Here is a 47320-nt window from a genome sequence, read left to right as displayed (position 1 = left end):
TAACACCACAGTGTGGTGGCGATAGCGAGAAGGATACACCTGTAACCATGCCGAACACAGAAGTTAAGCTTCTTAGCGCCGATTGTAGTGAGGGGTTGCCCCTTGTGAGAGTAGGACGTCGCCACGCAAAGGTAAAAAGATGGACTAGAAATAGTTCATCTTTTTTTGTTTAAATCTTTTACTAAATTGAACTAATAGAGTTTTCTATGAATATCAAAGTTAGTTTTCACCTACTTTGTTTTTTTATAGTTGGTTATTATAAAATAACGATATAATTGATTTTGATACAATACACGTTTATTTATAAATCAAAAATATAGAGAACAGTATACAAATGTCCGTTTCTATTCTTAAAATGATTCTTATACTTACTTAAATTAGGTATAATTAGTATATGTTTTGTAAGAAATTTAGACTTATAATCAGTAGTGAATGTATAATTAACGTATAGGAGACATGGATAAAATGAAACTAATTGGTATAGATTTAGACGGTACTCTTTTGAATTCTGACCAGAGCATTAGTCAAAAAAATGCAAGAACAATGCAACATTTACCTAAAGACTGTTTTCCATTCATTTGTTCTGGAAGAGAAGTAGAAGACATTAATAATATTCTCAAAAAATCTGGTTTAATGGTTCCAGCAGTAGGATTAAATGGTTCTGTTGGATTTGATGGAGAAAAAAAAATATTTGAGTCTTTTTTCGATAAAAAGGATGTAAAAAAAATTGATTCTGTCATATCGAAATTTCCAACTAAAATATATACGAATCTCGGAAGTTATGAATCGCAGAACTATAAAAATAAAATGAAAAAAATCTTTCACGAGGTAGGCAGTGAATTTTCTGTCAAGGAGTTGAACTATGAGCTTGAGTATGAAAGATCTATTTGCTCTATTCCTTATAATAATATTGAGGAAATTATAGAAAAGGATGATATCAGCATTTACAAATTTTTTATTTTTATTCCCAATCGTCAATTGAAAGCGAATATATTTAACCGTTTGAAAAAGATGCTAAATGTGACTGTTACTGAATCAGCACCTGTAAACATTGAGATCGTGCCTCAAAATGTATCTAAAGGCACGGTGTTTGATCGTTTGGAATCAATCTACAATTTAAAAAAACCTTTGAGAATCGCGATCGGGGATAGTTTAAATGACTTATCTATGTTTGAGAGTGCAAATATTAGTTTTGCAATGGGAAATAGTCATCAAGAGATCATGAAAAAAGCTGATTATATTACCGTTTCAAACGATAAAGACGGAGTATCTCAAGCTTTTGAAAGAATTCTTACCATATAAACTAATTTAGGGAGTATAGAATATAAATATTTAGGATTGTGACAAAAATCATGTCACAATCTTTTTTCGAATAAACTCATTTTTTGAAGCCGACTATTTATCGTAATTTCTTTACATAATACGAACAAATTTTCGGTTATTGATGAAAAAAAACATTGAAAATGGTATGATAAAAGAAAAAGAGGAGGGAATTTTTAATGGTGAAATTTATCCATGCGGCAGATTTACATATGGATCGGTCATTTGAAGGACTGACAACTCTAGATAAAACTGTACAGGAAAAACTATTGAAGACGAATCTGACCGTTTTATCAAATATCATTGAACAGGCAATAATAAATAACGTTGATTTTGTTTTACTTGCAGGAGATAATTTTCATCAAAATCGTCCTTCATTAAAAATACAGAAACATTTTTCAGAACAGATGAAACGGTTAGAAAAAAATCATATACCTGTATTTATAATATTCGGAAATCATGATTTCTATCAAAAAGAGCGGTATTGGTTCTCCTTTCCTAAAAATGTCCATTTATTTACATCCGAAACGGTAGAGACAAAAAAAATAACGATAAAAAGTGGAGAAACTGTCTCTCTCAGTGGATTCAGTTATCGACAACCATGGATTCAAAAAGACAAAGTGATGGAATTTCCTTCTAGAGAACTCACAGATTACCATATTGGTTTGTATCATGGGGAACCTGGTACCTCGCAAAAAGGGAACTATGCCCCTTTCCAACCTTCAAAAATGCAAGAAAAAGGATACGATTATTGGGCTTTGGGGCATATCCATGTGCCAACAGTTTTAAATGAAAAGCAAACCATCGTTTATCCAGGTGCGCCTCAAGGTCACACTAAAAAAGAACAAACTTCTACATCCATTCTACTTGTTGAATTAAGTAAAGGAAGTTGTCAAATACATCCGATTAAAGTAGCAGAGGTCTATTGGAAGACAAAGGAAATATCATTGAGGCAAGCGAGGACGACAAAAGAGGTCATTGTTCATATTCGTCAGCAACTTTCAAAAGTAGAGGATGGATTTAGTTTAATTGAGATAAAATTAAAAGATTATGACCATCTCAATACAGATGTTCTAGAGCGAATACAATCAGGAGAGTTATTAGATTATCTGTTAGAGGAATTTTCAGATAGGATAAGGGATTTATTTATTTGGCGTATTTCTCTCATGGAGGATACTTTTTATACGAAGATTCCACTTGCTGCTTCTGCTAAATTGATGGAACAGCTATTTCAATACTATCAGACACCTCAAGATTTCCAACAAATTTTAAATGAAGTATATAGCCACCAAGAAGCGGCTAAAATATTGAGCGAACTGCCGGAATATCAAGAAGAAACACTTGAAAAAGCCAAGCAGCTACTTAATCAAGATTTTTTATTTGAGGAGGATCAGGAATGAAGATTTTAAGGATCGAGATTGCTGCTTTTGGAAAATGGCGTCAAAAAAGTTTTGATTTTTATTCAGGCAATCAGCTGATCTATGGGGAAAATGAAGCAGGAAAATCAACGATTTATCAATTTATCCAAGCCATCTTATTTGGATTCCCTTCAAAAGGCCGCAAAAAAAAGGATTATACACCAAAAGACGGCTCAGCCTATGGTGGCAAAATATGGCTTAAACATCCTATATACGGTGAGTTTGCTGTCGAACGCTATAAACAGCAAAATCGTGGAAAATCGAAGGTATGGCTGGGGAATCAAGTTGGAAGTGATGAATTACTAGAAAAACTGATTGCACCTTTGACGAAAGAGTTATTCCAGCAGGTATTTACTTTCCAGCAAGAACAGTTGATGGAACTAGATCACTTGAGAGAAAAAGAGCTACATGATGCACTGATTTCTTTAGGAATTACGGGCAGTTCTCAAGTATTCCAAAAAAGACAAGAATATTATCAGAAAGCACAACAGTTATTCAAGAAAAAAGGCCAAAAACTGCTGATCAATCAAAAATTAAATGAATGGAAAGAGCTTCAAGAGAAAATCCATCTAAAACAAGAACAGGAAGCTTATTTTGGCAAGTTGATCCAACAAGAACAGGAATACGAGTCGCAACAGCAACAGTTACTGGAACAACTAAATGAGGCGAATAAGCAATTTGCACTAGCCAGACAGCAAGAACTCAATTTTTCTTTATATGAAGAATGGCAATCCCTCAAAAAAAACATCGCTACAGGTCTTCCTGATGAACAACTTCTTCTTGATCTGGAGTCTTTTTCCAAACGGTATCAGCAAACAAATGAGCGTTTAGAAGAATTAGAAGCAACTCTGGAAAAGCATAGCGGGATGGATCAGCAGTCAGCTAGATATTATTTTTATTTAGAGCAGGAGCAAGAACTAAAAGACCTCCAACAACTCCAGTTTACAACGGAACAATTAAGCGAAGAATGGCAAAGACTTCAAATAGAGACTAGAGAAACAAATTCAGAATTGAAAATCTTGGAACAAAGATGGCAGTGGCAGAAAAATCCGTTACCGGAAGAATTTTTATATGAAGAAGAGTGGAAGAATCTTCTGGCTGAAGAAAGAAGGATTGCTGATCTAGAAAGCCAGATTTCTGTGCGTCTCCAGATAGCTAAAGAACAGCAAAAAATGATCGAAGCAGAAGTGAATGAGTTGGAAGAGACTTATCCAGCATTATTACAAAATCAGTCAGAGATAGCACCAACCCCTTCATCTAAACCCTATATGCTAATTGCTGGCGGAGCAATAATCATTGCAGGTATATTTGTTCCAATGCCCTTAAAAGTGATCCTTTTACTAATTGGTGCAGGCATGATTGGCTATTTCTTCTACAAACAGCAACCAAAGGTCAAAACTAAAAATGATTTCTCAGAAATAAAAGGAATGTGGCAAGAAAAACTAGGTCAGCTTGATTTAGCTTTAGCCCAATTAGCAGAAGCAGAAGAAAAACAAAAGAGAATAGAAGAAGAAAAACAGATTCTTCAGCAAGAAGTATATCGTTTTGCTGATCATCGGCACTTAGGAAAGATGGATACACTCAAACTCATGAAAGAATATGGGCAAGAAGTCATAGATTATCAGAAATTGTATGGCGTATTTGTGCGGAAACATAAAAGAGAGCAGGAAATCCAAGAAAAACTACAACAGATCGATCAGAAATTTGAGTTTGTTAAAGAATGGCTACCCATACAAGATAAGACGATCTCAGAAAAAATGGCTATGCTTTCCCGTTTTATCCAAGAAATGGAACAGATGAAATTTGCCAGAAGCTATCAGCAAAATACTTTATTGAAGCAAGAAATCAATCAATTGAAAAAGAAACAAAAAGTATGGGTACAAGAATACAGCGAACAATTGAGCCAAGCTGGATTATCTTATCCTTCGGAAGTACCTGTCTTTTTACAAAAAGCCAAACAAGCCGAACAGCAGATGAAAAGATACAATGAACTGTCAGAAATGCTTCGTCCACTGTTTCCTGAAGAACTGACGAAAGAGAAATTATCTGTAAGACTGCGGCAACTGAAAGAAAAACAAGGCCAACTCCAGCAAGAAGAAAAAGAAGCAAGTGAAAATCGGCAACGACTCCAACTTCAAGTAGAAGAGCTGCAAAGAGACGGCACATTGGACGAACTCTATCAACAAGCTAGCCGACAAAAAGCAAAATTGCAGGAATTGCTGGAGGAATGGGGCGCATTTGAAATCGCCGGAACATTCTTAGGCGATCTTTCAACAGAGATGAGTGAAAGACAATTACCACAGTTGTTAAAAGCAGCGGGTGATTATTTAGGTATTTTAACAAAAGGAAATTATCAGAAGATATTACTGAAAAACGATACACTGACTTTAACAGACGGATATACAGACTTTCCAATCTATGAGTTGTCTACAGGTACGAAAGATCAGCTGATAATGGCGATGAGGTTTGCTTACCTCTCGTTAGAAGCCAATCGTTCGATATGCCCGATCATCATAGATGATGGCTGGCTTCATTATGATCATCAGCGAAAGTATCAATTAGCTGAACTTTTAGCTAAATTTGGAGAAAAGTATCAAATAATTTGTTTTTCTTCTGATAAAGAAATGGTAAGCTATTACCATGAGATGAACCAAACCGTAAAACAATTAGAAGGAGCAAATAATGAAAAAAATTCGTGATTTAGTAATCGATGAGCAGTTTGAGCAATTTGTCCTGATCAAAAGTGCAGATGTAAGAATCGCTAAAAACGGAAAAAAATTTATTGCTTTTACTTTCCAAGATACTTCAGGTACTATCGATGGCAAGTACTGGGATGCTTCGGAAGAAGAAATCAATAAATTTACAGCCGGCACAGTCGTTTTTCTAAACGGTAAAAGAGAGGTTTATCAAGGGAACCCGCAAGTAAAGATTCTTCACATGCGTTTAACAAGGATGGATGAGCCAGGGGAACCTAGTTTATACATGGAAAGAGCCCCTTTGAAGAAAGAAGAAATGGAAGAAGAAATCAATCAATTATTATTTGAAATCACAAATGCGCATTGGAATCGGATCGTTCGCTATCTACTCAATAAATACCAAAAACAATTTTTTGAGTTTCCGGCAGCCAAAAGAAACCATCATGCATTTGCCAGTGGATTAGCTTATCATACTTTGACAATGCTTCACTTAGGAAAATCAATTGCCGATGAATATCCTGAGTTGAATCGACCATTATTATATGCGGGTATCATTTTGCATGATTTAGGAAAGGTGATCGAACTTTCCGGTCCTATGTCGACAGAATATACGCTTGCAGGGAATTTAATCGGACATTTGGTATTGATTGACGAAGAAATAACTAAAGCCTGTCTTGCGCTGAAAATCAACGAAGCTGACGAAGATGTTCTCGTATTACGTCATATGGTTTTAGCACATCACGGCCTATTAGAATATGGTTCTCCTGTACGTCCAAGGATAATGGAAGCAGAAATATTACATCAAATCGACAATATTGATGCTTCCATGCAGATGATGTTGACTTCGATTCGTCAAACAGAACCAGGAAAATACACAGATCGGATTTTTGGTATGGACAACCGAAGTTTCTATGTACCAAAAGATTTATAGCAAAAATTTATTTTTTTCATTCAAAACAAAAAAGCGAGACATAAGTCTTCGCTTTTTTTGTTTTCTTTTATTTTGATGAATCAGTTGTTTCTTCAGTTGAAGATTCTTTTGTTGAATCAGTTGATTTTGTGTCAGAGCTCTTTGTTGAAGATGTGGCTTCACTTGAGTCTTTAGCACCTGATGAAGTTGTTGTGAATGCACTCAACACATTTTCAAAGGCATCGTCTTTGATTTTTACATTTGCATCTTTTAATTCTTCACCGATTACTTTAGTCGTGAATGCATTGTCACTTAATTTTGTTTCAGTAGCGATTTCTTTTAATTGATCTTTGTATTTATCCATGTCGTTGCCTTTATTTTGGTTTTTCACCATTTTGACAACATAGTATTCTGTTGCATAAGAAGTAGTATTTGTTGCAGTAATAACGTTAGAGACTTCGCCGTCTTTCAATTTGAAAGCTGCTTCTTTTACTTCTGCAGGAATGGTTGTTGTCGTTGAGTCGAATTTGACTTTACCGCCATCTTCTTTTGTCTCTGAATCAGTTGATTTGTCTTCGGCTAATTTAGAGAAATCATCCCCATCGTCCGCTGATTTTTTGACATCTTTTGCTTCATCTTCACTTGATAATTTGATGATTTGTGCTTCTACTTCTGGATGGAAAGATTCCCAAGCAGTTTTCAAATCATCATCTGTAATATCTACATGAGCCTTCAAACCAGCTTCAAAAGCTAGATTGTTACGGATATATTCTTTGTAAGAATCTTTCGTATACCCAGCAGTTTCTAATTGTGATTCAAAAGTATCACCTAAAGATTTCGCTTGTTTGTCGTATTCTGCATCCACTTGTTTATCTGTTACTTTATCGCCGTATTTGTTATTGAATACTTTATAGATGATCATCCGTTGTACTAATGATTGGTTCGATGATTCGAGCTTTGCTTCATCGTAGAAATCAGATACAGTGATCGTTCCGCCTTTCATCGTTGCGATATCTTTATTGGTATCGCCTGAACAAGCCGCTAGAGTTAAAACAGCCAACGCACTAGTAGCTGCCAAAATAATTGATTTTTTTTTCATTAATGTTTGCACTCCTGTAATTAGTTATTATTTTTTATATATTAACTATACCATACCCCATGCCCTTTAAAAGCGTTCTCGTGATAGTTTCAAACAAAATTCAAAATTTCATCACATTCCTAGGAAATGTGCAATTATTCCTCTATTAGACAGTCATATCTGTTGAGAAAATGATCATTATTGTATGTGATCAGGATACTCAGGCAGATCAGCTGTTAGTTTTTCTACTTGTTCATTGATTTGGGCGATACGTGGTTCGGCTTGGAATTTAAAATTTTCGATATCTTTGTTGATGGCTTCTTGGAAAGCGGGAATCACAGATTCAGCTGTTTCTTTTGTCTCGATCAATGCGCTTTTAAAATGATCCAAGCTGTTATTTAAATCGTTAGTCAGAGTGGTTGCTTCTTCCAGTTCTTCAATTAGTTTTTTTCTTGTTTCGTTCCCGCTCCTAGGTGCAAATAGCAGACCACCGACAGTTCCAGCAGCAGCTCCGAATAGCAGTCCTTTGAAAAAGTTTTTAATCATCGCTATGCACCTGCTTTACGATTGTTTCTTGAATAGCTTTTAGTTCTTCTGGTCCATAACTGTCTTGATGGTTGCCAAAGTGGATAGAAAAATCGTCCTTTTTGCTATAGCGAGGAACTAAATGGATATGTGAATGAAAAACAGATTGATAAGCTAATTCACGGTTGTTATTCAAGATATTAAGACCTTTCATTTCTGGAAAAGCTTTTTCTAATGCTTGAGCAATCTTAGGCACACGTGAAAAAACTTCTCCTGCAAGTTCAGGATCATATTCAAAAATATCTGCTACATGACGTTTAGGAACAACTAACGTGTGTCCTTTCGTTGCTTGAGAAATGTCTAAAAAAGCATAGACTTTGTCGTCTTCATAAATTTTATAGCTTGGGATTTCTTGATTGATGATTTTGCAAAAAATACAGTTTTCCATAAAAAACATCCTTTCCATAAAGAATAAATACTTCAGCTTAACTTTACCATAAGTTAAAGCCATTGTAAGGAAAAAAACAAAATACCGTCATTTTCTTCGTGGTATAATAAATAAAAATAAATGGCGGAGGAAAAAGAATGAGTTTAATTATCGATCATGTCACAGGAGGGTATGGCCATCTCCCTGTGTTAAAAGATATCAGTTTCAACGTACAGCCTGGAGAGATAGTAGGATTGATTGGGCTGAACGGAGCAGGGAAAAGTACAACCATCAAGCACATTATCGGTCTGTTGGAAGCTACAAAGGGAACGATAGAAATCAATCATCTATCTTTAAAGAAAAATACAGAAGAATATCGTAAACAAATTGGGTATATTCCAGAGACGCCTTCTTTATATGAAGAATTGACTTTGAGGGAACATATCGAAGTCACTGCAATGGCCTATGATATACCTATGGATACAGCAATGAAAAGAGCTGAAAAGCTGTTAGAGACTTTCCGTTTGTCTAATCGCCTTGACTGGTTTCCGGCTAATTTTTCAAAAGGGATGAAGCAGAAAGTGATGATCTTATGCGCCTTTTTGATCGAGCCTTCTTTATATATCATTGACGAACCATTCTTAGGATTGGACCCACTAGCTATCAATGCGCTGCTTGAATTGATGGTAGAGATGAAAAAAGAAGGAGCCGGTATTTTGATGTCTACGCATATTTTAGCTACTGCAGAAAAATACTGTGACCGTTTTGTGGTCTTACATAACGGAGAGATACGAGCAGATGGAACCCTTGAGATGTTGAGAAAAGAATTTCATCTGCCGGATTCTTCTTTGGACGAAATCTATATCGCTTTAACAAAGGAGCAGGCACATGAGTAGTTTTTTTCAAAAACGTTTAGCAAGGCATCAAAAGAAAATGATGAAATATATGCGCTATGTGTTGAACGATCATTTTGTTTTAGTTTGTCTTTTCTTAATTGGTGGCGTGGGATTGTACTATTCTAGCTGGTTGAAAACCTTGCATCCGCCTTTTGCACTTGGGGGAATGATAATCTCTGTATTTTGGATGCTCTGTTTATTTGTAGGCAAGATGGCTACTTTTGCGGAGGCAGCAGATATTGTTTTTTTACTTCCGAAAGAAAAGGAAATGCAGACCTATTTGGAACGAGCTTTTCGCTATTCTTGCATTTTTCCGATGATCCTTTTGATATTGGCATGCGGATTTGCTATGCCATTAGTGGTGGTTAGTACTCAGCAAGTCTTTTCGATGTTTTTCGTCTATCTGATTATATTATGGAGTTTGAAATTCAGTCATCTGCAAATTAAGCGAGCAGAATTGTTTCGGCTAGATCAACAGGTCATTCGTTATTGGAAAACAGGTTGGTTACTTTCTTCTATGCTCATTCTGCTTCTTTCATTTTATTGGCTAGTCTGGGCAGGGGTAGCAGGTGCATTGGTACAGGCAAGTCTATATTACTGGTTTTTGTGGAAGCAACAGGAAAAAGGATTGGATTGGGAGAAAATGGTGCATGTAGAAGAACAAAGGTTGCATCAAATCTATCAATTTATTAATTTATTCACCGATGTTCCTGAAATTACGGCAAAGGTAAAAAGAAGACGCTACTTGGATCCTATATTGACTCATATTAAGAGAGAATCAAAAAACACTTATCTTTATTTGTTTGCAAGAAGATTGGCAAGAGGTTCTGATTTTAGTGGTCTTTACTTCCGGTTAGTAATTATAGGTGGGGTATTGATTTTCGGAGTGATCGACTTTTATTTTAGTCTGATAATCGGTTCTTTATTTTTATATTTAATCGGTTTCCAATTGTTGCCTTTAGCGAGCCAGTTCCGTTACATGGTGCTCGTTCAGCTTTATCCAATCCATGAGAATCAGAAGAAGCAAGCAATCCAGTATCTGCTCACATGGGTATTAGTTATCGCATCGGTTATCTTTGGATTGATTGCTGCAGTCGTATTGGATGGTCAGCAGCGATGGGTTCCGCTAGCGGCTTATTTGATTGTTACGGGTCTCTTTGTTAAACTATATGTACCAACTCGTTTGAAGAAGATGTCAGACTGAAAACAAAGCTGTGTAGGATAAAAATGAACATGAAAAATAGAGCGTTGACAGTAAGAATGCTGTTCGTTCTATTTTTTTTGAGAAAAGTCGGTTTTTTGAATGGCAAATAAATGAAAAAGAACGTATATGTGCTTGACGTGTAGTGATCAGGCGACTAGAATAATAAGTACTGCAAAACAAAGAGTAAGAGGACGGGAGAATGCATGATGGAGTTTCAGTTAGACCAAGAGTGGCGGTTACGTCCCATCAAAGGCGATACAGGAAAAACATACATAGGCATGCGTGATGAAGACAAAGTCTTTATTAAACGAAACACGACTCCGATGTTGGCTGCTCTTTCACGGGAAGGAATTACACCAAAACTTGTTTGGACAAAACGAACGGGGAATGGCGATACCTTGACAGCACAAGAATGGCTAGAAGGCCGCTTGCTAACTCCTAATGAGATTGGTCAAAGAAATGACGTGATTGATGTTTTGTACCATTTACATCATTCAAATTCTCTTAAAACCATGCTGACCCGTATCGGCGGACGTGTTATGACGCCGGAGAAGATGTTGCAAAAATATGAAAAAGAATTACCAGAAGAACTCCAGAAAAATCAATTTCTGCAAATCGTCCATCGATTTCTTCGTGAGCAGATCCCGCCGATAGATAAGGAAAATCTATCAGTGGTGCATGGAGATGTAAATCATCGAAATTGGTTAGTATGTAAAAATTATTTATATCTCGTGGATTGGGATTCAATCATGTTTGCAGACCCTGCGGTAGATATTGCAACGATTTTAGGGAATTATGTGCCTCTATCCAGTTGGAATCAATGGCTGATCAGTTATGGCATACGTCCAACTGACGAAATGCTTGAAAAGTTTCACTGGTATGCGGCCATGAATTTGCTCCAAGAAATCACTAGATACTGCAAACGTGAAGATCATCGACGAATGAACGAAGAAATTTTACAATTAAAACGAATTTTCAGTGGCTGAGGTTTGGCCCAAACTCTGCGGAGATTTGGCCAGACCTTTTTAATTAGAGAAAGGAATGGAGATAAATAATGCGTGTCCGAAATCGTCCGGGAGCAGCGGAAATGTTAGCGGCTCACCCGAATTTTGTAATTAGTGATCCAACATTGTGGAAGGGGAAATGGAATGAATTGTTTGGAAACGATCATCCAATCCACATTGAGATTGGAATGGGGAAAGGCCAGTTCATCACTGGAATGGCAAAAGCCCATCCTGAAATCAATTATATTGGAGTAGAAATGCAAGTAAGTGTTGTTTCTATAGCATTAGACAAGTTGATTGAACAACCGCTTCCTAACCTGAAGCTTCTGCATGTGGATGGATCAGCATTGACAGAATATTTCGCTGACAGCGAAGTAGATCAGATTTATCTGAATTTTTCTGATCCATGGCCGAAAAAACGACATGAAAAACGGCGCTTGACATACAAAACTTTTCTTGCTGTAGATGAACAGATCCTCCGCCCAAATGGAGAAATCCACTTCAAAACAGATAATCAAGGATTGTTTGAGTATTCGCTGGCAAGTTTTTCTCAATATGGCATGATCCTCAAACAGGTATGGTTGGATTTGCATCAAAGTCAATTTGAAGGCAATATTATGACGGAGTATGAAGAAAAATTTTCTTCGAAAGGTCAACGTATTTATCGAGTAGAAGCTCAATTTCAAGATAAGACCAAAAAGAAAAGTCTGTGAATGAACTTTTTACTTTCATAAAAATATAAATCAAATCCCAGAAAACACATTACATCTGTCATGTGCATTTTCTGGGACTTTTTTGATTTAAGATATACCTATTTCCTCGGTTTTCAACAAGGTGGAATCAATTGGAATCGAGAGAATGAAAATAATCCTTTGTCAGTGATCTTCAATTCGGGTATGACAGATAATGTTAAGAAAGAAAGTGTCAAAAAAGGATCAAAGGTTTTAGCTGCCCCAAGTTGATGTGTTTCAGCTATTAATTCATTCAGCTGTTCATTGACGAACGAAAAAGGTTCCTGTGTCATGATACCGCCTATCGGTAGAGGAAGACAAGCCATTTCCTTCTGTTTATTGACAACAGTCATCCCGCCACCTTTTTGAATCAAAAGATTAGCAGCATACAGCATATCCTCATCATTTGTCCCCACGACAACTAGATTATGAGAGTCATGAGCAATCGTTGTCGCTATCGCCCCTTGTTTCAGCTGAAATCCTTTTACGATGCCTAACCCAATATTTCCGGTTTGATGGTGACGCTCGATCACCGCAATCTTTAATTGGTCTTTTTCGATTGAAGGAATGAATCGTTCGCCTTGTCGGTCCACTTTTTCTACCAAATCGTTCGTGACAAGACTATTCGGGATAATTTCGATCACATGGGCTTGTGAAGAAGGGAGAAGCAGCTCTAACGAACGAGGATGCAATGGTTGAGCATTTAGGTTTGGTAGACAGCACATGTATGGATTTGAATGATCAGCAAATAAATGGTCTTCGAGTTGACCAGATTGGACGACCAATGTTCCCTTATAGAAAACTTCATGAATTGGCAGCTTGGTAAGATCGTCTGTTAAGAAGAAATCAGCTTGATATCCAGGAGCAATCGCACCTAGTGTTTTCAAATCAAAACATTCTGCTGCATTCAATGTTGCCATCTGGATTGCCTGTAATGGATCAATTCCCATTGAAATAGCTTGACGGACGATATGGTCAATTGATCCTTCTTTAACTAAATCATTGATGAGTTTATCATCGGTGACAAAGAAGCATCTTCTTGAATTATCAGGCGTGATCGCCGGTAGTAGCGATGCCAGATCTTTTGCAACGGTCCCTTCTCGAACCATTAAATACATACCAAGATCCAAACGTTCTTTAGCCTCTTTTGCAGTTGTAGCTTCATGATCCGTCCGAATACCAGCTGCGGGATAAACATTTAATTCTTCCATGCCGATACCAGCTGCATGTCCGTCAATCTTTTTCTTATGCTGGTGCATCAATTGGATCTTTTCTAGGATATCTGCTTCATTATTTGCTACTGCTTGATAGTTCATGACTTCAGCTAAGCCTAAAACTTCGGGATTTTGTAAAAAAGGTGCTAGATTTTTGGCATTTAGATTTGCACCATTTGTCTCAAATGGAGTGACAGGTACACAAGAAGGGAGCATAAAGAAAATATTCATAAGCGTTTGTCTTGCATCTTCTATCATAAATTGAAGACCAGTACTCCCAGCGATGTTTCCTATTTCGTGGGGATCTGTTACTACAGTAGTAACTCCATGAAGCAAGGATACTTTTGAAAATTCACTTGGTGATAAAAGTGAACTTTCAATATGCACATGTCCATCAATGAATCCTGGTACTAGATATTGCCCCTTAGCATTATGTACGCTTTTTCCTTCATATTCACCAATCCCTACAATCATTCCTTCGTAAATCGCTACATCTTTTTCCATGATCTCTTTCGTAAAGACATTGACGATCTTAGCCTGTTTGATTACTAGATCAGCGGGCTTTTTTTTACTTGCTACTTCGATGTATCTCTTTAATGTTGATTCCAATGGAATGCCTCCCAAGATAAATTTTTATAAGTATAACATAAATTCGTTTTTTGCCAATGTTTTTTAATAAATTCATTTTATTTGAAACAAAAAGATCAAAAAGACGTATGTTTTTTGTGGAGGGGAGAATAATGGAAATAAAACGATTATCAGATCAAATGATAAGTGAAAGTTTCGCCAAACATGCCCAAGACGTATATGTCTTGCCAGCTTCAGAAGTATTTTACATCTATTTTCGCTATGGCAAAAAACGAACGTTCTGGAAGGAAGTATCTTCGGCAGATGGCCAGCAATTGATTTCAAGATTTAAGTATTTGGGACAAATGGATATCGGAGAAAAAAGAAAAGCTCAATTAGGTGCATTGACCTATTCTTTAGAAAAACAGAAGGTTCGGTTACGACTGTCTTCTGTAGGAGATTACCTTCAACGAGAAAGCTTAGTGATTCGGCTATTATACGGTATTTCTGAAACACCTCATCGTTGCTTTAATTCTCGAGATTTTGCAACTATTTTGCAGAAAACCGTTAGACGTGGATTATATCTATTCAGTGGACCAGTCGGATCAGGCAAGACGTCATTAATGTATCGGTTGGCTTTGAAAGAAAAACGGCAAGTAATCACGATCGAAGATCCTGTAGAGATCGAAGAACCATTCTTTCTGCAATTGCAGATCAATCCCAAAATAGCACAGACTTATGACACACTTTTGAAGCTCGCATTACGGCATCGCCCTGATTTGTTGATTATTGGTGAGATAAGAGATGAATCAACTGCACATGCTGCGGTAAGAGCTGCACTAACGGGACATCGGGTATTCGCAACCGTACATGCACGCAATCTTGAAGGTACATTGATCAGAATCCATGAACTAACAAAGAAAAAAGAAGAGCTATCTGAATGTTTAGCTGGAGTCATTTATCAAGAACTTTTGGAAGATGCCGATCACCATCCTTCTGTCTTGTGGAGTTATCAATTTATGGAGGAAGAACCAGTAAAAAAATCATGGGAGGAAAGCTATGAAGAAGCTCAGAAAAAAACTTGGCAGTCAGAACTATTTTAAAGGATTGACAAGAAGCCAGCAAAATCAGTTTGCACAAACTATGGGAGAGCTGCTTTTAACTGGTTTTAGTTTGCAAGAATCCCTTTATTTATTACTCACGATCCGTTCGTTCCAGCCTGCTATTTTGGCAAACATCCAACATCAGCTAAAGGAAGGACAACCGTTTAGTGAAGTACTTTCGCAAACAGGGTATGGAGCAGAACAACTGGTACAGATCGAATTAGCTGAACTTCACGGGAATCTGCCGGCAACTTTGTTGGAAATTGCCAAACAGTTACGTCTGGTCGAAGGATTTCGCAACGATTTGAAAAAGCTGCTCGCCTATCCGATGCTATTGCTCACCTTTTTGCTAGGTATCTTATTTAGTATGCGTTTGATCGTTTTGCCTCAGCTTATTGGTTCAGGGATGGTTATAGAAGAGCATTGGGGGATTCAGCTGATACAAGTCTTTCACTGGTACGTTCTACTATTTATCCTAGTGGTTACTTTATTGACTTTGCTAGTAAGGTATCGGCTGATGAAATTGTCTCCTATTGATCGGAGTGAATGGATAAGCAGACAATTAGTGATTGGACCAATATATTCCTTATATCAATCTGCTTATTTGTCGCTAGAGATTGGCAAACTTTTTCATGAAGGTTTCGAATTAAGGCAAATCATCGTTTGCTTGAAGGAGACGAAACAAGAAAGTCTGATTCAACACCTTGCTTCCAAGATGATACAAGGATTAGAGGCAGGTATACCATTAGCTGATCAGTTCCAGAATTACCATTTTCTATCTGAAGAATTCAGCAAGATTATTTTGCAGGGAGAGGCAAAAGGAAATTTAGGGAAAGAGCTGATATTTTACAGCGAATGGACAAGAAAACAGCTTTTCAAACGACTTCAGCACTGGCTGCATTTTATTCAGCCAATTATTTTTTTGGGCGTAGCGGTTTTGATTTTACTGGTTTATGCTGCTGTTTTATTACCTGTTTATGGAAGTATCGAGGAGGTCTTGCCATGAAAAAGAAAAGAACACCTTATTATAGCGGTTTTACATTAATCGAAATGCTGATCGTTTTACTGATCATCAGTGTACTAGTATTGTTGTTTGTCCCAAATTTGTCACGTTATAGGAATCATGTAGACCAAGAAAGTCGTGAAGCAATCATTCAGTTGGTAGACACACAAAAAGAGCTCTACGCGCTTCAAAACAATGGAAGAATCCCTACCGTGGAGGAATTATTGAATGAAGGCTATATCAAACGAGAACATGCAGACATCTACCAGCGGCCTTGAAGGAAAAACATTAGCATCAGGATATACGTTGGTTGAGTCACTCTTACTGATTTTATTGCTTACAACAATCCTTTCTTTTCCAGTTCTCGCATTTTCTGCATGGAAGAATGAATTGGCAGTCTATCAATTTTTCAGCCAGTTTGAAAAACGAATCTATACCACTCAAAAAATCGCTATTGTGAACCAAATCCAAACAGGCTTTTATTGGAACATTGACGAAAATCAGATCATTTTTCGTATGTCGCAACCCGATGAAGCGAGCTGGAAAGTATTAGATATTCCTGATGAGATTACCTTGAAACGCCATGCTTCCATCACTTTTGCTGCTGGAACTGGAAATGAAAGTTCACTAAAAGCATATCAATTTTATTGGGAAGAAAAAGGGCAAACGATTACGTATCAATTCCAGATGGGGAGTGGACGTTATACAAAAAGAATTGAATAGAAAAGGGTTTATTTTATTAGAATCCCTTACAGCGCTGATGATTGCTTCCGTCTGTGTGTACTTAGTGAGTTTTGGTCAGCTTTTTTTACTTCAGGCAGAAAACAACAGCGGGGAGGAAATGCTACTTATTCGAATGGTTTACGAAGATACCAAGACACAACGGATATATCACAAAAGACCAGAGCGAAGCGAAGAAATGACTATGTACGATATCCAAATTGTCGAAAATAATGGAGTAATCGAAAAAGTGCTTGTCAATATGGAGAAAGAAGCGATCAATATTGAAAAAACAAGAAATCCCGGCATTTACGCTGATTGAATGTCTAATCGGACTAATGATAGTAAGCAGTATATTGCTGTCATTCAATCTTTTGATCCAGCAAACTATCCAAGTAAGTGACTTTCTGCAGCGTAAAGATCAAAAAGAGTGGCTGATATTTTTAGCACAATTAGAAGAGGAACTTAACAGCAGTCACAATGTTTCCGTGAAAAATCAGCAATTGTATTACACTGTAGAGGATAAACAGTACATCATCGAAAGATATCAGACGATGATACGTAAAAGAAGAACTTCCGGCGGACATCAACCTATGTTAACAAGTATCACTGAGTTTCAATTATTGGAAAAAGAACACACAATTTCTTTTTATGTACACTTTGAAAATGGAGAAGATGGATATGCCATATGGACAAAAAACGATCAATAGAAAATGTTGTAAGGGATCTATTTTATTTTCTGTGTTGCTTTTATTTCTTTTATGTACGTTTTTATTGACGGCAGCATTAGAAAGCTATCGCTTGTCAATAGATCTGAATATACGAATAAAAAATTATTATATAGCAAAAATAATGAAACAGATGGCTCTATCGGAACAGTCTATACTTGCTGAGAAGTCGGAAGGGATTTTTTACTACACAACTGGATCTGTAACATATCAATGGGTACAACAGTCTCTATTCTTGGAGGTAGAAGTCTCGCCGTTTATCTTTCGATTCATAGAAGAAGTAAAAAATGATACAGATACTGGTACAGAATGAGGGGTTGTTCGTGAAAACGCCCTCTTTTCTGTTATAACACTGTTTTTAATAAAAAAATGTTTGCCGTTTCACAAATAAAAAACAGTGAAAACGATTGAAATTTTGTCAATTGTTCGATAGAATTAAACAGGTGAAAAAATTGTTATAATATATCTAGAAATGAGGTGCACCATGTTACCAGAAAAAATGGAACAAGGGTTCAATCAGAACCTGGAAGCTATTCAGCTTTTACAGAATGCATTGGGAACTTCCTTTTTAGAAGCCTATGTCGAAAATGCAGAAAATCTAATAGATGATTATCAAGTACGTGTGGTGGATGGAGTGCCGACAAAAGAGACAACACAACGGATCACACCTCTTTATGAAGAGTTGAAAAAACTTTCTTTCGAGCCAGAAGAATGGCGCAGATTGTCTCAATTGCTTTTATTGAAGGGCAACCAGACAGAACATCTGCAGGCGAACCATCAACTCACTCCTGATAGTATCGGTTTTTTATTTGTTTTTCTTATTGAACAACTATACACAAATAAAAAGGAACCAGTTAAGATTCTGGATATTGCGGCAGGAATGGGCAACTTGTTATTAACAGTTCTTTTAAACCTATCGAATGCGGGGTATCAAACAGAAGGATTTGGTGTGGATATTGATGATACATTGTTGGCTGTGGCAGCTTCTACAAGTGATTTGACACAAGCAAATGTTCAATACTTCCATCAAGACGGGTTGCAGGATTTATTAATCGATCCTGTCGATTTTGCAATCAGCGATTTGCCGATCGGTTATTATCCGAATGACGAAAAAGCAAAAGAATTTTTAACAAGTACTGAAGAAGGCCACAGTTATGCACATCATTTATTGCTGGAGCAATCAATGAAATACGTGAAGCCGGATGGTTTTGGTTTGTTTTTGATGCCAAGCGGTTTTTTAGAAACGGATCAAAGCGAAGAAATCAAAAAATGGTTTAAAGAAGAAGGCTATCTTCAAGGAATGATTCAATTGCCAGATGAGTTGTTCCGCAACAAACAATCACAAAAAAGTATTTTGATCTTACAGAAAAAAGGACCACAAGCAAAACAAGTAAAAGAAGTGTTGCTTGTGAAACTTGCTTCACTAAAAGAACCAGAGAAGGTGACGGAATTTTTCAACGAGTTTAAAAACTGGAAATCATCTGCTCTGTAATCATTCAACGAGAAGGAGAGTCATATGTCTAAAACAATTGCAATCAATGCTGGAAGTTCAAGTTTGAAGTGGCAATTATATCAAATGCCAGAAGAGACCGTAGTTGCGAAAGGAATCGTCGAACGTATCGGTTTACAAGATTCTATTTTTACAATCAAGTACGGCGATAGTCAAAAATTCGAACAAATCATGGATATCGAAAACCACGAAGTAGCAGTAAAAATGCTGTTAGATCAGTTGATTGAACTGCAAATTTTAAGTTCTTATGATGAAATCACCGGTGTAGGGCACCGTGTTGTTCACGGAGGAGAAACTTATGGGGATTCAGTAGTGATCGATGAGGGAGTAATGGACCGCATTGCTGAATTAGCAGAATTTGCTCCTTTGCATAACCCTGCTAACCTGATGGGAATCAAAGCCTTTAAAAAGATTTTACCTGACATTTTGAGCGTAGCTGTATTTGATACATCTTTTCACTCAACAATGCCAAAGCAAAATTATTTATACAGCTTGCCAGTGTCTTATTACGAAGATTTCAAAGTAAGAAAATATGGCTTCCACGGCACAAGCCATCGTTATGTATCGGAACGTGCAGCAAAATTATTGAATAAACCGATTGAAGATTTAAAAATCATTACTTGCCACTTAGGAAACGGAGTATCAATCACAGCTGTAAATGGTGGTAAATCCATGGATACTTCTATGGGATTCACGCCATTAGCTGGTGTAACAATGGGTACGCGTTCAGGCGATATCGATCCGGCTGTTCTTCCATACTTAATGGAAAAATTAGAGATTGATATTGATGAAATGATCAATGTTTTGAATAAGAAATCTGGTTTGCTAGGCCTAACAGGATTGTCTAGCGATATGCGTGATCTTGAAAAAAACTATGAAAAAGAACACATTCGTTTAGCTTATGATATCTTCGTGGATCGCATCCGAAAATATATCGGCGGATACGTGACAACGATGAATGGTGTCGATGCAATCGTCTTTACTGCTGGTATCGGCGAAAATGACGGACATGTACGCAACGAAATCATTAAAGGTATGTCTTGGTTTGGCTGTGAAATCGATCCAGCGTTGAATGAATTGCATGGTGAAGAAGTAGATATCTCTACAAAAGAATCAAAAGTAAGAGTATTAGTGATTCCAACAGATGAAGAACTAATGATTGCCCGTGACGTGGAGCGTTTGCGCGGCTAAAAATACACGCGTGTTCTCTTTAGAAAATGGATAATTTTATATCCGTTTTCTAAGAGGACATGCTTTTTTATTTTTTACACAGAAGGAGCTGAATATAAAGAAGTGAGTGAATCCAAGTATTCTATGAATCGTGAGAGGAAAGACGCTCAATAAGCGACTTTATTTTTTGAAGAGCAAAAAAAGCTGTGTCCAGACAAGTGATCTTCAAAAGTTTTACTTTTGAGATCCCCTCTGAAACACAGCTTTTTATCAATTAGTCTTTTTTAGGAGGCAATTGGTTTTCTAAATCAGTTCGAACAACAAGCACATCGCAAGCCGCGTTTCTAATAACATATTCAGAAACAGAACCAATAAATAAACGTTCTACAGCATTCAATCCTGTAGCTCCTAACATAATCAAGTCTACTTGATTATCTTCTGGGATTTCTTTCGCAATAATTTGTTTTGGTGAGCCATATTCTACAACAGAGGTTACATTATTCAAGCCAGCTTTCTTCGCGTTGCTTTCATAATCTGCCAATGTTTGCTTTGCCATTTCAGTAGCTTGTTCTGCCAACATTCCATCAAAAGATGAAACGGTTTGGAAAGAACGTGTGTCAATGACATGTGCTAATAGAAGTTCTCCATTATTTCGGATAGCTACATTGACCGCCTTTTTAAAAGCTAATTCAGCTTCATCAGAACCATCCACGGCAACCATGATTTTTTTGTATTGTTGTAACATAAGCATTCACTCCTCAAGTCAATCGTGTTGTACTCTTTTATTGTAGAACAATTTGTGGAAAAAGAGAATTATTTACTGCTTTGGTTCAGCAATTTTTTTTGCAAAGCGGATACTGAAGGTGGCAGAAACGAGAATCACAATCAATAAAAAGAACAAAGCGATGAAGCGTTGATTGAAAAAAGCGGCTAAAACACCCATAACGCCTAAAACAGCATACGCAGCTCCATAAAATTGTAGGAATCCTTGATTTTTGTCATTTTTCTTGATCAATACAAAAAAGATATCCTGTTTATTAAATAAATAATAGCTAACGAATAATAATAGTAAAGTGGCGATAATCATCAAAATCCTAATCATGAACAAATCCTCCAAAATAAGCAACAAATAGAAAAAGCAATTTGCCAAGAGCAAATTGCTTTATTCTTTAAAAGATGGTAATCTCCGTTAATGCCGTTATTTGTCCTGTAGTATTGATCCCGCGAATTCAAGCAGGTGGGTCCCATGGTCGTAGCTTCGAACTACCAAATGATAAGGCATGTTACCAGCAGTGACACAAGACGGGTCCCAAGATATCAATAAAAATGTTCGGTCAACACACAAAGAGGACAATTCGAACATCACAGATTTCCCATCTCTATAGTAGCATATGAATTTAAAAAGAGCAATGAGAGAGCTCGCAGAAATAGAACCGTTTTCTTGTTTAATTTTTTAGGGGATGTTTTTTCCACTCTTTTATGCGGTAATACTGTTGACCTAGCGCCTGTTCATATTTTCCTGTATCCTTTGGCTGATAATATTGAGCATTTTTTAACCTATCTGGTAAATATTGCTGATTGACCCAAGCATGATCGAAATGATGAGGATACTGATAACCCACACCGCGGTTGAGGGATTTCGCACCTTTATAATGGCTATCTCTCAAATGGTCGGGAACATCACCAGCTTTGCCCTCTCGAATATCAGCAAGTGCTGCATCTAATGCCATATAGGCAGAATTGGATTTTGGCGACAAGCAAAGATCAACGACGACATCTGCTAGCGGGATACGTGCCTCAGGTAACCCTAGTCGTTCAGCAGCTAATACAGCGTTTACTGTACGCGCAGCAGCAGCAGGATTGCCTAAACCTATATCTTCATAACCGATAACCATCAGGCGACGACAAATACTTGCCAGATCACCTGCTTCAACTAGACGGGCGAGATAATGAAGGGCAGCATCCACATCACTTCCGCGAATCGATTTTTGAAACGCTGAAATAACGTCATAATGAGCATCTCCATTTTTGTCATGGGTAAGAGCTTTTCTTTGGACACATTCTTCGATAATCGACAGAGTAAGATGAATCTTTCCTTCTTTATCTGGAGGAGTCGATCGTGCAGCCAGTTCCAACCCATTCAAAGCACTCCGCAAATCGCCATTCGTTGCACGAGAAAGGTGAAGAAGAGCCTCTTCATCTAACTGGATTGCTTGTTGACCAAGACCGCGTTCCTTATCCTTTAAGGCGTGTTTCACTGCCAACTGGATGTCTTGCTCTGTTAATGGCTTGACTTCAAAAATCTGTGTGCGGCTGCGGATCGCTGGATTGATAGTAATATAAGGATTTTCAGTAGTCGCTCCGATCAAGATGATTCTGCCACTTTCTAAATGAGGAAGCAGAAAATCCTGTTTTGTTTTATCTAATCGGTGTACTTCATCCAATAAGAGGATCACAGTACCACTCATTTTAGCTTCTTCCGCTACAACCTGCAGCTCTTTTTTTGAATCTGTAGCCGCGTTCAGCATGCGAAATGCATAATTAGTAGAACCGGCAATCGCACTTGCGATACTCGTTTTTCCAGTACCAGGAGGCCCATATAAAATCATGGAAGAAAGCATACGAGCATCGACCATGCGGCGTATGATTTTTCCTTCACCGACTAGATGTTGCTGACCAACGACTTCATCGATCGTTCGAGGTCGCATGCGATAAGCCAATGGCTGTTGCATAGGATTTTCCTCCTTCTTGTTTTTACATTCCTTAATTATAACATATTTAGTAATATAGCTAGAAAGAACAGCCTTCTGTTGTTTTGTTTTCATAGCTTATCCAACTAATATTGTGTATGATAAAGTAGGTGAGAAAAATGACGGATAAACAAAAGATAGATGAATTTTTTTGGAATAAAACGACGCCGGAAGTAGCGCGGGATTTATTGGGGATGTATTTGGAGCATGACACACCTGAAGGAAGATTAGCTGGATATATTGTAGACGCGGAAGCATACTTAGGTCCAGAAGACGAGGCCGCCCATAGCTATGGTTTAAGAAGAACACCACGTGTGCGGGCAATGTATGAAAAACCAGGTACAATCTACCTTTACACGATGCATACTCATCGGATTTTGAACATCATCACTCAGCCAGAAGGGATTCCTCAAGGAGTAATGATACGTGCAATTGAACCAGCTACAATGATTGAACAAATGAGTAAAAATCGTGGTGGAAAAACTGGTCCAGATATCAGCAACGGTCCTGGAAAATTAGTGGAAGCATTAGCAATTCCTCAAGAACTCTACGGACAATCTATAGCAGATAGTTCATTACGTTTAGTTTTTGAGAAAAAGAAGATACCAAAAAAAATCGATGCTTTGCCTAGGATCGGTATCCCGAACAAAGGAGAATGGACAGAAAAGCCGTTGCGTTTTGTTGTGTCTGGCAATCCATATATCTCTTTACAAAGAAAAAACCAAATCGAGGAAGATTGGGGTTGGAGGAAAGAAAATGAAAAAGAAGGATCTATTAACATACTTAGATGAAATAATCGAAAAACAAGTGACGGACTATGATGTGGCTTTAGATTGGGATACAAAAAATCATACGATCGAAATCGTTGTTCGTTTGTTTGCGGAAAATAAAGCACAATTTGAGATTGATGATGCAGAAGGGATCGTTTCGCAAGAACCAATTATCGAATTTGAAGATGGCGTACTCCTTTTTAATCCTCAGAAATCTGTTTTTGATGAACAAAATTATCTAGCGGTAATCCCCTATGAAGGAAAAAAAGGATTGGCAAAATCAGTAGCTGATTCTTTAGTGGAATATTTGAATGAAGTATTAGCACAAGGGCAAAGTGATTTGCTTGATTTTTTAGATGAAGATGATGACGAAGCTGTATTCGAACTCCATTGGGATAATCAGAAACTAGCAGAGTTAGTAGAAGCAAAACAGCAAAATGAAATAGAGACTTATTTACCGTACCCAAGTTATTAAGGAGTGACAGACATGAAATGGAATGAAGTAAAAGTAGAAACCGAAAGTGAAGCAGTCGAAGCGGTCGCTAATATTTTGATGGAGGCAGGAGCGAGTGGTGTTGCGATTGAAGACTCTTTAGATGTTGAACATTTTCAATCGGATCAATATGGTGAAATTTTAGATAAAAATGATTTTACATCGTTGAAAGAAGGCGCGCTAGTCATGGCTTATTTTCCAGAAACGACTTTTTTACCGGAAATCTTGCCTTTTATCAAAGATCGTATCACGCAATTGCCTGAGTTTGGTCTAGCGATTGGAAAAAACAAAGTAACTGTTAGCGAAGTAGAGGAAAGCAATTGGGCAACAGCATGGAAGAAATATTATCATCCGGTGCGTATTACACGAATGCTGACGGTTGCGCCAAGCTGGGAAAACTATCAGACAGAAGATCCTCTAGAAAAAATCATCACATTAGATCCAGGCATGGCGTTTGGAACAGGCACCCATCCGACGACTTCTTTGTCATTGACAGCACTAGAAACAGTATTGCGTGGTGGCGAAACATTGCTAGATGTTGGAACTGGTTCGGGTGTACTAAGTATTGCAGCAAAATATCTTGGTGCGAAAGATGTCTATGCCTTTGATTTAGACGAAGTAGCTGTTCGTTCAGCGAAAGAAAATATGGATATGAATGAAGTAGCTAAAGATGTTCACGTATCAGCTAATGATCTTTTGAAAGGAATCGAGATTGAAAGTGATGTAATCGTTGCGAACATTTTAGCAGATATCATCTTATTGATGATCCCGGATGCATGGCGTTTACTAAAACAAACAGGGACATTGATCGTTTCAGGAATCATTGAAGAGAAGAAGCAAATGGTTCTAGATGCTATGATAGAACAAGGATTCATCGTGGATCAAATTTTCCAACAAAAAGACTGGTATGCAATTATTTTGAAAAAACCAGAGGTGGAATAGATGCAGCGATATTTTTTGAAAGAATCGTATGAACCAAAAGACCATTTTATTTTAAAAGGGGAAACCTATCATCACATTGTACGGGTTATGAGAATGGAACCGAAAGATGAAGTTTTTTTGGCATTCAATGATCAGATAGCCGTTGTTGCAGAAATCACAAAAATCACCGAAGATGCTGTTTATCTGAAAGAAATTAAAAAAGAAGAAAACCAAAAGGAACTGCCAAGTTCGATAACCATAGCTAGCGGCTATCCTAAAGGAGAAAAATTGGATTGGGTTATTCAGAAGTCCACTGAATTAGGCGCACAAGCTTTTATTGGGTTTCCGGCATCAGCCTCTGTGGTTAAATGGGATGCAAAGAAACGTATGAAGCGACAACAACGGCTTGAAAAGATTGCTCAAGAAGCAGCGGAACAATCCCATCGGCAAATCGTGCCCTCAGTAGAGTTACTGGAAACGAAACGTGACTTATTTGAACGGTTAGATGATTATGATGTAGTCTTGGTTGCTTATGAGGAATCAGCAAAACAAGGCGAAAAATCAAATGTAGCCAAAATTCTTAGTGAAACAAAACCGGGCAGTCGAATCTTAGCTGTCTTTGGACCAGAAGGCGGCTTGTCCCACGAGGAAATCGATTATTTCGTAGAACACAAAGGGATACTATGTGGATTAGGACCAAGAATCCTTCGTACAGAAACAGCGCCTCTTTATTTATTAAGTGCTGCTAGCTATCAATGGGAGTTAATGGATCCCTCTCATAGCTAACATTTTTCATCAATAAAAGAGTATCGACGGAAAGAATTGAAAAAATAGGGAACAATTTGTATAATAGAAACAATTATTTGTACAATGAATACGAAAAATTGTTTGAAAAAGCTTTTTAAAAGCGAACATTTCCGTAAAAAAATGTATAACTTCACGGATTTTGGGGCAATTATCAAACAGATATTTGTCCCGATTCCTGTTTTACCGAAAAAGAAAGGGGGATCGATTCCTGTGCCAAAAGAAGAAATTTTAACGGGTCCCGGTGTCATAAAGCTCGTTAGTCAATATATGGGGCCCGAACATGTAGCATTTGTTGAGAAAGCATGCGAATATGCGACTGCTGCACATGACGGACAGTTTAGAAAATCAGGAGAACCCTACATTATCCATCCTATCCAAGTCGCAGGTATATTAGCAGATTTAAAAATGGACCCCCACACAGTGGCTACTGGCTTCTTGCATGATGTTGTTGAAGATACAGAAGTCACCTTAGAAGATCTGAGAGAAGAATTTGGCGATGATGTCGCTATGTTAGTAGACGGAGTAACCAAATTAGGGAAAATAAAATACAAATCCCACGAAGAGCAGCTAGCAGAAAACCATCGAAAGATGCTGCTGGCAATGGCTCAAGATTTACGCGTTATCATGGTCAAATTAGCTGATAGACTACATAACATGCGTACGTTGAAACATCTGCGAGAAGATAAGCAAAGAAGGATTGCCCAAGAAACTTTAGAAATCTATGCACCTCTTGCACATCGTTTAGGTATCAGCCGAATCAAATGGGAATTAGAAGATACAGCACTTCGTTATCTTAATCCAAAACAGTATTACCGTATCGTTCATTTGATGCAGACGAAGCGAGAAGAACGTGAAAAATACGTGAATGGTACTGTTGAGGATATTCGAGTAGCAACAGAAGAGCTAGGGATTTTTGCAGAGATCTATGGACGGCCAAAACATATTTATTCGATCTATCGTAAAATGAAAGACCAGAAAAAGCAATTCAACGAAATCTATGACTTGCTAGCCATTCGAGTAATCGTAGATTCAATCAAGGATTGTTATGCTGTATTAGGTGCGATCCACACAAAATGGAAACCAATGCCTGGTAGATTCAAGGACTATATTGCCATGCCGAAAGCTAATATGTACCAATCTTTGCATACTACAGTGATTGGTCCGGCAGGAAATCCAGTAGAAATCCAAATCCGTACACAGGAAATGCATGAAATCGCTGAATTTGGGGTGGCTGCGCACTGGGCGTATAAAGAAGGAAAAAATGAAAAAGTAGAACCAGATGGTATGACGAAACAATTAAGTTGGTTCCATGAGATACTTGAACTCCAAGATGAAAGCTATGATGCCTCTGAATTTATGGAAGGTGTAAAAGGAGATATCTTTAGTGATAAAGTCTATGTCTTCACGCCAAAAGGAGACGTTACTGAGCTGCCAAAAGGATCTGGACCACTGGACTTTGCATACAGTATCCATACAGATATCGGTAATAAAACCACTGGTGCAAAAGTAAATGGCAAAATGGTGCAACTTGATTACAAATTAAAAAACGGGGATATCATAGAAATCATGACTTCTCCAAATTCATTTGGTCCAAGTCGTGACTGGTTGAAATTGGTGGCAACTAGCAAAGCAAGAAATAAGATCAAGCGTTTCTTCAAAGCACAAGATCGGGAAGAAAATGTGATCAAAGGTCACGAGTCTGTGGTCAAGTGTATTACAGATTTAGGGTTTACACCTAAAGATATTTTGACAAAAAACAAACTTCAAGAAGCACTTGATCGTTTTAACTATCAATCAGAAGATGATCTATATGCAGCTGTAGGATATGGGGAAGTCAGTCCTTTGACAATGGCCAATCGTCTGACAGAAAAAGAACGGAAAGAACAAAAAATCGAGCAGCAAAAGCAAGAAGCAGAAGAAATCATGAATCAGCCGAAAAAAGAACCTGAGAAAATGAAAGTACGTCATGAAGGTGGCGTTGTCATTCAAGGGGTAGAAAACTTACTGATTCGTATCAGCCGATGCTGTAATCCGATTCCTGGTGATGATATCGTTGGCTACATCACTAAAGGCAGAGGGATATCCATCCATCGTCGAGATTGTCCGAATGTTCAGCCTGATAAACCAAATGTAGCAGAACGTTTGATTGAAGTCGAATGGGAAGATACATCGAATACACGAAAAGAGTACGATGCAGACTTGGAAATCTACGGCTATAACCGTTCAGGCTTATTGAATGATGTACTTCAAACAGTCAATGCGCTGACGAAAAATCTCAACAGCGTCGAAGCTCGGACGAATAAAGATAAAATGGCGACAATCCATTTGACGGTTGGTATCCAGAATTTGTCCCACCTAAAAAGTATCGTGGATAAAATCAAAGCAGTACCTGATGTCTACAGTGTACGCCGGATGAATGGATAGGAGGGCCAGATATGAGAGCAGTCATTCAACGGGTGAGTCAAGCGGCAGTGTCAGTTGATCAGCAAGAGATTGGAAAAATTGGCTGTGGCCTACTCGTTTTATTAGGTATCCATGAAACAGATACGCCAAAAGATGTGGAATATCTAGTAAAAAAAATCGCACAAATGCGTATTTTTGAAGATGATCAAGGAAAAATGAATATTAGTGTAGAAGACGTAGGAGGTCAAATTTTAAGTGTCTCTCAATTCACACTATTTGCGGATACGAAAAAAGGAAATCGACCAAGTTTTGTGGAAGCCGCACGACCAGAAATAGCTATTCCTTTATACGAATCGTTCAATGAAGGAATCAGAAGTCGCGGCATCACAGTCGCTACCGGACAATTCGGAGCAGATATGTCGATTTCTCTCGTCAATGATGGACCTGTAACGATTATTATTGATTCTAAAAACAAATAAAGTCAGTTGGTTTTCATCAATAAGAAATATAAATCAAGTCGTTTAAGTTAGACTGAAAAACTCTAACTTAAGCGACTTTTTTCTCGTCTATAAAAAGCGCTTCTTTTGTCAGCAGTCAGAAAAAAAGTTAAGCTTAAATTATACAAGTTATTTTTGGGAGGTTGCTGAAGATGAAAGAAGTACCAGTAATAGATGTCAAAATCACGGATCTAAAAAGATTGTATCAAAAGGGATACAATATGTTGGAGGAGTTACGTCATGAAGCAGACGCTCCCGTTGTCAAAGCAAAGATTTTCAATAAAGAAGCTATTGTGATCTACGGATCGTCAGCGGCAAAAATATTTTATGACCCAAGAAATTTCAAACGAAAAGGTGCTATGCCAAAATTAGTGTTGAAGACACTTTTTGGTCAAGGTGGAGTACAGACTTTGGATGGAGCTGCCCATCATCATCGGAAAAATATTTTTATGGATCTGATGACCCCCGAAAGAATGGAAGATTATCATCGTATCTTAGATAAGAACCTGACGCAAGCACTTGAAACACAGCATGGTCAATTTGAATTATTTGATTTAAGCAAGATGGTTTTCTTTACATCGATTTGTGAGTGGGCAGGTATCAATTTATCTTTGCTTTCTAAGGATGAAGTCAAAAAATTAGCAGAATATCAAATCTCTATGATCAGCGGAACGTTTACTTCTCCGATTGATCACATAAAAGGTGTCGAAAATCGCAAAAAATCAGAAAAATGGGCGCAAGGCTTGATTGAAGAAGCTCGGCAAAATCCTGTGGCTGGAAAAGAAAATGTGGCATTATATGCTTTTGCCAATGCCACAGATCTAGACGGACAGCTTTTGCCTCTGGAAGTAGCAGCTGTTGAATTATTGAACATCATCCGTCCAACGGTTGCTCTAACTGTGTGGGCGGCGTTGATGGGACATGCGCTTTTCAGCAGACCTGATTTGTACCAACAATTGAAAAACGACTTTTCTACGTTGCAAGATCCGTTCATTCAAGAAATGAGACGCTATTATCCGTTCTTTCCGATGTTACCTACGATTTCTCTGAAAGAAGTAGAAGTCGATGGTTATCGTATACCAGAAGATAGCTGGGTCATTCTAGATTTATATGGAACAGATCATGATGAACGAACGGTTGAAGCACCAGACTCCTTTATGATCAAACGATATTTAGGAAAAGCAAAAGATATTTCATATAAAGAAGAATATGAGATGATTGCCCAAGGTGGAGGAAACTTTCGACAAATGCATCGCTGCGCAGGAGAATGGATCACTCTCCACAGCCTACGTGTGTTTTCTGATCAGCTAGTAAACAAGTTTGAATTCTCTGTACCTGAACAAGATTGGACGATCCCATTCAATCAGTTTCCGACTTATCCAAATAGCCGAGCGCTACTTTATAAGAATTAGATTAGTATAAACTTATCGAAAAAAGGAAGATCAGCACTGTTTGATCTTCCTTTTTTCATACTACTATAAGTGGATAAGGTCAATTGCTCAAAATCCGTGAAATGCTTCATCAATGGTTTGATAATCCTCACTGGATAAATGCAAATCTAAAGCTTGGACATTATCAGAGACTTGCTCTGGACGTTTAGCTCCGGGTATGACTACAGACACTCTTGGATTCTTCATATACCAGGCTAGAACAAGTTGCGCAGGGGTGGCTTGGTATCTTTTAGCAATGGGGCGAAGTATGTCGACAGCGGCTAAAATTTCTTTGAAACGTTCTCCTTGAAAATCCGGATTGCTTTTTCGAGGATCTCCTTCGCCGAATTGTTTTTCCTGACCACGTTCATATTTTCCTGTCAGTAAACCGGAAGCAAGAGGAAAATAGGGGACAAAGCTGATTTTGTTTTTTTCAAGATAAGGAAATAATTCTTTTTCAGCCTCCCGATGGATCAAACTGTATTTATCTTCTACTACATCGACATATCCATCTGCATTCGCTTCTTTCAATTGTTCTAACGTGAAGTTCGATACACCAACTGCTCGGATTTTTCCTGCTTCTTTCAATTCATGCAATGCAGCAACTGCTTCATTTTTTAGTGTGCTTTTATCCGGAAAGTGGATATAAAAAATGTCGATGTAATCAGTTTGCAGACGTTTCAGTGCGTCTTCCACCGATTGTTTGAGAAATTCGGGTGAATTGTCAAATGTTCGTCCTTTATTTGGCACATGAGCAGCTTTTGTAGCAATGACGATACGTGAACGATCATATTCTTTTTCCTTCAATACCTCACCGATCAGTTCTTCAGAACGGCCGTTTCCATAAGCATAGGCGGTATCGATCAAATTGATTCCGCTATTCAAAGCTGTACGAACCACTTGTTTTCCTGTCTCGTCTTCCAAACCGTCAAAAAGATTGTGTCCCCCAACGGCATTTGCTCCTAGTCCAAGCTGTTCTGCGTAGACTTGTGAATGTCCGATTCTTATTTCTGCCATAGCTGATTCCTCCTTTTTTTCTAGTCTAAAACAAAAGAACAAAAAGCTGAACTAAAACGTTTTTGTGAGGGAAAATAGTCAGATAACTCTTGACTTTGAGATTGGTTTTTAGTAGGTTATAAGTAATATCGAAATGTCAATGAAAGAGCGAGTAAGTTTTTGAAACTTTACAAGAGAGGATCATCGAGGCTGAAAATGATCCAAAGTTTCATTAGCCCAAAGACACTCTGGAGATGGACGAGTGAAAAGCCGTCCCGCGTACGAGCGTTATTCGTAAGAGGAAAGAGAAATCTTTCAAAATTAGGTGGTACCGTGTATGAATTTCATTCACCCTTGTTCAAGATGAACAAGGGTGATTTTTTTATTTACATAGCTAAGAAAGGGAGAGAAAACTATGAGTTTCCAAAGACCAAAAGGAACAAATGATATTTTGCCAGGCGAATCAGAAAAATGGCAGTTTGTCGAAGAAACAGCACGTTTATTGTTCAGAGATTATCAGTATAATGAAATACGTACACCGATTTTTGAACATTATGAAGTGATATCCCGCAGTGTAGGTGATACGACGGATATCGTTTCAAAAGAGATGTATGATTTTTATGACAAAGGGGAACGTCATGTGACGCTTCGACCAGAAGGTACAGCGCCAATCGTTCGTTCTTTTGTTGAGCATAAATTGTTCGGTCCAGAGTATGCAAAACCGTTCAAAACTTTTTATATGGGACCAATGTTTCGCTACGAACGTCCGCAAAAAGGACGGTTACGTCAATTCCATCAGATCGGAGTAGAAGCATTTGGATCAGAGAATCCTGCAACAGATGTGGAGAGCATGGTGATGGCACTCGATTTCTTCAAACAGTTGGGAATCACGCAAATCCGTCTAGTCATCAATTCATTGGGTGATAAAGACACACGTCAAGCCTATCGTCAAGCATTAATCGACTATCTTTTACCTTTTGAAGCAGAGTTGAGTGAAGACTCTAAACGCCGTCTTCACGAAAATCCATTGCGTGTGTTGGATAGTAAGGACAAACGAGATCAAAAATTTGTAGCAGATGCGCCATCTATCTTAGATTATTTAAGCGAACCTGCTCAAAAACATTTTGATACCGTTGTTTCCATGCTGGATGCATTGGCTGTTCCTTATGAAATCGACAGTAATATGGTTCGCGGATTAGATTACTATACGCATACGATTTTTGAAATCATGAGTGACGCACCGAAAATGGGGGCACAAGCAACGATTTGCGCAGGCGGACGTTATGACAATCTAGTGGAAGAACTGGGTGGTCCTTCAACACCTGGCTTTGGATTTGCAATGGGTATCGAGCGATTACTCTTGACTATGGAAGCAGAGGAAGTAGTTATCCCTGCATTTAATGAGTTGGATGCTTATGTGGTCGCACTCGGAGACGAAACAAATATCGAAGCATTGAAAGTGGTCCAAGCGATTCGAAACTTCGGTTTTTCAGCTGATCGCGACTTCATGAACCGTAAAGCAAAAGCACAATTTAAGACAGCAGATAAAGCGAATGCCAAGTTAGTATTGGTGATCGGTGAAGATGAGCTTGCTAGCCAAACAATCAATGTCAAAGCAATGGCAAGCCGAAAAGAAAAAAGTTTTCCATTAGAAGAAATATATGAGCATTTTGATGAAGTCTATGATGAAATGACTTTATTCGAGTAGGAGGAAAAAAGAAATGGCACAAAGAACGATTTATTGCGGATTAGTTTCCGAACAACAATTAGAACAAACAGTTACATTAAAAGGATGGGTACAAAAAAGACGAGACCTTGGGGGAGTAATCTTTATCGATCTACGGGATCGTGAAGGAATCGTTCAAGTCGTCTTCAATCCTGAAATCAACAAGGAAGCATGGGAAATCGCAGATAAATGTCGCAGTGAATACGTGATCGAAGTAACTGGGGTAGTCAGAAGACGCGGTGAAAATGCAGTAAATCCTAAAATGGCCACTGGTGAATTTGAAGTGATTGCAAGTGAAATCGTGATTTTGAATCAAGCAAAAACACCGCCATTTCAAATTGAAGATGATCAAGCAATCAGTGACGAAATACGTTTGAAATATCGTTATTTGGATCTGCGACGTCCCAAAATGACTAAAAACATCAAATTGAGAAATGCGACAACAAAAGCGATTCGTCATTATTTAGACGATAATGACTTTCTAGATATTGAAACACCTTACCTAGGAAAATCTACACCAGAAGGCGCAAGAGACTACTTAGTTCCTTCACGTGTCCATGCTGGACATTTCTATGCGTTGCCGCAATCTCCTCAACTATTCAAACAATTGCTGATGAATGCTGGGTTCGACCGTTATTATCAAATCGTTCGTTGTTTCCGTGACGAAGATTTACGTGGAGATCGTCAGCCTGAATTTACGCAAGTAGATATTGAAACAACGTTCCTAACAGCAGAAGAAATCCAAACTTACACAGAAGGATTGATTGCGAAGGTAATGAAAGAAGTTCGCGGCATCGAAGTCACATTGCCATTTCCCCGTATGACCTATGATGAAGCAATGGCTCGCTACGGCAGCGACAAACCGGATACACGTTTTGAAATGGAATTGATTGATCTAAGCGAAACAGTCAAAGAAGTAGAATTCAAAGTCTTCCAAATGGCTCTTGAAAACGGCGGAGTCGTGAAAGCATTGAATGCGAAGGGCGCTGCAGATCGCTACTCACGAAAAGATATGGATCAGTTAGGACAATATGTAGGGCAATTCGGAGCTAAGGGACTTGCATGGCTGAAAGTGGAAGAAGACGGTCTGAAAGGCCCGATTGCTAAATTCATGGGAGAAGCAACAGAAGCAATCATCAAAGCAACAGATGCAGAACCAGGTGACTTGCTGATGTTTGGCGCAGATAAAAGTGAAATCGTCGCTGCTGCATTAGGGGCTATCCGAACACGTTTAGGAAAAGAATTAGGACTGATCGATGAATCAAAATTCAATTTCTTATGGGTAACTGATTGGCCTCAATTTGAATTTTCAGAAGAAGAAGGTCGATATGTCTCTGCTCACCATCCATTCACGATGCCAAAAGCAGAAGATATCCCATTACTGGCTGAAGACCCTGCAAAAGTTTATGCAGAAGCTTATGATATCGTCTTGAACGGCTATGAATTAGGTGGAGGTTCTATCCGGATCCATACTCGGGAACTTCAAGAAAAAGTGTTGAAAACTTTAGGCTTCGCAAAAGAACAAATGGAAGAACAATTTGGGTTCTTGCTAACAGCTTTAGATTACGGATTCCCTCCACATGGCGGCATTGCATTAGGATTGGATCGTTTTGCAATGTTATTAGCAGGGGAAGACAATATTCGTGAAGTCATTGCCTTTCCTAAAAACGGAAAAGCAGCCGATGTGATGAGTGATGCACCAAGTATGGTTTCACCTTTACAATTGTTCGAATTGAATATTGATGTAACCAATATAGAAGAATAGCCGATAAAAAGGCAAAAAGGATTTGTCGAATCTGCTTCTTTTGGCAACCTTGATTTAATTGAAAAACACTTTATAATGAAGCCATAACATATAAAGCGGGGCTTTTCCATGAAAAAAACATTCGAAAATTGGGCTTACCATGATTACACGACCAAACTTTCGGTATCAATCGTTTATGCGTTGATTGCATCTGTCGCATTGAATTTCTTTTATCAACCAGGACATATTTATTCAAGTGGTATTACGGGCTTGGCTCAGATTTTGACGACTTTGTCAAAATCACTGATAGGGTTCGAGGTGCCGGTATCAACCACTTTGTATTTACTGAATATACCTTTGTTCGTCTTGGCGTGGTTCAAAATCGGGAAGAAGTTTACAATTTTCACTTTTATCACAGTCACTTTGACCTCCCTTTGTATCCATATTTTACCGGAAACAGTCTTATCTACCGATCCAATCATTTGTGCGTTGTTTGGTGGGGCTGTGATGGGACTAGGGATTGGGCTAGCGTTGAGAAATGGCCTATCATCGGGTGGTCTAGATATCGTGAGTATCACGATTCGTAAAAAAACAGGAAAGTCGATTGGTTCTATCTCGATCTACTTCAATGCATTGATCGTTTTTGTTGCTGGGATTCTATTTGGCTGGCAATATATGTTTTACAGTACGTTGTCTATTTTCGTCAGTGGAAAAGTAACTGATGTCGTTTATACTAAACAAAAGAAAATGCAGGTAATGATCGTAACGAAACATCCAGAAAAAGTAGTGAATGAAATCCAAAACTGTATGCGTAGAGGAATCACGATTATCAATGAAGCAGAAGGTGCTTATAAACATGATAAGCAGACAGTATTGATGACAATCGTTACACGTTACGAACTGCCTCTACTCAGAGAAGCGATGAAAGCTTCTGATCCGCAAGCTTTTGTAAGTATTGCAGAAAATGTCCAGATACTTGGGCGTTTCTACGAGGATGGCATTTAGATCGAGTTTGACAAAAATTCATGAAATACTACTGTAGACAGACATTCGTTTGTCTGCAGTTTTTTTCTACCAAAGGATGGATCAGCAAATAGAAACTACTTTTTTATTTGAAATTTTCTTAAAGTTGAAAAAAAGCATGTTTATTTTTTAAAATTTATGGGATGATAGAAAAAAATAGTAGAGAAAGGACACGATTCTACTTGCTATTTTCACTTAATACCCGTATATTACGAATGAAAAAAGTTTATGAAAAGTTGGAATATTGAATGGAAAAACAAAAAAGGTTAAAAAACAGCCGCTACATCACTGGGTTTGATGGGCTCCGTTCATTAGCTGTGGTTGGTGTTATCTTCTATCACCTTCTGCCAACTAGTATGAAAGGCGGCTATTTGGGCGTTCCGATTTTTTTCGTCGTATCTGGTTATCTGATCACGGATCTGCTAAGGCAGGAATGGGAACAAAATGGAAAAATCAATATTTGGCAATTTTATGTCAGAAGAATGAAGAGACTCTATCCGGCACTCGTTTTTATGCTTGTTACAGCTTCGGCTTATATCACCTTGTTCCAGCGAGGATTGTTGAATAATCTTAGAGGAGTTGTCGTCAGCAGCTTACTGTATGTCAACAATTGGTGGCAAATCAATAACGGTTTATCTTATTTCGACCGATTTGCTAATGAATCACCGTTTACACATATCTGGTCTTTAGCGGTAGAAGGTCAAAATTATTTGGTTTGGCCAATCTTGTTTGTATTGTTGATGGTATTTGTTCGTAAAAGAAAATGGATCTTTTATACCGTGTTAGGTACATCTTTCCTCTCTGCGATCTTGATGATGATTTTGTATACACCAGGGGGCGATCCAACCCGTGTTTATTATGGAACGGACACCCGGCTGTTTTCTATATGGTTGGGAAGTGCGCTCGCTTTTGTTTGGCCAAGTACTCGTTTGAAGAAAAACATCCCGAAACAAGCAAAAAGTATCCTGAATATCGCTGGAGGAATCTCACTGCTGGCACTGATTCTTTGCTTCTTCTTTTTAGATGATCATTACAATTTCATCTATTATGGAGGGATGCTCCTAGTGAGTCTCTTATGCGTAGTACTAGTTGCAGTGACAGCACATCCTGGAGCAAGCTTGAATCGTTGGCTGACAAATCCAGTATTTACTTGGATTGGCAAACGAAGCTACGGGATTTATCTGTATCAGTTTCCAGTTATGATTTTTTATGAAGCAAAAGTGACTGATATTGCTGATCATGTTCTGTTCCATACTTTAGTAGAAATCACATTGATTTTAATCATCAGTGAACTTTCTTATCGATATGTGGAACGTCCGCTAGCACGTTTTGACTATGGTCGTACATTCCAAGTGATGAAAGGATGGTTCAGTAAACCAATCATCAGTAAGAGCAAACCATGGGTTGTTCCAGGCACATTACTTGTAGCAATTGCATTCGTTGGTTTCGTTACGGCACCAAAAAATGCTGTAACGGCCGATCAAAAACAATTGCAGGCAAAGATCGCTGAAAGTAAAAAATTAGCAGAAGAAACCAGAAACAATTCAGAAAATACCACTAGTTCCGTTGACCAAGCGATTCTTGATAAGTACGAGTTGTCTAAGGCCCAAGGAAACAAGGCACAAAAATTAGAGCTAACGGCATTTGGTGATTCAGTTATGCTAGATGCTGCAACTGATCTACAAGAGCTTTATCCAAAAGTAGTGGTAGATGGCGATGTGGGGCGACAATTATATGCCAGTGTACCGTATATTGAAAAATTAAAGGAACAAGATTTATTGAAAGACACTGTTCTAATTGGACTAGGAACGAATGGCTCATTCTCTGAAGCTCAGTTTGATAGCGTGATGGATGCAATCGGTGATCGAAAAGTATACTGGGTCAATGTCCGAGTACCGACGAAACGTTGGCAAAATGACGTGAATGCGATGCTTGAACAGATGACAAAAAAATACGACAATATGACGCTGATTGATTGGTATAGCTACAGTAATGACCATAGTGACTGGTTTTATGATGATCAAGTCCATCCAAATCCTGAAGGGATGACACATTACATTCACCTAGTCAGCGAAGCCTTGCTAGGAGGAAGTTCAAGTACGAACAGCAGCGAGACAAACGTATCAGAATAATAGCTACAAAAAACTTCAGGTAAAAACAGTTGTTTTTGCCTGAAGTTTTTTTATATTTATCGTGTTTTTAACAGTCATCTATTTTCAGGAAGCAAAACAGTTGAGTGTGTCTTCAAATAATGTTCTTTTTGTTTTCGGGTGAGTTTTTTGAATGCAGCTTCTGCTTTTGTTGCTTCGCTTCTTGAAGAAAATACTTCTGCATGGATCATCTTAACAGGTCTTCTTTTTTGAAGACGTGTATATTTAGCGCCAGTACCATTGTTATGTTCCCCTAGTCTCCTAGAAAGGTCTGTTGTGTACCCACCATAAAATGTCTGATCTTTACAGAATAATACGTAAAAATAATGTTTATTTGCCATAGAGCATCTCACGAATCTCTGCTGTGTATTCCCCGTCTGCATCGTAAGTGATCAATGGCGGAGCGACTTTGAATCCATCTAATTTACCTTCTTTGATTCCTTCAACTAACAAAATATTTGCCTCTTTTCCAGCTTTTGGGTAAACAAATTGGATCCGTTTAGGTGCAATCCGATGATTTTGCATAATTTGGATGATCTCTAAGAATCGTTCAGGTCGATGGACCATAGCGAAACGCCCATTTGTTTTTAGTAACTTACTTGAATTGTCGATCACTTCTTCTAATGTTGTATGGATTTCATGACGGGCGATTGCTAGGTGTTTATTAGGGTTCGTTTTATTTGTTGGCAGCCCTTTGAAATAAGGTGGATTGCAGACGACTAAGTCACAAGAATTATGCCGAATGACGGATAAGCTGTCTTTCAGATCGATGGTGTGGACTGTCATCTGTTCATCTAGATGGTTCAGCGCGATGCTACGTCTTGCCATGTCTGCTAGGCGAGGCTGAAGTTCGATAGCATCAATAGCTGCTTGAGTTCGTTTGCTTAAAAACAGGCCAACTGCACCATTACCTGCGCAAAGGTCAACAATCTGTCCTTTTTTAGGCACACGAGAGAAGTGAGCAAGTAGCACAGCATCTAAAGAAAAAGAAAATACTTGGGAACTTTGGATAATTTTGATATCTTCTGCGTATAATTGGTCGATTCGTTCGTCTTCATGAAGCATGGATTCCCTCCAAAATGAAAAAAATAGTCGTTTGTATTATACTATTTTTATTAAAAAGAACCAAGGTGGCTTGTCAAACCTCTGTTTTTTATGCATACTATGACCATAAGAAGGGAAAGGAAGAGACTATGTTTTATCGATTTATGCGAGGGGTAGTTCGAGTACTATTAGCTTTAGTCAATGGGAATGCCCGTTATGAGAATAAAGAAGTATTACCGCAAGATGAGAATTACATACTAGTTGCCCCCCATCGTACTTGGTGGGACCCATTATATCTAGCGGTAGCTGCAGCACCGAAGGAATTCAGCTTTATGGCAAAAGAAGAACTGTTCAAAAATCCGGTTCTGCGATTTATATTAACTCGATCTAATGCTTTTCCAGTTAAAAGAGAGAATCCAGGACCAAGCGTCATTAAAACACCTGTAAAGATTTTAAAATCGACAAATTTAAGTTTAATCATGTTCCCCAGTGGGACAAGGCATGCTACAGAACTTAAAGGCGGGATGGCGTTGATTTCCAGAATGTCTAAAGCGAAAATCGTACCAGCCGTATACCAAGGTCCACTGACACTTGGGGATTTGTTCAAACGTAAGAGAGTAACAGTGCGTTTCGGTGAACCAATCGACCTATCAGATATCAAGAAAACGGATAAAGAAGGAATGGCGGAGATTGAACGACGAACACAAGCGGCTTTTGACAAATTGGACAAAGAAGTGAACCCAGATTTTAAATATGAAATCAAAAAAAAATAAAGTGATAAGTTTAGGAGTGGGCGGTCTTTTTGAATCTCCTGTTCTGTTCAGACTTTTCGATGAAAAACGAGGGAGAGACGTCAAGTCTGCCCTCTTTTTGCTTTCTAACGTGCAAAATAGAAGACAGGTGTCATGTAATGGATCAAAGTGTTATAATGATTAGAAGGACATTTTTTGAGGTGATTGGATGCGTTTTTTACATACAGCCGATTGGCATATCGGAAAAAAACTACAAGGTTATGACTTGATTGAAGACCAACGTCATGTATTATCTTCTATACTGGATATCGCGAAAGAAGAAAAAGTAGAGGCAATCGTGATTGCAGGAGACTTATATGATAGGAGTGTGCCCGCTGTCGATGCCGTAGCATTATACAATGAATTGATGGTTGATTGGAATTTAAAGGAAGGGATCCCAATTTTTGCTATATCAGGAAATCACGATAGCAGTACGCGACTTTCAGCTGGTACGCCATGGTTCAGTTATTCGAACTATTTTTTGCGAACGCAGCTAGCAGAAGCTTTCGAACCAGTCGAGTTTAACAACATACAATTTTTCTTTCTTCCTTACTTTGAACCAATTGCAGCTAGATTATATTTTGAAGATGACAGTATCCGCACGATCCAGCAAGCGGTAGCAAAAGTGATAGATAAAATGGAGGAGCTGTTCGATTCAGGGAAAAAACACGTATTGATTAGCCATTTTTTTGTAATGGGAAGTGTAAAATCTGATTCGGAAACGAAAATCGAAGTAGGGGGTCTGGATTCGATCCCAGGAGAACTACTTACACCGTTTGATTATGTAGCACTAGGACATTTGCATAATCAAGCAGCTTTAAGACAGGATAATGCTCGCTACAGTGGCTCGCCGTTGAAATTTTCTCTATCTGAGATCAACCAGAAAAAAGGCGTATGGATCGTTGACCTGGCAACAGACCTAGAGTTGAATTTTAGGGAGATCGAACCACTGCATGATATTGAAGAAATAACAGCAAGTTTTAAAGAATTGTTGGATCCTGCCTTCTATCAGTCCGTCAATCGGGAGAATTATATCCAGATCTATCTCACGGACAGAACGATCATCCCGAATATGATGAACCAGCTTCGGCAAATATATCCTCGTATTTTGGGGATTGAACGGGCAAACGGCCGAGCAGAACAAACAAAGCACAAACGAAAAGTACTAGAAATGAAAGATCCTCAAAAATTAGCAGAAGCATTTTTTAGTGAAATGACGGAAGAACAGCTAACGGCAAACCAAGAAAAATGGCTCGGAGAAACGTTGCAAGAAATCATGGAAATGGAATGATCAAGAATGAAACCGAAAAAATTAAAACTTAAAAATTTTGGTCCTTTTATCAATGAGACCGTTGATTTTTCACGATTGACAGAAGCACCGCTTTTTTTGATCAGCGGGAAGACAGGAGCAGGAAAAACGACGATTTTTGATGGGATCACTTTCGCACTTTTTGGTGAAACTTCCGGAAGACTTCGTTCTGGAAAAGAGATGCGTTCCTTGTTTGCTACACCAGAAGAAGAAACAAGCGTGACTTTTTCTTTTGAACATCAGCAGATGAGCTATGAAATCGAACGAAAACCAGAGCAAGTTTTAGCGAAACGAAAAGGAAACGGAACAAAAAAACAGGCAGCTAAAGTAACGTTGACCATTTTTGATGGGAAAGGAAAAGAAATAAAACAAATCACAAAACGTACAGAAGCAGACCAGTTGATCAGAGAACTGATGAATCTCGATGCGAAACAGTTTTCCCAAATCGTTTTACTGCCCCAAGGAGAATTCCGTAATTTTTTGGTTTCATCAAGCAGTGAAAAAGAGACTGTTTTACGTCATTTGTTCGGTACTCAGCTTTTCCAACAGTTCAATGAGCGATTAAAGGAAAAAGCAAAGCAACAGCAACAAAAACTAGATCATTTAGAGCAAAATCTTCATCTTCTGCAAAAAAGATTTGTTTTAGTCAAAGAAGAGGAAGCAGTAGCAGGGTTTGAAGCCGTTCTTTCCCAATGGACAAACCATCAGGCCATACTAGAAAAACAAATCACTAAAGAAAAAGAAGTTTTAGCAGACTATCAGGAGAAACAGAAACAATTAGAAAATTCCTACTATCGTTTTGAAACCTTGAAAAAAAGCTATGAAGAAAAAGCGACATTACTAAATAAGCAAAAGAAATTAGCCGCTCAAAAAGACGAAATAGAGGAAAAGAAACGATGGATTGGGTATTATGAATTTACACAACGCTTAATTGAACCAATCCAGCACCTGAAAGAAATAAAAGCTGAAAAAATAGAACTGTCACAAAAAAGCAATGAACAAACAAAGAAACTAGCGATGACTACGCAACATTATGAAGAGTGGCAAAAAAATGAAACAGACCGCATACATCGGCAAACAAAAATCAAAGAAGCTGCTCAACAATTGCAAAACAAACAGATGATGGTACCGATTGTCGAAGCCTTGCGTAGTAAAAAACAAGAAGCAGAACAATTAAAACATTCATTAGATAAAGAAGAAACGAACGCCGAAAAGCTACATCAAAAACAGGCTATTTATCAGGAAAGAACTCGATTTCTTCAAGAAATCTTATTAGATCAGGAAAAACTGCAGGAAGATCGTCTTGCTTTTGGACAGTTAAAATATCTAGATGAAAAACAGCAGGAAATAAAACAACAAAAAACAAAAAGCATCGAATCACTCGAACAGATAAGAGAAGAGCTCAAAAAAGCAGCCGAAGAAACAACAAAAAATAATCAGCGATTGAAACAACAGATAGAACAAGCAGAACAGCTGAAAAGCCAATGGGCAAAGCAGCAAATTGCTCGTCTTCAGCTTTTCTTGCGTCCGGGGGAACCATGTCTGGTTTGTGGGTCGACAGAACATCCCGTACAACAATCAAAACATGAACAGCCAAATAAAGAAGATATCTTGAAAGTAGAGCAACAACTGGCAGAAGCTGAGTCAGCTGTAGAAAGAACCCAGCAAATCATTGCCAAAAATGAAGCACATGAAAATAATCTTCAACAGCAATTATCTGATTTAGAACAAAAAATCATGGAAACGAATATACAACTAGCTGGACAAGAAAAACACTTACAACAGGCTTTACAACAGGCATTTCCTGCGATAACAGAACAAACAACAACTGCTCTTACAGTAGTCGAACAATCTTTAGATAAACGAAAAAGCAAGATAGCCAATGCAAGAGCAGAACTAGAAGAAATAAGCCAACAAGTAGAAAAGATTGAGCAGCAATTAGCTGTCTACAAGCAGCAACAGACAGCAAAAAATAATCAGCTTCAACAACTGCAAGGCGAAATCAAAAGTTTAGAAAAACAATTACAAGATACGGATAGCAACTGTTTAGAAGAAGAGATACGACAACTTGAAAAACGGTTAGAAGAAGACTCGAACCAACTCGCTGCTGAACAGAAAGCAGGAATGCAATTGTTGCAAGATCTGCATATGTTTCGGACACAACTTGATCTTCAACAGGAACAAATAGAAAAAACAGATGAAAAAATAGAAAAAGAACAGCAAAGAATAGCTGAAAAGCTGGAAACCCAAGCGTATTTTTCAACAACTGAGGAAGTCTGTGCATTCGCACAACAGCAAGCACAATACGAAGAGAACCAGCGCATAATCACTACTTATCATGAAGCACAATTAGTGACAGCTGACCGACTACGTCAATTAGAAAATATCCAGCTGACGGAGATAGTTCCAGATACAGAAGAGATTAGCCAGCAATTGGAAGAGATAAGAGAGATGATCGAAACAAAGCAAGAAAAGATATACAGTTTACAAGAACAAAAAATCAATAACCAGAAAATCTACGATGAATGTCTTTCGATTTATCACGCAAGCCAGACGCAATTAGATGAACTTACGCAATTACAGCAACTTTCGCAAACATTCAACGGAGAAAATCCTAAGAAAACTAGTTTAGAACGGTATGTGCTTCAAGTTTATCTACAAGAAGTGTTACAAGTAGCAAATGATCATCTCCAACGTTTAACGAAAAATCGTTATCAGTTTGAACTAGCGGATACGATCGGCAGTTATCGAGGGAAAACCGGATTAGAAATCAATATCTATGATGATCAGGCAGGCATGTCTCGAAGCGCGCATACGCTGTCTGGCGGTGAAAGTTTTATTGCAGCACTTTCTTTAGCATTAGCCCTTGCGGATGTGATCCAGACACAAGCTGGTGGGGTAGCAATCGATGCATTGTTTATTGATGAAGGTTTTGGATCATTAGATGAAGAAGCTTTGGAAATGGCGATGGAAGCTTTAGAAACGATTGAAAGTGAAGGAAGAATGATTGGAATCATTAGCCATGTAAGAGAATTGAAAGAACGAGTATTACAGCAAATAAGAATTGATACAGAAGGTAGCGGACAAAGCAAAATACGCTATCAACTTGGATAAAAAGGGAGATTGGTAACTATGAAATGGAGTATTCCGGAAAAAGTCATTGCACGTGGGCGTCAATACTTGCAAGAAGGCCGAGTGTTATCGGTTGTCCCTGACCAAGAAGAAAACGTGTGGCATGCAGAAGTCTTGGGCAGTGAATTGTACATGGTTGATTTGGATGGGACAGCAAAAGAGATAGATTACTGCCAATGTCCATATTGGGAGGAACATAAATATTGTAAGCATACAGTTGCTGTGGAACTTTACTTACGGTCGAAAAATCTATCTCGTATCATGAAAAAAGACCAGCCGATGTTAGAACCGGTAAAAACAACAAGTGAAGGAGAAATCATTGCAAAAGGTTTTTCTCGTCTAAAAACACAAAAAAATCCTCAAGCGGTGCAATCCTTGATTATTGAATACCAAGTAGAAACGATTGAGACAAATCAGTATCATCCAGAGCTTTCTATTTTGGCGCTTTACTTACGTATCGGTTCTTTGGCATCGCCGAAAAAGACATATATCGTAAAAAACATCTATGATTTTTTACAGGCTTACACAGAAAAAGAAACCTACACAGTCAATAAGCAGTATCAGTTTCGTCTAGATAAACGGGCTTTTCAAAAAGAAGATCAAAAAATACTCGCTCACCTTGCAGGAAGTGCCCAAACGCATCAATTATTAGGCACGAATGGCTTGCAAGTCAAAGGGAAACTAGATAAAAGATACCTGCTTCTCCCAGTAGAACAAGCCCGCTTCCTGCTAGAACAGATGAATCAGACGACACGTTTGCATCTGCAAATAAATGGACAAAACGATCAAGGAATCCAATTTTCCGATCAAAACAAGCCTTTATCATTCAAAGTGGAAAAACAGGAAGAAGACTATTTATTGCAAGCATTGAATGATTTTGATTTTTTCTTTATGCATTATCAGTGGGGACTTATCCAGGGAGTATTCTATTCTCTAACGAAACATCAACAAACAGTTTATCAAACTTGGAAACAATTGATTCGCCGATTGGAGAAACCAGAAGTAATATTCAAGAAAAAAGAACTACCGGCCTTGTTTAAAGAAATCATTCCTCTTCTTTCGGAGATTGGAGACGTAGTTGTTGCCTCTGAAGTAGAAAAGGAAGTAGCGGATATTCCAGTCGAATTTATTTTCTTTTTCCGAAAAGCCAAAGGAAAAATCCAAGCTCGAGTCGATTTCGTTTATGGCGAAGTCATCTATTCGACCGATCCAAAACATGAGGTCTCGGCCAATCAGGACTTTCAGGTGCTGCGTGACAGAGCTGAAGAAAAACGAGTCCTTGATTTATTCAGGATGTATCGCTACCAGAAAAATGAAACTGGCTATGAGCGTCCATTGCCAAGCGGGGAGGAACTATATGCCTTTTTCCGTACAGAACTATCTGTTTTCCGTCAGTTTGGTGAAGTCAGACTTGGCAGAAAGTTGCGGGAGTTGTATTTAGATGCGCATAAACATCAACCGCAAATCGAAGTAACCGAGACTGGTTCATGGCTTGATATTCGATTCGACGTATCGGGGATAGAAGAGCAAGAGATTGATCATGTACTGCAAAGCTTGTTGCGAAACGATGCTTTTTATACATTGGAAAACGGACAGGTTCTTTCTTTTGATTCAGAGGAATTCCAACAAACAAGCCAAGTATTGCAACAATTACGGGAGTCAATACGTTCAGAAGAAGGGACGATCCATGTACCTAAGAATCAAGGACTGATCATTCAAAATCAATTGGAAAAAAGCAATGCTACTTTTAGCGAATCGTTTCATACGATGGTCCAAAATCTCATTCATCCAGAAGGGTATCAGGCACAACTTCCCAAAGGATTGAATGCAAAGATGAGAGAGTATCAGAAGCAAGGGTTCCGATGGTTGAAGATGTTGGGCCATTATCAGTTTGGCGGTATCTTAGCCGATGAAATGGGACTTGGGAAAACACTGCAGACGATTGCCTTTTTACTTTCGGAAAAAGAAGAACGGGAAAGCTTTTCTGCTTTGATCGTAGCGCCGGCCAGCTTAATCTACAACTGGCAGGCAGAGGTAAAAAAATTCGCTCCTTCTTTGAGTATCCAAGTAATCAATGGGAATAAAAAAGAACGGGAAGAATTGCTGGCTAAAGACACAGATATTCGAGTGACCTCTTATGCCAGTTTGAGACAAGATTTAGCTGATTACCAATCACAAAAAATTGATTATTTGATCCTTGATGAGGCGCAAATGGTCAAAAATAGTAGTACGAAAACTGCTCAAGCATTGAGAGAATTAGCTGTGCCTCAGCGATTTGCATTAAGTGGGACACCAATCGAGAATAATTTAGAAGAATTGTGGTCATTGTTTGCAACAATCATGCCAGGATTTTTCCCAACCAAAACAAAATTCAGAGAACTTGCCGCAGAAGAAATTGCGCAAATGATCCGACCGTTCATTTTACGGCGAGATAAGCAAACTGTGTTGAAAGACTTACCAGAAAAAACAGAAATGAATCTATATTCTGCACTGACAGAAGAACAAAAGACCGTTTATTTAGCTTACTTGCGTCAAATGCGTGAAGAAATCTCGTCAATGGATTCTGAAGCATTCAAGAAAAACCGGATCGGGATACTAGCAGGTCTGACAAGGTTGCGTCAAATTTGTTGCGATCCTCGTCTGTTTATTGAAGATTACCAAGGCGGTTCTGGCAAACTCGAACAAGTAAAAGATCTATTAGTCGCTGCCAAAGAGAACAAACGCAGAGTTCTGCTGTTTTCTCAATTTACAGGTATGCTTACTATCTTACAAGAAGAGTTAGCCGAGCTGGGGATCTCAACATTTTATTTAAGAGGCAGTACAAAACCGCAAGATCGATTAAGTATGGTAGATGCATTTAATGCAGGCGAAAAAGATGTTTTCCTGATTTCTTTAAAAGCCGGGGGAACGGGACTGAATTTGACAGGAGCAGATACGGTCATCTTGTATGACCTTTGGTGGAACCCTGCAATTGAAGAACAAGCTGCTGGTCGTGCGCATCGAATCGGTCAGAAAAATGTGGTAGAAGTGTGGCGTATGATTTCTGAAGGAACGATTGAAGAACGAATGGATTCGCTCCAACAAGAAAAACGCGAACTGTTCCAAAAAGT

General features: G+C 38.3%; 42 protein-coding genes, 1 rRNA gene and 1 other RNA gene (1 of these 44 running past the window's edge). 33 read left to right on the top strand and 11 right to left on the bottom strand.

Annotated features, from left to right (window positions below):
- Positions 1-11 precede the first annotated feature (11 nt).
- From rrf to OZZ83_RS06300, 5 genes are all read left to right on the top strand, one after another.
- Positions 12-127 (top strand): 5S ribosomal RNA (gene rrf, locus OZZ83_RS06320).
- Positions 128-456: 329 nt separating this feature from the next.
- Complete coding sequence (locus OZZ83_RS06315) at positions 457-1302, top strand: Cof-type HAD-IIB family hydrolase (protein ID WP_278023453.1); 846 nt, start codon at positions 457-459, stop codon at positions 1300-1302.
- 197 nt (positions 1303-1499) lie between these two features.
- Positions 1500-2720 carry a metallophosphoesterase family protein gene (locus OZZ83_RS06310; RefSeq protein ID WP_002335238.1) on the top strand — a complete coding sequence of 407 codons (1221 nt, stop codon included), beginning with the start codon at positions 1500-1502 and terminating at the stop codon, positions 2718-2720.
- A complete protein-coding gene (locus OZZ83_RS06305) occupies positions 2717-5437 on the top strand; it encodes an ATP-binding protein (protein WP_325066024.1) in 2721 nt (906 codons plus the stop codon). The genes OZZ83_RS06310 and OZZ83_RS06305 overlap by 4 nt, the downstream gene beginning before the upstream one ends.
- Positions 5421-6365: a 3'-5' exoribonuclease YhaM family protein gene (locus OZZ83_RS06300; RefSeq protein ID WP_002314163.1), complete on the top strand. Its 945-nt coding sequence runs from the start codon at positions 5421-5423 to the stop codon at positions 6363-6365. Before OZZ83_RS06305 ends, OZZ83_RS06300 begins: the two co-directional genes overlap by 17 nt.
- A gap of 67 nt (positions 6366-6432) precedes the next feature.
- On the opposite strand, the gene OZZ83_RS06295 is transcribed toward OZZ83_RS06300, so the two are convergent.
- The 3 genes from OZZ83_RS06295 to OZZ83_RS06285 all read right to left on the bottom strand — a co-directional run bounded on the left by OZZ83_RS06295 (position 6433) and on the right by OZZ83_RS06285 (position 8395).
- Positions 6433-7443, bottom strand: coding sequence for a peptidylprolyl isomerase (locus OZZ83_RS06295; protein ID WP_278023452.1), 1011 nt, complete (start codon positions 7441-7443; stop codon positions 6433-6435).
- Positions 7444-7620: 177 nt separating this feature from the next.
- Positions 7621-7968 (bottom strand): YtxH domain-containing protein, encoded by a 348-nt coding sequence (locus OZZ83_RS06290; protein ID WP_002309926.1) that lies wholly within the window; start codon positions 7966-7968, stop codon positions 7621-7623.
- Positions 7961-8395 (bottom strand): HIT family protein, encoded by a 435-nt coding sequence (locus OZZ83_RS06285; RefSeq protein WP_002309928.1) that lies wholly within the window; start codon positions 8393-8395, stop codon positions 7961-7963. The genes OZZ83_RS06290 and OZZ83_RS06285 overlap by 8 nt, the downstream gene beginning before the upstream one ends.
- A gap of 137 nt (positions 8396-8532) precedes the next feature.
- Here OZZ83_RS06285 and OZZ83_RS06280 point away from each other — a divergent pair, with 137 nt between their 5' ends.
- The 4 genes from OZZ83_RS06280 to trmB all read left to right on the top strand — a co-directional run bounded on the left by OZZ83_RS06280 (position 8533) and on the right by trmB (position 12191).
- Positions 8533-9270 carry an ABC transporter ATP-binding protein gene (locus OZZ83_RS06280; RefSeq protein WP_002309930.1) on the top strand — a complete coding sequence of 246 codons (738 nt, stop codon included), beginning with the start codon at positions 8533-8535 and terminating at the stop codon, positions 9268-9270.
- Positions 9263-10474 (top strand): ABC transporter permease, encoded by a 1212-nt coding sequence (locus tag OZZ83_RS06275; protein WP_002314162.1) that lies wholly within the window; start codon positions 9263-9265, stop codon positions 10472-10474. The genes OZZ83_RS06280 and OZZ83_RS06275 overlap by 8 nt, the downstream gene beginning before the upstream one ends.
- 203 nt (positions 10475-10677) lie before the next feature.
- Positions 10678-11460, top strand: coding sequence for a phosphotransferase family protein (locus tag OZZ83_RS06270; protein ID WP_002291341.1), 783 nt, complete (start codon positions 10678-10680; stop codon positions 11458-11460).
- Positions 11461-11528: 68 nt separating this feature from the next.
- Positions 11529-12191: a tRNA (guanosine(46)-N7)-methyltransferase TrmB gene (trmB, locus tag OZZ83_RS06265; protein WP_002314161.1), complete on the top strand. Its 663-nt coding sequence runs from the start codon at positions 11529-11531 to the stop codon at positions 12189-12191.
- Between the two features lie 113 nt (positions 12192-12304).
- On the opposite strand, the gene ade is transcribed toward trmB, so the two are convergent.
- Positions 12305-14032: an adenine deaminase gene (gene ade / locus OZZ83_RS06260; protein ID WP_002335236.1), complete on the bottom strand. Its 1728-nt coding sequence runs from the start codon at positions 14030-14032 to the stop codon at positions 12305-12307.
- Between the two features lie 131 nt (positions 14033-14163).
- On the opposite strand from ade, the gene comGA reads away from it, so the two are divergent.
- The 9 genes from comGA (at position 14164) to OZZ83_RS06215 (ending at position 20245) form a co-directional block, all read left to right on the top strand.
- Complete coding sequence (gene comGA / locus OZZ83_RS06255) at positions 14164-15093, top strand: competence type IV pilus ATPase ComGA (RefSeq protein WP_002320414.1); 930 nt, start codon at positions 14164-14166, stop codon at positions 15091-15093.
- Positions 15050-16099, top strand: coding sequence for a competence type IV pilus assembly protein ComGB (gene comGB, locus OZZ83_RS06250; protein ID WP_002314159.1), 1050 nt, complete (start codon positions 15050-15052; stop codon positions 16097-16099). Before comGA ends, comGB begins: the two co-directional genes overlap by 44 nt.
- The gene (gene comGC / locus OZZ83_RS06245; RefSeq protein ID WP_002309938.1) at positions 16096-16374 is read left to right on the top strand and encodes a competence type IV pilus major pilin ComGC; all 279 of its coding nucleotides are present in this window, start codon (positions 16096-16098) and stop codon (positions 16372-16374) included. Before comGB ends, comGC begins: the two co-directional genes overlap by 4 nt.
- The gene (gene comGD, locus OZZ83_RS06240; RefSeq protein ID WP_002316846.1) at positions 16349-16819 is read left to right on the top strand and encodes a competence type IV pilus minor pilin ComGD; all 471 of its coding nucleotides are present in this window, start codon (positions 16349-16351) and stop codon (positions 16817-16819) included. The genes comGC and comGD overlap by 26 nt, the downstream gene beginning before the upstream one ends.
- Positions 16791-17138, top strand: coding sequence for a hypothetical protein (locus tag OZZ83_RS06235; RefSeq protein ID WP_002345560.1), 348 nt, complete (start codon positions 16791-16793; stop codon positions 17136-17138). Before comGD ends, OZZ83_RS06235 begins: the two co-directional genes overlap by 29 nt.
- The gene (gene comGF, locus OZZ83_RS06230; protein ID WP_002335232.1) at positions 17101-17526 is read left to right on the top strand and encodes a competence type IV pilus minor pilin ComGF; all 426 of its coding nucleotides are present in this window, start codon (positions 17101-17103) and stop codon (positions 17524-17526) included. The genes OZZ83_RS06235 and comGF overlap by 38 nt, the downstream gene beginning before the upstream one ends.
- Positions 17498-17857 (top strand): competence type IV pilus minor pilin ComGG, encoded by a 360-nt coding sequence (gene comGG / locus OZZ83_RS06225; RefSeq protein WP_061086289.1) that lies wholly within the window; start codon positions 17498-17500, stop codon positions 17855-17857. The genes comGF and comGG overlap by 29 nt, the downstream gene beginning before the upstream one ends.
- Positions 17858-18028: 171 nt before the next feature.
- On the top strand, positions 18029-19036 hold the full coding sequence (locus OZZ83_RS06220) for a class I SAM-dependent methyltransferase (protein ID WP_278023450.1): 1008 nt from the start codon (positions 18029-18031) through the stop codon (positions 19034-19036).
- 24 nt (positions 19037-19060) lie between these two features.
- Positions 19061-20245 carry an acetate/propionate family kinase gene (locus OZZ83_RS06215; RefSeq protein WP_002309945.1) on the top strand — a complete coding sequence of 395 codons (1185 nt, stop codon included), beginning with the start codon at positions 19061-19063 and terminating at the stop codon, positions 20243-20245.
- Positions 20246-20498: 253 nt separating this feature from the next.
- Here OZZ83_RS06215 and OZZ83_RS06210 read toward each other — a convergent pair whose 3' ends face one another.
- The 4 genes from OZZ83_RS06210 to OZZ83_RS06195 form a co-directional block, all read right to left on the bottom strand.
- Positions 20499-20969 (bottom strand): universal stress protein, encoded by a 471-nt coding sequence (locus tag OZZ83_RS06210; RefSeq protein WP_002335230.1) that lies wholly within the window; start codon positions 20967-20969, stop codon positions 20499-20501.
- Positions 20970-21041: 72 nt separating this feature from the next.
- On the bottom strand, positions 21042-21326 hold the full coding sequence (locus OZZ83_RS06205; RefSeq protein WP_278023449.1) for a hypothetical protein: 285 nt from the start codon (positions 21324-21326) through the stop codon (positions 21042-21044).
- A 77-nt stretch (positions 21327-21403) separates the two neighbouring features.
- A non-coding RNA gene (ssrS, locus tag OZZ83_RS06200) (6S RNA) lies at positions 21404-21598 on the bottom strand.
- A gap of 71 nt (positions 21599-21669) precedes the next feature.
- The gene (locus OZZ83_RS06195) at positions 21670-22956 is read right to left on the bottom strand and encodes a replication-associated recombination protein A (RefSeq protein ID WP_002314154.1); all 1287 of its coding nucleotides are present in this window, start codon (positions 22954-22956) and stop codon (positions 21670-21672) included.
- Positions 22957-23093: 137 nt separating this feature from the next.
- Here OZZ83_RS06195 and OZZ83_RS06190 point away from each other — a divergent pair, with 137 nt between their 5' ends.
- The 7 genes from OZZ83_RS06190 (at position 23094) to OZZ83_RS06160 (ending at position 30277) form a co-directional block, all read left to right on the top strand.
- On the top strand, positions 23094-23765 hold the full coding sequence (locus OZZ83_RS06190; RefSeq protein WP_002316842.1) for a DNA-3-methyladenine glycosylase: 672 nt from the start codon (positions 23094-23096) through the stop codon (positions 23763-23765).
- Entirely contained in the window at positions 23731-24219 is a 489-nt protein-coding gene (locus tag OZZ83_RS06185) for a DUF3013 family protein (RefSeq protein ID WP_002309951.1), read from the top strand. Before OZZ83_RS06190 ends, OZZ83_RS06185 begins: the two co-directional genes overlap by 35 nt.
- A 12-nt stretch (positions 24220-24231) precedes the next feature.
- Positions 24232-25179, top strand: a complete 948-nt coding sequence (prmA, locus tag OZZ83_RS06180; protein ID WP_002309952.1) for a 50S ribosomal protein L11 methyltransferase — start codon at positions 24232-24234, stop codon at positions 25177-25179.
- Positions 25180-25944, top strand: a complete 765-nt coding sequence (locus OZZ83_RS06175; protein WP_002309953.1) for a 16S rRNA (uracil(1498)-N(3))-methyltransferase — start codon at positions 25180-25182, stop codon at positions 25942-25944.
- A gap of 231 nt (positions 25945-26175) precedes the next feature.
- Positions 26176-28389, top strand: a complete 2214-nt coding sequence (locus OZZ83_RS06170; RefSeq protein WP_002314153.1) for a RelA/SpoT family protein — start codon at positions 26176-26178, stop codon at positions 28387-28389.
- Between the two features lie 11 nt (positions 28390-28400).
- Positions 28401-28847 (top strand): D-aminoacyl-tRNA deacylase, encoded by a 447-nt coding sequence (gene dtd, locus OZZ83_RS06165; RefSeq protein WP_002291377.1) that lies wholly within the window; start codon positions 28401-28403, stop codon positions 28845-28847.
- A 170-nt stretch (positions 28848-29017) separates the two neighbouring features.
- Complete coding sequence (locus OZZ83_RS06160) at positions 29018-30277, top strand: cytochrome P450 (protein ID WP_104835866.1); 1260 nt, start codon at positions 29018-29020, stop codon at positions 30275-30277.
- An 87-nt stretch (positions 30278-30364) separates the two neighbouring features.
- On the opposite strand, the gene OZZ83_RS06155 is transcribed toward OZZ83_RS06160, so the two are convergent.
- Positions 30365-31312, bottom strand: coding sequence for an aldo/keto reductase (locus OZZ83_RS06155; protein WP_278023448.1), 948 nt, complete (start codon positions 31310-31312; stop codon positions 30365-30367).
- A gap of 394 nt (positions 31313-31706) precedes the next feature.
- On the opposite strand from OZZ83_RS06155, the gene hisS reads away from it, so the two are divergent.
- The 4 genes from hisS to OZZ83_RS06135 all read left to right on the top strand — a co-directional run bounded on the left by hisS (position 31707) and on the right by OZZ83_RS06135 (position 37916).
- Entirely contained in the window at positions 31707-32999 is a 1293-nt protein-coding gene (gene hisS, locus OZZ83_RS06150) for a histidine--tRNA ligase (protein WP_002314150.1), read from the top strand.
- Between the two features lie 13 nt (positions 33000-33012).
- Positions 33013-34782, top strand: a complete 1770-nt coding sequence (aspS, locus tag OZZ83_RS06145) for an aspartate--tRNA ligase (RefSeq protein WP_278023447.1) — start codon at positions 33013-33015, stop codon at positions 34780-34782.
- Positions 34783-34890: 108 nt separating this feature from the next.
- Positions 34891-35766, top strand: coding sequence for a YitT family protein (locus tag OZZ83_RS06140; RefSeq protein WP_002291388.1), 876 nt, complete (start codon positions 34891-34893; stop codon positions 35764-35766).
- A gap of 266 nt (positions 35767-36032) precedes the next feature.
- Positions 36033-37916, top strand: coding sequence for an acyltransferase family protein (locus OZZ83_RS06135; RefSeq protein WP_002314148.1), 1884 nt, complete (start codon positions 36033-36035; stop codon positions 37914-37916).
- Between the two features lie 74 nt (positions 37917-37990).
- On the opposite strand, the gene OZZ83_RS06130 is transcribed toward OZZ83_RS06135, so the two are convergent.
- Together OZZ83_RS06130 and OZZ83_RS06125 are read right to left on the bottom strand one after the other, a co-directional pair.
- Positions 37991-38275: a GIY-YIG nuclease family protein gene (locus tag OZZ83_RS06130; protein WP_002309959.1), complete on the bottom strand. Its 285-nt coding sequence runs from the start codon at positions 38273-38275 to the stop codon at positions 37991-37993.
- Positions 38265-38999, bottom strand: coding sequence for a tRNA1(Val) (adenine(37)-N6)-methyltransferase (locus OZZ83_RS06125; protein ID WP_002309960.1), 735 nt, complete (start codon positions 38997-38999; stop codon positions 38265-38267). The genes OZZ83_RS06130 and OZZ83_RS06125 overlap by 11 nt, the downstream gene beginning before the upstream one ends.
- A gap of 128 nt (positions 39000-39127) precedes the next feature.
- Between OZZ83_RS06125 and OZZ83_RS06120 the strand changes: the two genes are divergently transcribed.
- The 4 genes from OZZ83_RS06120 to OZZ83_RS06105 all read left to right on the top strand — a co-directional run.
- Positions 39128-39751 (top strand): lysophospholipid acyltransferase family protein, encoded by a 624-nt coding sequence (locus OZZ83_RS06120; protein WP_002309961.1) that lies wholly within the window; start codon positions 39128-39130, stop codon positions 39749-39751.
- A 187-nt stretch (positions 39752-39938) separates the two neighbouring features.
- Positions 39939-41060, top strand: coding sequence for an exonuclease SbcCD subunit D (locus tag OZZ83_RS06115; RefSeq protein WP_002309963.1), 1122 nt, complete (start codon positions 39939-39941; stop codon positions 41058-41060).
- A gap of 6 nt (positions 41061-41066) precedes the next feature.
- Positions 41067-44192 (top strand): SbcC/MukB-like Walker B domain-containing protein, encoded by a 3126-nt coding sequence (locus tag OZZ83_RS06110; RefSeq protein ID WP_065772703.1) that lies wholly within the window; start codon positions 41067-41069, stop codon positions 44190-44192.
- An 18-nt stretch (positions 44193-44210) separates the two neighbouring features.
- Positions 44211-47320: the 5' portion of a DEAD/DEAH box helicase gene (locus OZZ83_RS06105; protein ID WP_325066023.1), read on the top strand. It continues 85 nt past the right edge of the window; only the first 3110 of its 3195 coding nucleotides appear in the window; the start codon lies at positions 44211-44213; its stop codon lies beyond the right edge, outside the window.

The sequence above is a fragment of the Enterococcus sp. E5-162 genome (assembly GCF_035725965.1).
Taxonomy (GTDB): domain Bacteria; phylum Bacillota; class Bacilli; order Lactobacillales; family Enterococcaceae; genus Enterococcus_B; species Enterococcus_B lactis.
The sequence above is the reverse complement of the archived record's forward strand: the minus strand, read 5'-3'. Positions and strand labels throughout refer to the sequence as shown.

Bases quoted from the DNA above. Each gene is read 5' to 3' on its own strand.
- OZZ83_RS06205 (WP_278023449.1), bottom strand. From the start codon at position 21,326: ATGATTAGGATTTTGATGATTATCGCCACTTTACTATTATTATTCGTT.
- OZZ83_RS06300 (WP_002314163.1), top strand. From the start codon at position 5,421: ATGAAAAAAATTCGTGATTTAGTAATCGATGAGCAGTTTGAGCAATTT.
- OZZ83_RS06220 (WP_278023450.1), top strand. From the start codon at position 18,029: ATGTTACCAGAAAAAATGGAACAAGGGTTCAATCAGAACCTGGAAGCT.
- OZZ83_RS06210 (WP_002335230.1), bottom strand. From the start codon at position 20,969: ATGTTACAACAATACAAAAAAATCATGGTTGCCGTGGATGGTTCTGAT.
- comGC (WP_002309938.1), top strand. From the start codon at position 16,096: ATGAAAAAGAAAAGAACACCTTATTATAGCGGTTTTACATTAATCGAA.
- OZZ83_RS06195 (WP_002314154.1), bottom strand. From the start codon at position 22,956: ATGCAACAGCCATTGGCTTATCGCATGCGACCTCGAACGATCGATGAA.
- trmB (WP_002314161.1), top strand. From the start codon at position 11,529: ATGCGTGTCCGAAATCGTCCGGGAGCAGCGGAAATGTTAGCGGCTCAC.
- comGA (WP_002320414.1), top strand. From the start codon at position 14,164: ATGGAAATAAAACGATTATCAGATCAAATGATAAGTGAAAGTTTCGCC.
- OZZ83_RS06290 (WP_002309926.1), bottom strand. From the start codon at position 7,968: ATGATTAAAAACTTTTTCAAAGGACTGCTATTCGGAGCTGCTGCTGGA.
- OZZ83_RS06160 (WP_104835866.1), top strand. From the start codon at position 29,018: ATGAAAGAAGTACCAGTAATAGATGTCAAAATCACGGATCTAAAAAGA.
- comGG (WP_061086289.1), top strand. From the start codon at position 17,498: ATGCCATATGGACAAAAAACGATCAATAGAAAATGTTGTAAGGGATCT.
- aspS (WP_278023447.1), top strand. From the start codon at position 33,013: ATGGCACAAAGAACGATTTATTGCGGATTAGTTTCCGAACAACAATTA.
- dtd (WP_002291377.1), top strand. From the start codon at position 28,401: ATGAGAGCAGTCATTCAACGGGTGAGTCAAGCGGCAGTGTCAGTTGAT.
- OZZ83_RS06125 (WP_002309960.1), bottom strand. From the start codon at position 38,999: ATGCTTCATGAAGACGAACGAATCGACCAATTATACGCAGAAGATATC.
- comGD (WP_002316846.1), top strand. From the start codon at position 16,349: ATGCAGACATCTACCAGCGGCCTTGAAGGAAAAACATTAGCATCAGGA.
- OZZ83_RS06295 (WP_278023452.1), bottom strand. From the start codon at position 7,443: ATGAAAAAAAAATCAATTATTTTGGCAGCTACTAGTGCGTTGGCTGTT.
- OZZ83_RS06115 (WP_002309963.1), top strand. From the start codon at position 39,939: ATGCGTTTTTTACATACAGCCGATTGGCATATCGGAAAAAAACTACAA.
- hisS (WP_002314150.1), top strand. From the start codon at position 31,707: ATGAGTTTCCAAAGACCAAAAGGAACAAATGATATTTTGCCAGGCGAA.
- OZZ83_RS06285 (WP_002309928.1), bottom strand. From the start codon at position 8,395: ATGGAAAACTGTATTTTTTGCAAAATCATCAATCAAGAAATCCCAAGC.
- OZZ83_RS06130 (WP_002309959.1), bottom strand. From the start codon at position 38,275: ATGGCAAATAAACATTATTTTTACGTATTATTCTGTAAAGATCAGACA.
- OZZ83_RS06310 (WP_002335238.1), top strand. From the start codon at position 1,500: ATGGTGAAATTTATCCATGCGGCAGATTTACATATGGATCGGTCATTT.
- OZZ83_RS06190 (WP_002316842.1), top strand. From the start codon at position 23,094: ATGACGGATAAACAAAAGATAGATGAATTTTTTTGGAATAAAACGACG.
- OZZ83_RS06275 (WP_002314162.1), top strand. From the start codon at position 9,263: ATGAGTAGTTTTTTTCAAAAACGTTTAGCAAGGCATCAAAAGAAAATG.
- OZZ83_RS06270 (WP_002291341.1), top strand. From the start codon at position 10,678: ATGATGGAGTTTCAGTTAGACCAAGAGTGGCGGTTACGTCCCATCAAA.
- OZZ83_RS06140 (WP_002291388.1), top strand. From the start codon at position 34,891: ATGAAAAAAACATTCGAAAATTGGGCTTACCATGATTACACGACCAAA.
- OZZ83_RS06175 (WP_002309953.1), top strand. From the start codon at position 25,180: ATGCAGCGATATTTTTTGAAAGAATCGTATGAACCAAAAGACCATTTT.
- OZZ83_RS06110 (WP_065772703.1), top strand. From the start codon at position 41,067: ATGAAACCGAAAAAATTAAAACTTAAAAATTTTGGTCCTTTTATCAAT.
- OZZ83_RS06305 (WP_325066024.1), top strand. From the start codon at position 2,717: ATGAAGATTTTAAGGATCGAGATTGCTGCTTTTGGAAAATGGCGTCAA.
- OZZ83_RS06315 (WP_278023453.1), top strand. From the start codon at position 457: ATGGATAAAATGAAACTAATTGGTATAGATTTAGACGGTACTCTTTTG.
- OZZ83_RS06185 (WP_002309951.1), top strand. From the start codon at position 23,731: ATGAAAAAGAAGGATCTATTAACATACTTAGATGAAATAATCGAAAAA.
- prmA (WP_002309952.1), top strand. From the start codon at position 24,232: ATGAAATGGAATGAAGTAAAAGTAGAAACCGAAAGTGAAGCAGTCGAA.
- OZZ83_RS06155 (WP_278023448.1), bottom strand. From the start codon at position 31,312: ATGGCAGAAATAAGAATCGGACATTCACAAGTCTACGCAGAACAGCTT.
- OZZ83_RS06215 (WP_002309945.1), top strand. From the start codon at position 19,061: ATGTCTAAAACAATTGCAATCAATGCTGGAAGTTCAAGTTTGAAGTGG.
- comGB (WP_002314159.1), top strand. From the start codon at position 15,050: ATGAAGAAGCTCAGAAAAAAACTTGGCAGTCAGAACTATTTTAAAGGA.
- OZZ83_RS06120 (WP_002309961.1), top strand. From the start codon at position 39,128: ATGTTTTATCGATTTATGCGAGGGGTAGTTCGAGTACTATTAGCTTTA.
- OZZ83_RS06280 (WP_002309930.1), top strand. From the start codon at position 8,533: ATGAGTTTAATTATCGATCATGTCACAGGAGGGTATGGCCATCTCCCT.
- OZZ83_RS06135 (WP_002314148.1), top strand. From the start codon at position 36,033: ATGGAAAAACAAAAAAGGTTAAAAAACAGCCGCTACATCACTGGGTTT.